This is a genomic window from Lentilitoribacter sp. JB5-8 (assembly GCF_055693385.1).
Map to the genome: position 1 here is coordinate 929,394 of NZ_CM146332.1, position 56,857 is coordinate 986,250.

Here is a 56,857-nt window from a genome sequence, read left to right on the forward strand (position 1 = left end):
CCTGCCAGCTATTTCCATCGCGCTTGGTCATCATGTCCAATATTATCCCCTCGTTACCCTTTTTAAACCGCCGCCACATGCATCGAATTTGATTAAAATTTTCAATTCAAATCCGCAACTGATTGATTTGTTTATCATTATTTTAAAAAGGGGACGTTGAGTTCCCATTAAAATTTGACAATAAACAACACACCAGACGCAACGTGGCCCAGATACTACAAATACTCATTACTATAAATTGCACATCAGAATAATGCGCGATCAAAACCCCCGAAGGATTGGCAATTAGATATTAGATATCATCCGCCGCCAAACTTCCCCTCAAAATTTCTGTCCCTATTTATGCAGGATGGGACAAGAATTTCAAGCTCGAAAATTTACGAAATTTTAACGTTTGGGCCTTGACTCGTGTCTAAATTGGGCGCGGGAGATGGGTAGATTTTTCTAGCTTATTGGATTCATTGGGAATTAATTTTTTTAACCAAAAATTTCCATTGTGAAGTTTTTTTGACATTTTTTTGTCAATCGAATTTGTGGTCAAAACTGGCACACTATTCTTGGCATTTATCGCTATAGTACTTCTTCCATAGGCTATAATTTATCATCGGTAATTTTTTGGGACGCGCAAGAATCGTATTTTTTTGATCCGGTGATAGTTTGAAAATCACATCAGAAACACGCGTGTTTAAATATGTTGCGCTGCAAAAATTTTCTAACACAAAAAACCCGACACATGGCCGGGTTAAGCGTAATAACAAATTGTATTTGCTGATTAAGCAGAAACTGCTTTCACACGTGCAGCAAGTCTTGAGATCTTGCGAGACACTGTGTTGGCATGCATGACGCCTTTGCTTGCAGCGCGCATCAATTCAGGCTGTGCAGCGCGAAGTGCTTCGCTTGCAGCCTTTTGATCGCCTGAAGCAATTGCTTCTTCTACTTTACGGATGAAACCGCGAACACGTGTACGACGTGATTTATTAACTTCTGTGCGAGCTGCAATTTTGCGAGTTGCTTTTTTCGCAGATGTTGTATTAGCCATAAAATTCTCTCATTCAAAAACAAGCTTTCGCAAAGGCTAAAGTGCCTTAGCACATGACATCTCAACGAAAGCAAGAATTAGTTGATGGTCCAAACCCATCTATTCATCGCTGGCGTATAGCGGGTAAGTACAAAAAGGTCAATCTGCAAAAGCATTTTTTTTATGATTCACACCTAACACTTAAGAATTAGGTTTGGCACTTTGGGCAATAAAAGCTGGATCGACCACTTTGGGTGATCCTTTCTATTACACCTTTACATTTTTGGTGCTGGCAATCGGCCCCTTCTCTGCCGTATGCATTAAATTGATGTTGGAAATAACCCATTTTCCCGTCTGTTTGTATGTGGTCATTTAAGGTGGAGCCGCCGGCCTTGATAGCGTCTGCGATCACATCATGTATATGAGTTGTTAACGAGGTCAGTTTCGCTGTGGGTTTGCCGGCTTTTGTGACTAAAGTGGAAGCTTTACGTTTTGGCGATATCTTTGCCCGCCACAAAGCTTCGCATACATAAATATTGCCCAAGCCGGCAATGATGCGTTGATCCAATAATACGGATTTCATCGGCGCGTTTTTAGATTTCAATTTATGGGCAAGATATTCAGCGCTCACGCCATTGCCAGTAGGTTCCGGTCCCATATCTTTAAAATAAGCATGTTCATCCAATTCATTCAGTGGGATAAGCAGCATAAACCCAAACCGTCGCGGGTCGTTATATATGACCTTGGCGCTCTGACCGTCATTATCCAGATAAAATACCACGTGATCATGTTTGCTGTCTTTAGATTTCTCATGCGCGAAATCGCCTGGCTGATCTTTGTCTGCACCTTGAATGATCCTGAAAGAGCCGGACATACCAAGATGTGAAACAATCGTCAGCTCATCATCCAGAACAAAGATCAGGTATTTTGAGCGACGCTTAATATCCAAAATCTTGCAATTTTTGATGCGTTCAACAAAATTTTCACTAAAGGGAAAACGAAGATCTGGTCGATTTTGATCAGCATCGATGATTTTTGCCCCGTGCATGACGGGTTCAAGGCCACGTCGGACAGTTTCGACTTCAGGTAATTCAGGCATGATTTCTCCCGTCAATTGGCCGACATATATCAGACTTTAGATTGAATTATTTGCTTAAATTGCAGATAAAAATTTTTAAGGTCTAGATTCAATTGTCACATAGTGCTTTTCACTTTGATAAACTATATCTATATCAAGAAATAAGTAATTGGTGAGCAAAGAGGTTTTCATGTCTACAGAGCGGGTTTCAACAGATGGCGGCATGCAGACGTCCTATGGATTTCAATCCGTAGAAGAAGGTGAAAAACAAACGCTGGTCAATGATGTTTTTCATAAAGTCGCCAAGCGCTATGATATCATGAATGATGTGATGTCAGGTGGGCTGCACCGCGTTTGGAAAGATGCGATGATCACAACGCTCAATCCTCGCAAAGATCCTAACTATAGGTTTTTAGATGTCGCTGGCGGCACGGGCGACATCGCATTTCGAATTGTAAAAGCATCAAGCAATCAAGCAAATGGTGTTGTGCTGGATATTAATGGTTCGATGCTGTCGGTTGGTGAAGAGCGTGCCGAAAAACAGAACTTGTCCAATAATTTGGAATTCGTTGAAGCAAACGCTGAAGAATTGCCTTTTGAAGACAACAGTTTTGATGCTTATACAATTGCCTTTGGTATTCGCAATGTGCCGGACATCGACAAAGCATTGCGCGAAGCTTTTCGCGTATTAAAGCGGGGTGGTCGACTGTTGGTTTTAGAATTTTCAGAAGTCGATGTGCCGATCCTAGATAAATTTTATGACGCCTGGTCATTCAATGCGATCCCAAAATTTGGTGGCGTCATCACCGGTGATCAGGAGCCTTACCAATATCTGGTGGAATCTATCCGAAAGTTTCCAAATCAGGACGACTTTGCTGCGATGATCTCACGCGCTGGTTTTTCTAATGTGTCTTATAAAAATTACACCGGCGGTATTGCGGCTCAGCATTCAGGCTGGAAGATCTAAATGGCATCCATTGCAACATATTTCCGTCTCGTTCGGGATGGTTGGGTGCTCGTGCGCGAAGGTGTCCTCTCTGAGCTCCTAACAGAAGAAATGGGGCAGGAGGCCAAGTGGCTCGGGCGTTCGGCGAGCATATTTGCAAGGCGAAAGAAAAAAATGCAGGGCGCAGTGATCGTTTGGCCAAAGGTGTTGGCAGGCTCGGCCCTTCCTATGTAAAGCTCGGCCAGTTTTTGGCGACACGCCCCGACGTTGTGGGCGCTGAGATCGCCGCAGATCTGGGTTTGCTACAAGATCAGATGTCATCTTTCCCGCGTGCTCAATCTATCGAAGCGATTGAAAGCTCTTTAGGTCGTAAGATTGATGATTTATATGTATCGATCGATGAACCAATTGCTGCAGCATCGGTGGCGCAAGTACATCCTGCGAAGATCGATGAAAACGGCGTTGAGAAAAAAGTCGCTGTTAAAGTAATCCGTCCCGGTGTGCGCAAACGTTTCAAGCATGATTTGGAAGTGTTTTATCTGGTCTCAGAGCTTCAAGAAAAGTTCATTCCATCTGCGCGGCGTCTAAAACCAGTTGAGGTGACGCGTACTTTGGAGCAGACGACCAAGATAGAAATGGATCTGCGCCTTGAGGCTGCAGCTCTCTCCGAAATTGCAGAGAATACAGAAAACGATCCGGGATTTCGTGCGCCAAAAGTTGATTGGGAGCGTACGGGCCGGGATGTGCTGACAATGGAATGGATTGACGGCATTAAGATGTCTGATGTTGAAGCTATCAAGGCAGCCGGTCATGATTTAAATGCGCTTGCTGAAACGCTCATCCAATCTTTCTTGCGTCACACATTGCGTGATGGGTTTTTCCATGCGGATATGCATCAGGGAAATCTATTTGTAGACCCTGACGGCATGATTGTCGCTGTAGATATGGGTATTGTTGGACGTTTAGGTTTTAAAGAACGCCGCTTTTTGGCAGAGATCATTTTCGGCTTTATCACGCGAGATTATCTGCGTGTTGCGCAAGTTCATTTTGACGCTGGTTATGTGCCGGCAAAACATAATGTTGCGAGCTTTGCGCAGGCCATCCGCGCAATTGGTGAGCCTATCCACGGTCAGTCGGCTGAGACGATTTCAATGGCAAAGCTATTGACGCTGCTTTTTGAAGTGACAGAGCTCTTTGATATGGAAGCAAGATCTGAACTTGTCATGCTGCAAAAAACCATGGTTGTGGTTGAAGGTGTTGCGCGTACGCTTAATCCCAATTTTAATATGTGGAAGGCATCTGAAGGTGTTGTCAGCGATTGGATTAGAACAAATCTCGGTCCAGCGCGCATTGCCACTGATGTAAAAGATGGTTTCATCGCGCTTCACAGAATAGGGCGTATGGCACCAGAAATTGCCAAGCAAACTGAGAAAATGTCGGAAGAAATTTCGCATATGACCGAACATGGTTTGCGGTTTGATGATGAGACGGCTGAAAATATTGGTCGCGCTGAAGCCAGGCATTCAAGATCCGGACGCATCGCGCTTTGGGTCATTGCAGCAACATTGGTCTATATCGCTATAAATCTGATTTGATTGCAATGATTGCAAATAGCCACTATATTTGATTGCAATGATATCAAATATAGGATGATGAGCCATGGCTAGTCTGACAATTCGAAATCTTGATGAAGATATAAAGCAAAACCTGCGCGAACGTGCGGCGCAAAATGGCCATTCCATGGAAGAGGAGATGCGTCTGATTTTGGCGGGCTTAGATCAAGCCCCAGATACGCCATCCTCAAAAAAGACTGCTGCATCCGTCCCGGCACTCAGCCCTTTCAGTTCAGAAGTGCTCCAGGATAAACATATACTGCTCATTATTTCGGGAGGCATTGCTGCCTATAAATCTCTAGATTTGATCCGCCGTTTGCGCGAGCGTGGTGCGCATGTGCGTCCGATCATGACCCAATCAGCAGAGGAATTTATCACGCCGCTCAGCGTTGGCGCTTTAACAGCTGATCATGTTTATACCGAATTGTTTTCGCGAGAAGACGAGCAAGATGTTGGGCATATCAGATTGGCCCGTGAATGCGATATGATTGTTGTTGCGCCTGCGACTGCTAATTTAATGGCGAAAATGGCTCATGGGCGAGCTGATGATTTAGCGTCTACAGTTCTGCTTGCAACGGATAAGCCTGTACTGATTGCGCCGGCAATGAACCCACATATGTGGCACAACAAAGCGACGCAAAGAAACGCGAAAATATTGTCCGCAGATGGTATTCATTTCATCGGGCCGGAAAGTGGCGAAATGGCAGAAAGCGGCGAAGCAGGTAAGGGCCGTCTGTCGGATACATTTGCAATCATCTCAAAAATGCTCGAAATCCTGGATGATCGCCCCAAGCCGCTTTTGGGTAAAACAGCGATTGTCACGTCAGGACCCACGCATGAACCCATTGATCCGGTGCGCTACATCGCCAATCGATCATCCGGCAAGCAAGGCCATGCAATCGCAGCTGCGCTCGCCGATCTTGGCGCAAGCGTGAAGCTCATTTCTGGACCGGTGAATATTCCTGATCCGGTCGGTGTTGATGTGATCAAGATCGAACGTGCTGAGGAGATGCTAGATACAGCTTTGCAATTATTGCCTTGCGATATTGCTGTGATGGTTGCTGCTGTGGCTGACTGGCGCGTCGCCGGGGCTGCAGGCGAAAAGATCAAAAAGAAAAAGGGGCAATCCGTTCCAACATTTGATCTGGTGGAAAATCCGGACATTTTAAAAACGGTTGGTCATCACAAAAAACGGCCCTCCATTGTGGTGGGCTTTGCTGCGGAAACGCAAAACCTGATTGATAATGCGACCGCTAAGCTTAATAAAAAAGGCGCGGACATGATTGTTGCAAATGATGTGTCTCCAGAAACTGGGATTATGGGTGGAGACCGCAACAGAGTGAGGATTGTCGGCCATGAAGGAGTGGATGCATGGCCTGATCTATCCAAGGAAGATGTTGCTATGCGTCTTGCAAAACTGGTTGCGCAAAAACTTTTGGAGCTAAGCGTTTAATCCGTCAGCCGCGTCTAGCGATTGTGAATGCGCGCATACATGTCCTTGATCATATTGCCGGCTGTTTTTTCAAACAGAAATGGCAAGATCGAGTGAATGAGTGCAGCGCCTGCGGCAAGAAATAGCGTTAAAGAAAACTTGCCGGCAAATGCCATATGCTCGAAATAGCTTTCATCAACCGAATTAGGGTGTTCAGTAAACAGTGTTTTAAGGCCAGTTTTCATAAGTTGCTCCATTTATTTATTAAGGGCATTATGGCAGGAATTGCGCAGATTGTTGTCTCAAAATTCTCTTTACTTTACCTAAAAATGGGATATACATCCCGATATGGGTTACAAAGATCATTATGATGCTCAAATATTGAGCGAGTTGCAAAAAGATGCCTCATTATCGGTTGAGGCCTTATCTGAACGTATTGGCATGCCGCGCAACACATGTTGGCGTCGTTTAAAACAGCTCGAAGCCAGCGGCATCATCAAGGCACGCGTTGCAGTTCTCGATGCGGAATTGGCAGGTTGCGGGCTCTCAGTGTTGATCTTTATACGTACGGCAAATCACGATACGGATTGGTTTGAACAATTGCGCAAAACCGTTATGCCGATGCCAGAAGTCGTTGGCTTCTACCGCACGTCAGGTGAAATTGATTACGTCCTGCGCGCGCGCGTTAGCGATGTAAAGGCCTATGATAGATTATATCAAAAATTGATCAAAAAAGTGCCGCTTGCTGACGTATCTGCCTCCTTCATTATGGAAGAGGTAAAGGATGAAACGGCTATTCCGCTCGGTGAATTGTCGACTTAGTATTTCTGATTGTTGCAATTTCAGACACAAATTGTCGTAAAGTCCGCTGCTTGTTGCAAGCTTGAATAGGTCTATATTGGTTGCATATCAGGGCTTTGTAATAAGCCCAAGAATGTGAGGATTACATTTATGTCTGTCAGACCTATTAAATCTGAATCGCAAGCCATTCCAACCATGGAAGGGGCAGGGGTTCATCTTCATCGTGCATTTGGATTTCAAGACCCAACACTTGCCGATCCGTTTTTGTTGTTCGACGATTTTCGCAATGATGATCCGGAAAAATATCAAAACGGATTTCCATGGCATCCCCATCGCGGAATTGAAACAATCACCTATGTGCTTGCCGGTTCTGTTGAGCACGGGGATAGCTTAGGCAATTGCGGTGAAATGGGTGCAGGTGATGTTCAGTGGATGACTGCTGGGCGCGGTATTATGCACCAAGAAATGCCTCATGGTGATGCGGATGGAAAGATGCATGGCTTCCAGCTTTGGGCTAATCTACCCTCAAGTTTGAAAATGACGGACCCGCGTTATCAGGATATAGCATCGAAAGAAATTCCAACCGTGATTGATGATGATGGTACCGCAGCACGCGTGATCATTGGCGATTTCTGGGGTAAAACTGGCCCCGTTGACGGCGTGGCTGCAGAGCCAACTTTCCTGGATATCTCCGTTCCACCGCTGACTAAGAAACGATTTAAGATTGATACTTATAAATCAGCCTTTGCTTATATCTTTGCAGGTTCGGGCACCTTCCGCGATGCATCTCGTCCATTTGGTGTTTTGGTGGAAAAAGAAATTGCCGGAGAAGAAGTACACCTGCGTGATTTAAGCGGCGATCGCACGCTTGTTGTCTTTGATAAAGGCGATGAGATCACGGTGCAGTCAGGCGAACAGGGTATGCGCTTCTTGCTGGTTTCCGGAAAACCAATTGAAGAACCGGTGGCGTGGCATGGCCCAATTGTGATGAATACACAGGAAGAAATTCATCAGGCCATGCGCGATCTAAGATCTGGCAATTTCGTTTAAACATAAAAAAAGCGGCTCAGGTTATGAGCCGCTTTTCGTATTTATCTCTTCAGCTTATTTAGGCTGCTTTGTCTTACGAAGGTAAGGTAGAACTGTTTCAAATTCACCGAATTTTTCGGTAGCTTCTTCGTTGGAAACCGCAGGTGTGATGATCACATCTTCACCTTGCTGCCAGTTGGCGGGTGTCGCCACTTTATGATTTGCAGTCAGCTGCATAGAATCAATAGCGCGCAAGATTTCGTTGAAGTTACGGCCTGTTGTCATTGGGTAAGTCAGGATCAACTTGATCTTCTTATCAGGACCAATCACAAACACTGTTCTCACTGTTGCATTATCTGCAGGTGTACGACCTTCTGAGCTGTCACCTTCCGATGCTGGCAACATGTTGAAAGCTTTTGCAACTTCAAGCTTGCTGTCAGCGATCAATGGATAATCAACGTCATGGCCGGTAGCTGTTTTAATGTCAGCTTTCCATTTCACGTGGCTATCAACTGGATCAACAGATATACCGATGATTTTTACATTGCGCTTTTCAAAATCACCAGCAACACCTGCCATGGCGCCAAGTTCAGTTGTGCAAACAGGCGTGAAATCTTTAGGATGCGAGAACATCACAGCCCAGCTATCACCAATCCAATCGTGAAAATTGATTGTGCCTTGTGTGGTTTCCGCGGTAAAATCTGGTGCTGTATCATTAATTCGAAGTGACATTTTTAGTCTCCTTTTTCCTGCGCCATCAAAGCATCATATGGGTTTGCCACCGAGCTTTGTTTTTCTAATTTTATGCTTTTACAGATAAGGTTGTTCTAGCCTTATTACGAGGCTCAAAATCTGATTTTATCTAAGTTTATTGCGTTTGATATTCCTTAATATCAATCATCCGAATGGCGGGAGCGCGTTCAGCTTCATAATTTAGCGAAAATGCATCACTTGCCATAAAGACCGGATCACCATCCAAATCGCGCGCAATATCTCCACGGTGATTTGTGATAAACGTATCGAGATCATTATCATTCTCAGCAGAAATCCAGCGGCATACTGCAAACCGTGCCATTTCAAAACTGACCGGCAGATTATATTCAACCTTTAAACGTTCCTTCAATACATCAAGCTGCAAAGCGCCAACCACGCCAACAATTGCAGGCGATCCGTCCTCGGGTATGAACAACTGAACGACGCCTTCTTCAGCCATTTGCTGTAGAGCTTCTTTCAGTTTTTTCGCTTTCATTGCATCTTCTAAATGCACACGGCGCAAAATTTCCGGCGCAAAGTTCGGTACGCCTTGGAAAACTAGCGCTTCACCATCGGTAAGAGTATCACCAATGCGCAACGTTCCATGGTTTGGAATGCCAACCACATCGCCCGCATAAGCGGTGTCCGCCAATTGGCGTTGGGAGGCAAAGAAAAATTGCGGCGCAGACAAGCTCATTTGTTTAGCCGTTCTAGCAAGTCGAGCTTTCATGCCGCGCTTTAAACGGCCTGAACAAACACGCACGAAGGCAATTCTGTCTCGGTGGTTTGGATCCATATTCGCTTGGATCTTAAACACAAACGCAGACATCTTTTCATCTGTCGCTTCAACCGTGCGCGTATCAGCAATTTGTGATCGAGGGGGAGGCGCATGTTTGCCCAATGCATTAATTAGATCGCGGACGCCAAAATTACGCAAAGCTGATCCAAAAAATACAGGCGATAAGTGCCCTGCCAAAAACGCCTCTTGATCAAACGGGTTGCATGCCTCCATCGCCAAGCTGCAGGATTCAATAAAAGCTTCACGCTCATGCTCTGGCAAAAGCCCAGATGCACCATCAGCTTCTGGACCATTCACGGGTGTTGTTTCTTCTTCGCTGTCATTGCGGCGAACGCGATTTTCGGCCAGATGATAAGTGCCAGAGAAAGTTTTGCCCTGCCCAATTGGCCAGGTGATGGGGGCTGTATCAAGCGCTAGTTTTTCTTCAATCTCATCAAGAATTTCGAAAGTATCGCGCGCTTCGCGGTCCATTTTGTTAACAAAAGTGATAATCGGAATATCGCGCAATCGACAAACTTCAAATAATTTGAGCGTACGTGGCTCAATACCCTTGGCTGCATCCACCACCATGACGGCTGCATCAACCGCGGTAAGCGTTCGATAGGTATCATCGGCGAAGTCTTCGTGGCCTGGCGTATCAAGCAGATTATAAACACGATTATCATATTCAAATGTCATCACCGATGTAACCACAGAAATACCGCGTTCGCGTTCAATTTTCATCCAGTCTGAACGCGTTTGAATACGATCTTTTTTAGCTTTCACTTCTCCAGCAAGCTGAATAGCACCACCAAAAAGTAGCAGCTTTTCAGTCAATGTGGTTTTACCAGCGTCTGGGTGAGAAATAATCGCAAATGTTCGGCGGCGTGCCACCGCTTCTGAGAGCGTTTCGGGCATAATACATGAAATCCTGTTGATTGAGCGATCTTCTACCGCCTTGGCAGTAAAGATGCAATTGACGTAAGAGAAGAAAAGAGAAATCTATGAAGGAATTGTGCAGGAAGGATAATCAAACATGGGACCGACGATAAATATTAAGCGCTTGGATCACGCCGTTGGGCTTGAGTTACCTTCTTATGAAACTGAGGGTTCAGCGGGTATGGATATCAGATCAGCTGTTTCGGAAGATAGCCCCCTAGTGCTTACGCCAAACGAGCGTGCTCTTGTGCCAACGGGGTTAATATTTGAGATCCCACAAGGGTTTGAAGTGCAGATTAGGCCGCGCTCCGGATTGGCGTTTAAAAACGGGATCACTTGTTTAAACACACCTGGAACCATCGACAGCGATTATCGCGGAGAAATTAAAGTGCTTTTGATCAACCTCGGAACCGAGGATTTTAAAATCACCCGCGGCATGCGCATTGCGCAGATGATTGTGGCTCCGGTCGTTCAAGCCAATCTCAACGAAGTGAATGGGCTAGATGAAACTGATCGCGGTGCAGGTGGGTTTGGATCCACCGGTGTGAATTAGACCTGATCCTCGCGCCTTTAAGCACCTTCCATTAACCGTTCCCCTGCAATTCGATAAGATATTGCTTCTGCCAGATGAATGCGTTTGACCACAATTGAATTATCTAAATCAGCCAAAGTACGCGCAACTTTTAACACACGGTGATAAGCACGTGCGGAGAATAACATTTTCTGTGCCGCTTCATTTAGTAATGCGGAGCCTTCCTGATCCATTTTCGCCACGTGTTCAATTTGGGCCGTTGGACATCTTGAGTTCACCGTTATTTCTGGGTGCCCTAAATTTCGGTATCGCTCGGCCTGCATGGCGCGAGCACGTAAAACTCTGAGCGCCACAACGTCACTTTTTTCAGATGGTTTTGGTTGAATGAGATCCATTGCCGTCACCGCTGGCACATCAATTCTAAGATCAATCCGATCGAGCAATGGCCCAGATATACGTGCTTGATAGTCTGTTTTACACCGTGGGCCGCGAGCACATGTGCGTCCTGGCTCACCAGCCATGCCACAGCGACATGGGTTCATAGCTGCGATGAGTTGAATGTCTGCCGGATAGTTCACACGGTGATTGGCGCGCGCAATGATACAGCTCGATGTTTCAAGCGGTTGGCGAAGCGAATCCAATACTTGTGGTGAAAATTCGGGAAATTCATCAAGAAAAAGCACGCCCTTATGAGCCATGGAAACTTCACCAGGCCTTGCTTTGACCCCGCCTCCAACCATAGCGGCCATCGTTGCTGAGTGATGGGGCGCTCTAAAAGGTCTTTGGTCTGTTAGCTTGCCCCCCGATAGCTGGCCTGCAATTGAATGCACCATGGAGACACTTAGCAATTCAGCTGGCGATAATGACGGAAGGATGGATGAAAGCCTTGCCGCAAGCATTGATTTCCCAGAACCTGGCGGTCCGACCATTAAAAGGTTATGCCCACCAGCAGCTGCAACTTCCAATGCTCGTTTAGCCGTCTCCTGCCCCTTTATATCGGCAAGATCAGGCATGTCCTTTGCCGCTTCATGTCGGGTGGGTTTGGGCCGCGTTAAAACTTGTGTTCCACGAAAATGATTGGCAATCGCGATTAAGCTTTGTGGCGCAAGAATATCCATGTCTTCGCTTGCCCAAGCAGCTTCCGAACCACAATCATGAGGGCAGATTAATCCGCGATCCATCGCATTGGCTCCAATCGCTGCTGGTAATGCCCCTGCGACACAGGATATGGTGCCGTCCAGCGCAAGTTCACCTAACACGACGTAATTTTGCAGAGCATCTGACGGGATTGCACCCAATGCGGCCATCAATCCCAATGCAATTGGCAGATCAAAATGTGAACCTTCTTTGGGTAGGTCGGCAGGTGCTAAATTGATCGTAACCTTTTTAGCGGGAAGTGCCAGACCTGACGCATGCAGTGCTGCTTGCACTCGTTCGCGGCTCTCCGCAACAGCCTTGTCTGGCAAACCTACAATTTGCATGCCGATTTTACCCGGCGCAATCATCACCTGCACATCAACGGGCAAGGCTTCTATGCCTTGAAAGGCAACTGTTTTGACGTGGGAAACCATGGTGTCCTCAATGCACTATTTACGTGAATATAATTTAAATATACGCACATATAATTGTATTTAACAAGAACATTATAAGAACAAAATGCGAGATAAGCGCACTTTAAGTTGTATCGGGTTGTAATTGCTTATGTATTTAGAACATCTATGGAACGAAATTTATGGCGTTATTGATCAAAACGCTTTTCAACCGCATCCCAGAACAAGCTTGCGATATCAGCACCGCCGAACTTTTTCACTTCACGCACACCTGTTGGAGACGTCACATTAATTTCGGTCATGTAGTCGCCAATCACATCAATGCCAACAAGAGTAAAGCCGCGTTCGCGAAGTGCGGGACCAATGCGGGCACAAATATCTTTGTCACGATCGGTTAAATCAATGGCGGTTGCTTGTCCGCCAACATGCATGTTGGACCGTGCATCACCTTCCGCTGGCACACGATTAATCGCGCCAACCGCTTCGCCTTCGATCAGGATAATTCGTTTATCGCCAGCGCGAACCTGCGGCAAATATTGTTGCGCGATATAAGGTTCGCGATAAAGATCGCCAAACATCTCAAGAAGTGATGACAAGTTTTTATCATCTGAACGCAGGTGAAAGACGCCCGCGCCGCCATTTCCATAAAGCGGTTTAATAATCAGATCACCGACTTCTTCTCTGAAGGCGGCAATTTCTTCTGCATCTTTGGTGATCAGAGTTTTAGGCATTAAGTCAGCAAACTCAGTCACGAAGATCTTTTCAGGAGAATTACGAACCCAAGCAGGGTCATTGACCACAAGCGTTTTTGGGTGAACCTGCTCAAGCAAGTGCGTGCTTGTGATATAATTCATATCAAATGGCGGATCCTGACGAAGGAGCACAACGTCCATGTCTTCCAAAGGCATTCTTTTGCGTTCACCAAGGGTGTAATGATCACCTTCAACATCACGCAATGTCATGGCTTCCATGCTTGCATAAACTTTCCCATCGCGTTGGCTTAAACGATCAGGTGTATAATGGAAAAGATTATATCCACGCGATTGCGCTTCCAGAGAAAGCGCAAATGTCGTATCGCCATCGATAGAGATTGTTGAAACATGATCCATTTGGATCGCGACATTTTTAATGTGTGCCATGGGTGAATTCCTTATTGTCACCCCAGATAGGGTCAAACGGATGTTGATTTCAATAGACCAGTTTAAAAAGCATCTAAAAAATGCACCGGTAATTGCCAAGAGCGGATCACAATGATGTCATATCTTTGCGAAATCAGATGAGGGTTCTTTTGTTTAGCAAGCCATAGATCGCTGGCGTTTTTAATTCTGGTTTGTGATTGGTAGGAAACGGCATCGACACCTTTTTGTACATCTGCACGCGCTTTAACTTCAACAAAGATTGCAAGATCGCGCTTTCGTGCAACGATATCGATTTCCCCGCTTTTTGTTTTGTATCGCAAATTGGCGATGCGATAGCCTTTGAACATCAAGTATATAACGGCAATATATTCAGCGAAATGACCTTTTAAATTGGCTTTACGTCGGGCCTTTGTTGCTGATCGGTCGCTCATATATCGCTATCACCTTTAAGCGCTAACAGTTGTTGGTAAAGATCTTTGCGTGATCGGCCGGTAATGCGTGAAGCTTCGCTGGCTGCCTGACTTGTCGACATTTCAGATGCGAGTTTCGTCAAAAGCGGAGTGATATCTTCGTCAAGATCAATTTCTTCCTCTTGCGGCGGTGCAATCACCAACACAACTTCGCCTTTGACATTGCGCGCTTCAAAGTTGTCGTAAAGCTCTTTTAAGCTACCCTTGGCAAATTCCTCATGGCTTTTGGTAAGTTCTCGGCAAATACAGGCGGCCCGGTCATCACCTAAAACCGAGGCAGCGTTTTTTAAAGCTGCTGTAATGCGATGCGGAGATTCAAAAAATATCAATGTCGCTTTAATGGCACCCAGCTCTTTGAGGCGATCCGTGCGCGCTTTTTCTTTATTTGGCAAAAACCCAGCGTAAAAAAAACTATCTGTGGGTAACCCTGCCGCCATCAACGCAGTTAAAACAGATGAAGCACCGGGAACGGGGATAACCTTATGTCCAGCCTCAATTGTGTCATTGACCACACGATAACCTGGATCAGAAATCAGTGGCGTGCCGGCATCTGAAATGAGCGCAACGGTTTTTCCCTCTTCAAGTGCTTCAATGATTTTGCCACTTGCAAATTCAGCATTGTGCTCATGGTAAGCCACAGTTCTGGTGGTAATCTGATATCGATCTAACAGTTTGCGGCTTGTCCGTGTATCTTCGCAGGCAATCACATCACAACTTGCTAATACTTCGAGTGAACGCACGGTAATATCAGATAAATTCCCGATCGGCGTGGCCACAATGTAAAGACCTGGATCAATCGGCTTTGCATCAAACTCGACGGAGTGAATGCGGTATTTATTGCCAGTCATGAAGCCAAACCCTTTAAAAAAACTGTGTCTTTTTTAAAACTATTGCCCAGAATTACAATAGTGATTGCAATTCGTTGCTGGTCAGCGGACAACACTTGCGATAGAAGGCCAGTATTGGGTGAATAAATTTCATTAGGCGGTACTATGTTCAGCAAACTGTTGGAACGAGTAAACTTGGGTGCACTAAAGCACAAAATTTCGATGTCATTATCGTTGTTCACAACGGCTGTTGTTTTAACAAGTTGCCAATCCGGGGTCACCAATTTCGGCGTAAACCAGGATACAACAACAACGCAAGTTGAACAGGTGGGAACCTTGCCTGTCAAAACCGGCTCGGCAGTTGGCGAAGTCCTGGGTTTTGGGCCAGCTAGGATAGCATTCCTTGTTCCGCGCACAGCACCGGGTAATGGTGCAGCTGTTGCCAAGCAATTGCGCAATGCAGCTGAGCTTGCCATCGAAGATCTGGGCACCAATGTCATGGAACTTGTGATCAAAGATACAGGTGGCACACCAGCTGGCGCAATTACCGCAACGGAAGAAGCCATTAATGAAGGTTCATCCGTTGTCCTTGGTCCAGTCTTTTCAAGTTCTGTGACCTCTGCCAGATCTGTGATTTCACAAACAAACCGCCCATTGATTGGTTTTTCCTCCGATCCAACTGCAGCCGGACCTGGTGGATATTTGATCTCTTTCTTACCTGATCAGCTCATTGGTAAGTCAATTGATTTTGCCGTTTCACAGGGACGCCGAACATTTGCAGCTATTGTGCCATCGGGCGCTTATGGCTCACTTGTAGAACGCAAGTTGCGCACGTCTTTGCAATCGCAAGGCGGCACATTACTAGCCATATCAAAATATCAGTATAATAACGATTCTGTGCAAGCTGCGATCAATGAACTTGTAGATGCAGCCAAGCAAGCAGACGTTATTTTCATTCCCGATGGTGGCAATTCACCAGTTGTGATAGCACGTCAGTTAAAGCGGGCAGGGGTGGATTTATCCCAAAAACTCTTGATGGGTACCGGCCAATGGCGAAATTCAAATCTATCAGCACCTGATCTGCAAGGCGCAATTTTTGCCGATATGGATCAAACTCGCTTCGATGTTTTCAAGCAAAGATACTCGCAGCGCTATGGCAGCGAACCAACGGTAAATGCAGCGCTTGGATATGATGCTGTATTGCTTGTAGGTGGATTGTTGCGCGAAAATCCGGGACGCCAGATTACACGCAGTGAAATTGAGCGGCGTCAGGGCTTTATTGGTGCTTCAGGTGTGTTCCGTTTCCTCGCAGATGGTCGAAACGAACGCGGGCTTGCAATTTTCCAAGTTCAAAGCGGTCAAGCGATTACAATACAAGCATCGCCATCATCATTCTAATCAGACAGCTATGTTTTCAATGGGATTTCAGCGTTATTTGATAGCGCAGGCCTAGTGCCGGATAAAGTCTAGATAGGCGGGTGTTCGCCCCTCGCGGAAGGCTTTTGCCTCATAGCGCGTTGATGGCCATCCGTCCCAAGGTTGTGACCAATCATCAGGGCCTAATGCTACCCAGCTAAAATCAGGGTGTGCATTGATATGCTCCAACGTCCAATTGACGTAAGTATCAATGTCAGATGCAAAACAGAACTTTCCACCTGGTTTCAACACGCGAGAAAATCGATCAAGATTGACAGTGGATACAAATCTGCGTTTCCAATGGCGGCGTTTCGGCCATGGATCGGGGTAAAGCAAATCTATGTGATCAATGCAATTGTCTGGTAACCAATCCAGCACCAATGTTGCATCATCATCATATAGGCGCAAATTACCAATCGGGTCTTCATAAACAGAGCGGGCTAATTTTGCCATTGAATTCACGAAGGGTTCAACACCAATGAAACATGTATTGGGTTGATTGCGCGCGCGATGCAAAAGGTGCTCACCACCTCCAAAGCCAATTTCCAAGCGGACACTATCGCCAGAACTATTCCATAAATCCATGAAATTCTCTGGCGCAGGTTTTGAAAGGTCAAGTTTAAGCTTGGGAAGAACTTCGGCAAGCGCAACATGGTGATTGCTTTTAAGGTGCTTACCTTTGCGACGACCGAAAAATGCTTCGGTCGCGCGTTCTGGGTGGCTTTGATCAGTCATGACTTATGAAAGTTTAAAATTATTACGCCTCTTTCACAGCACGCTTAAGCGCTGTGGTCAAATCAGTTTTCTCCCAGGAGAATGAACCGTTTCGACCAGGTTTGCGACCGAAGTGGCCATAAGCTGCAGATTGAGCATAAATAGGTTTGTTCAAATCAAGATGTTTGCGAATACCTGTTGGTGACAAGTCCATTGTCTCACGAATAGCAGCTTCAACCACTTCTTCAGAGACTTTGCCAGTCCCGTGTAAATCAACATAGATAGACAATGGTTGAGCAACACCAATCGCATAGGACAATTGAATTGTACATTTGTCGGCAAGTTTTGCCGCAACTACGTTTTTAGCTAAGTAGCGCGATGCATAAGCAGCAGAACGATCAACCTTAGTCGTGTCTTTACCCGAGAAAGCGCCGCCGCCGTGAGGCGCTGCACCACCATATGTATCCACAATGATCTTACGACCTGTAAGACCTGCGTCACCATCCGGGCCACCAATTACAAACTTACCTGTTGGGTTGATGTACCAATCGCAATCATCAGCAATTGCTAAATCACCAAGTGCTTCGCGAATATATGGCTCACATACAGAGCGAACTTTCTTTGAATCCCAGCTGTCATCAAGATGCTGTGTCGACAAAACAATTGACGTAACCTCAGATGGCTTGCCATCAACATAACGAACAGTAACCTGGCTTTTTGCATCTGGACCAAGTTTGCTAGCATCACCTTCACCTGACTTACGCGCAGCAGCAAGCAATTCTAAAATCTTGTGCGAATAATAAATAGGAGCAGGCATAAGAGCGTCCGTCTCGCGGCATGCATATCCGAACATAATCCCTTGATCACCGGCGCCTTCTTCACCTTGCTTATCAGCTGCATTATCAACACCCTGACCAATGTCAGGAGACTGACCATGCAACAAGACATCAACGCGTGCCGTTTTCCAGTGAAAACCATCTTGCTCATAACCAATATCACGGATGGCGCGACGTGCTGCTGATCTAAAACGTCCAGCTGCAACAACAGGAAGGCCCGCCGCATCATGAACGATGTTGCCCTCTTTGTCTTTTTTTAGCAGCGTTTCAGGCACGCGAACTTCACCGGCAATAACAACACGGTTTGTCGTGGTGAGTGTTTCGCAAGCAACGCGGACTTTGTATGGATCCATACCAGTTTTCTTCGCTTCGCGATAAACAAGGTCCACAATTTCATCAGAGATGCGATCGCAAACTTTGTCCGGATGACCTTCTGATACGGATTCACTTGTAAATAGATAGTTCTGGCGTGCCATTGGAGTCCTCATTACGTAGATTTCTAGACTTGAAACAATCAAGCGCGCAACTACGGTTATTTCAACAGGAGCCCAAACTGTTCAAACTCCCAAAATTCAAAGTCATTATTTGGTAAATCTTTTACGAAAAGCTTAATGATTATACAAGGACATAAATATATCTTGATATCTGCAAATAACAAAAAATTGCAGATTTACGCCATTATTTGGCTTTTTACAGCCTAAAATAAAAAATGCCCGCAATCACAGAGGTCATTACGGGCATAAAATTATGTTTTGTGTATCTCTATTCAGCAGCGATATCACTGTCTGCTGCAAGTGCTTTTGTGAGGTCAATTAATTTCCGGCGGATTTTCGGATCTTCAATCTTTATGAAAGCACGATTGAGTTGTAATCCTTCTGATGATGATAAAAAGCTTACAACGTAGTTGGAACTCGCAGCTTCAGCCATTCCTTGCTGATCAGATGGTGACTCCCCAGGTGCATCCTCAAAGAAAAATGAAACGGGAACAGTTAAAACCGATGAGATGTTTTGCAGCCTACTGGCGCCAACACGGTTGGTTCCTTTTTCGTATTTTTGAATTTGTTGAAAAGTTATGCCCAAAGCTTCACCAAGTTTTTCCTGGCTCATGCTCAACATAGTTCTTCTTAACCGAATTCGGCTTCCCACATGCACATCTATAGGATTAGGTTGTTTCTTGGTCGCTTTCATATAATTTCCTAACGGGCTAAAAGGGATAAACTGAATTGCGTGAATTAGGTTATTTTCGTATTAGGTATCAAAGGGGCTAACTAATATACCATACAATATCGATATAATTATAGCGCCATCGTAATTGAATAATCAAATAAGTATTTTTTATGGAGAATGGTATCAACTTTTTGTTTTAAGACGTCGACCACATACATATGATGTCATGAAACAGACAAATAACAAAATGAAAAATACCAAGTTTCGTTGGTTGTGATTGAGCAGAACAACCTTGCGCCCTGGCAAGTTCACATCCAGTTTTCCAATCGCATTAAGTGCAAGACCATCAACAATACGCCCCGTTGCATCTGTAACCACGGATATACCATTATTTCCAGCGCGAATAAGGGGCAGGCCCGTTTCTGTCGATCGCAACTGCGCTTGGCGCAAGTGTTGATAAGGGCCAGGCGTGTCGCCATACCAGGCATCATTGGTGACATTGATAAGTGCGCTTAGCTCATCGTTATCGCCTTGCGCATATTTTGGGAAAATCGCCTCGTAACAGATAAGGGGTAGTAATTTTAAATTACTTCCCAGTTCTAAAATTCTCTGTTTGCTTGCTGCTGAAAACCCGCCAAATGTTTCGGCAATCGGGTTTAGTCCGATCTGCCGCAATAGGCTTTCAAATGGCAAATATTCGCCAAACGGCACCAAATGATGTTTGTCCGCTGATCCAATAATCTGCCCCTCATCATTGATAACGTAAATTGTGTTGTAATATTTGTCGGCTCCACCTGAGGCGCTTTCCTCCAAACGCACTGCACCGGCAATCAGAGTTTGTCCGATTGTTAATGTATCGGCAATTTGAGAAAGCGCATCAGGGGTTTTTGTTAAAATAAAGGGAACCGAAGTTTCAGGCCAAATAATCACAGACGGTTGTTCTTGATCTTCAGCGGGTGGCTCAGCGGAAAGCGTAAGATAGGTTTTAAATATTTCGGCCCGCTTTTCATCATCCCATTTCTCTTCCTGATCAATTGAGGGTTGAACGATGCGAATAATATGCCCAGAATTTTCCGGCAACGACTGATTAAGCGTAAAGATACCATAACCAATATGTGCACAAATCATCAATAGTGCGACGATAATGGCAGGCTTTAAGCCTTGCTTGGTGGCAATTAATGCAGGTACTGATGCGATAAACACTGTGATGATGCTCATGCCGAAGATACCAAGAATTTCCGAAGATTGCATGGCAACCGGAACCGGCATGGCAGCATAGCCAATCGTATTCCATGGAAATCCAGTAAATACAGCGCCTCTTAAATATTCTAATGCGCCGAAACTTGCGCTTAATGAAAAGATGCGCCCTATGCCATTGTCCCAAAATAAGCGGGCGAGAACCACGGCAAGCCCGTAAAATATAGCGAGGAGAGCAGGAAGAGCAAATATGGCAAGCGGGAGCGCCCAATAAGCCTCTTCACCACTTGTGAGCACAGCATTACCCAGCCACCAAAGACCTGCGGTAAAATAGCCAAAGCCAAAACTCCAGCCCGTCATAAAGGCCGGCTTACGTGCTGCAATAAAACCCTTGTCAGGTTGTTTGCTCGCCCCATCGATTAGCCAAACTAAAATGGGAAAAGAAATGAATAAGACCGCAAAAAAGTCAAATGGCGGCAACGCAAAATTTGCAAATGCACCAGCAAGAAAAGCGATGATGAAGCGTTTAACACCCCATGAAAGCATGATATCGCCAGAGATTTTATCCAACATTTATGCGCTTTCTGACCTTGGTTGCAAAATGTGCATCAGGCAATTGTGCGAATCAGCTTCGCCAATGACTATGTTGGTGTACAATTATAGCTATAAGCAACTCAAGCAGCGAATTGAGATTTAACTGCTTGTTTCCGGTTTTTCATCACTTTCGATGCTGACTTTCCCCATTCGGCGCCTTGTATTGGCCTTAAGGCGTAAAATCCGCACGCGTTTGATGCGTCGCGCATCGGCATCTGTGATATGAAACTCGTAGCCCTGAACCATTCGTACCACTTCACCACGCACGGGAACTCGGCCCAATCTTGCAAAGACAAGACCACCGATTGTATCAACATCATCAGTGTTTTCACTTTTTGAAAAATCAATACCAAGGATTTCAGATAATTCCTCAAGACTCGCTTTTGCTTCAGCTTGCCAAATTCCCTCATTAACTTCGGTAATGAGTGGTCCATCGATATCATCATGCTCATCTTCAATATCGCCCACAACAATTTCAACGATATCTTCCAATGATACAAGCCCGTCTGTTCCGCCATATTCATCAATGACCAACGCCATTTGTGTCCGCGTTGCCTGCATCCGTTTAAGCAAGTCTGAAGCGAGCATTGATGCTGGCACGAATAAAACACTACGCATAATATTTGCGTCCTGAAGGGTTTTATCCAGTTTGATTTTGGTAAAATCCAGTGGCTTTGACGTTGTTTTACTGGTTGAAGACTTAGCTGTGCTGCGGCGCCCATTTCGTGCTTGTCTGGTATAATATGCGAGCAAGTCTCGAATATGCACCATGCCTTTTGGGTCATCCAGATTATCTGAGAAAACAGGCATTCTGGAATGTCCAGAATTTTCAAAGACAGTTGTGAGATCACCAAGAGACACAGAACGATCAACCGCGATAATGTCTGCTCTTGGTATCATAACATCTTCAACACGAACTTCGCGCATCAACAATATATTGTCGAGCATTGCGCGTTCATCGGCGGAAAATCCGGAACTTATATCGTCGCCATTCTTGAGTGCCTCGCTGAAGTCCTCGCGAATATTCATGCCTTCAGCGGAAGGGAAAAGCGCGCGCTTCAAGCGTTGCCAAATGCCAATTTTCGATTTTCGTTTTGTATGGTTTTGTATCGATCCGTCCGGACTGTCGCCGTCGTCGTTTTGATCTTCGTTCAGATCAGAAGCTGAATCTAATGTGTCAGCTTGTACAGTTTTCTCGTTCATTGTCTCTTCAGTTTAATGGCCCAAAATGCTGGGCGGTCGAACTTTAATTCTCATAAGGGTCAGATAGGCCTATTGAAAGCAAAATTCCAGTCTCAATACGCTCCATTTGTTCCGCATCTGTGTCATTTATATGATCATAGCCTAAAAGATGCAAAAATCCATGAATAAACAAATGAGTGAAGTGTTCTTCAAAACTCTTGGTTAATTCTTCAGATTCCCGCTTGATCGTCTCATATGCAAAAATTATGTCACCAAGAAGTGGCAGAGGTGTCTCACCAACGGCAATCTCCTTAGTTGGAAAAGACAGCACATTAGTCGCTTTGTCTTGCTGGCGCCATTTCGAATTAATCTCTTTGATTGATGCGTCATCCGTTAAAAGAACAGATAATTCCATTGGAAATGGAGGAAAACTTATCTGTTCTTTATCTTCCAGCCAGCTCATAACATTCGCTGATGTTTCATAGGCTAATGTGTTTATTGCGTTGATATCGCTCCAGTGCTCACCATCAACGGCAATATCAATTGCGAGTTCAGGCATCAGGTTTTTGCGTTTTGTCTTCAGCAGTATTTTCCGCTTTGACATACTTTTTATCGTAGGCGGTCACAATTTTCTGCACAAGATGATGTCGCACAACATCCACATCACGGAAGCGGCAGGTCACAATGCCTTCAATCCCGCGCAATACATCCAATGCTTCAATCAAACCAGATTTTGTGCCACCCGGCAAGTCAATCTGGCTAGGATCACCAGTGATGATCATACGCGCATTTTCACCCAATCGTGTGAGGAACATTTTCATCTGCATCGGCGTTGTATTCTGTGCTTCATCCAAAATAACCGCAGCATTTGTCAAAGTACGCCCGCGCATAAACGCAAGCGGCGCGATTTCAATAACCCCTGCAGTCAAAGCACGTTCCACCTTGTCGCCCGGGATCATGTCGTATAACGCATCATATAATGGGCGCAGGTAAGGATCGACCTTTTCTTTCATATCACCAGGTAGGAAGCCCAACCGCTCGCCCGCTTCAACAGCAGGACGCGATAAGATGATACGTTCAATTTGACCGCGTTCTAAAAGCTGCGCTGCATAAGCAACTGCAAGATAAGTTTTACCCGTACCCGCAGGACCAACACCAAACACGAGCTCAGCTCGTTCCATGGCGCGAATATATGCGTCTTGCGTTGGTGTGCGCGCTAGAATTGTCTTTTTATGGGTCGAGATCTGCGCCATGGCCAGCTTTGCGCTGTTGTCCATTGTGGGCAGTGAAAGCTGATCATCGGCTGCAACCGCCATTCGGATTGCACCATCAACATCGGAATTTTCGATCAATTCGCCCTTCATCAACCGCTCATAAAGTGAATCCAATGCACGCCTTGCCTGATTGGTTTCTAGCGCCGGGCCATTTAAAACAACGTTGTTTCCGCGTGCATGGGCATCAATACCAAGCTTCTGCTCGAGCAAAGCAAGGTGTTGGTCAAATTGTCCAAAGAGCATGGTCGCGAGACGATTGTTATCGAAGGTGAGTTCAACTTGTGTCGTATCAGATGCACCTGCATCTTCTACATTATTGTTTTCAAAAGGCATTTGCCGACTTGTCAAATTCTATAAACTCCAAAACGGTTTTAGATCACATCCGCCATTAAGCTGTAAGGGGCGGCTTTAGTGATTCGCACTCTTAGAGTATCACCTATTTTCGCATCTTTTGCGTCAATAATTACAGATTGCAGCCAAGGAGAACGCCCGATGAGTTGCCCAGGCTTTCGGCCAGGCTTTTCAAGAAGGATATCCATCTCCTTGCCAACACATGTTTCAGCAAACTCATATTGCTGTTCTGAAAGTAATGCCTGAAGGCGTTTCAAACGTTCTGCTTTGACATCTTCTGATACGTGATCTTTAAAATCAGCACCGGGTGTGCCTGGACGTGGTGAATATTTAAACGAGTAAGCCTGCGCATATTTAACCTGGCGGATCAGATCGAGAGTATCTTCAAAATCTTCTTCGGTTTCACCAGGGAAGCCAACAATAAAATCACCAGAAATCGCCAAATCAGGGCGGCCTTCGCGAATGCGCGCAATCAGCTTAATATATTCATCGCGTGTATGCCGACGGTTCATAGCTTTTAAAATTTTGTCGGAACCCGCTTGAACTGGTAAGTGCAGATAAGGCATGAGCTTATCAATATCTCGGTGGGCATTTATCAAAGCACTGTCCATGTCACGCGGATGACTGGTTGTATATCTAAGGCGCTCAATCCCGTCGATCTCTGCTAGGCGATGAAGCAACTCACCCAAACCCCATTCACGACCGTCATCGCCTTTGCCATGCCAGGCATTTACATTTTGACCAAGCAATGTGATTTCGCGAACACCTGCATCTACAAGATCACGCGCTTCTGATAGCAGTTGGGACACTGGGCGCGAAATTTCAGCACCTCGTGTGTAAGGGACCACACAAAAGGTGCAAAACTTATCACACCCTTCCTGAACTGTGAGAAAGGCTGTAACCCCACGCGAACGGATTTGTTTCTTTTCAGCCTTTGGCAAATGAACAAATTTATCGTCTTCAGTGAATTCTGTTTCGACAACTTTTTCACCCTTGCGAGCACGGCCAAGCGCATCGGGTAATTGGTGATAAGTCGCAGGGCCTATCACCATATTCACAACAGGAGAACGCTTGATGATTTCCTCACCCTCAGCCTGCGCCACACAGCCTGCAACAGCAACCATCATATCAGAGCCGCCTTCTTCCATGCGTTTCTGCTTCATCTTATTTAATCGGCCCAAGTCAGAATAAACTTTCTCGGCGGCCTTTTCGCGAATATGGCACGTGTTTAAAAGCACAAGGTCGGCGTCATCGGGCGTATCAGTTGGCGTATAGCCATCTTTTGCCAATGCATCGCTCATGCGCTCGCTGTCATAAACATTCATCTGGCAGCCAAAAGTTTTGATAAACACTTTTTGGCCTTCAGCTGGTTTTGAATTATCGGTTGAATTTACAACCTGTTCAGCGGTTATATCTTGTTCAATCTTGCTCATGAGGCCTATTTAAACCTATTAACGCGAGATGCAAATAGTTTGATCAGTCGCAGTGCTGATAATTTTATCGAAGCGATCGGTTTAGGCTGTCACGGATAGCTTTTTCGCTCATCTGTGCGATTTCCGAACGTTTCATACTGTCGTCAAAAATTATCGGTTCTCCATAGGTGATTTCGACACCCATAGAGCCTTCAATCAGGACTTGATATAAATGAGGCATTAAGCCGACATCGCCCGGCCATGCAGCCAGATCACGACCGCCACGCCCTAAAGGGATACCATGGGCCGAAACATAGGCAACCGATACCGGCTGAATGATCAATTCGTGATTTGGTAGATCTATCTGTGCGCGTTGCACAGCGCCAAAAAGCGCTGATTTAAACGGCATAACAAAATTTCCATCAGATGTCGTTCCTTCAGGGAACAAAACAACGATATCGCCATTCTTCATCCGATTGGCAATGGCAGAGACCTGATCACCGGTTGAAAGACGGCGGTTACGGTCGATGAAAATCGTGTGCTGTAACTTTGCCAATGTACCAAAAATGGGCCAGTCGCGCACTTCAGATTTAGCAATGAAAACTACTGGTGCGGATGAGCCAAGTGTAACAATATCGAGCCATGAAGTATGGTTTGCAACCAGCATCAACGGGCGTTGTTTTGAGATTTTGCCGCGATATTTGATTTTGATGCCGATCGCCCATCGCGCGATAAAGTGCCAAATACGCGGTGTAATGCGTGAAACCTGGTCTTTGTAAACAAGCGCAACAAGATGAAATGGCAGCAGCACAAGTGTTGTGACGATCAAAACCGCCAATACCCACAATATGCGGAGAGCTGCGCGCATTTTACGAACCCTTCTTCAGCGGAATGCCGTAGAGCTCTAATCTGTGGTCAACCAACTTAAACCCATGTTCACGGGCAATGCGTTCTTGCAGAGCCTCAATTTCAGGCGAATTAAACTCAATAATTGTTCCTGATTTCAAATCAATAAGGTGGTCATGATGTTCATCGGGTACGCTTTCATAACGTGAACGTCCATCGCGAAAATCATGACGTTCAATTATGCCTAATTCTTCAAACAGGTTCACGGTACGATAAACGGTTGAGATCGAAATTTTGGGATCAATTTCAACGGAGCGACGATGCAATTCGTCTGCATCGGGATGGTCTTCGGAAGCCTCTAAAACACGCGCAATAACGCGGCGTTGTTCAGTCATGCGAAGACCCGCATCTGCGCATCTGTTTTCAAGTGATTTTTCCGCGTCCATCTCGGCTCACTCCAGTTCATTGCCTCGCGAGGCAAATTACCAAGCAAGAAAAGATTTATATGCTTTAGTGCAGCTTTAATTCTAAAACAAGCGCATTGCTGCGAGTTTCACCACCATTGTCGTAATAGGCTTTGCGTTCACCCACGGTTTGAAAACCAATTTTCTGATAAAGATGAACCGCCGGAATATTGTTCTCGTCAACTTCAAGAAACATTTTTTCAGCACCACGTTGGCTTGCTTCTCCAATCGCAGCTTGCATCAAACGCCAACCAATGCCTTTTTTCTGCAAGGATTCATCGGTGCCAATCGACAAAATTTCAGCTTCATCAGCAACCACACGCGATAAAACAAATCCATGTACATTCTCGCGATTAATTGGGCGTGCATAAAAGCCAAAAACGCTATTTTGCGCTAAAAGCGAAGAGCATTCAGCTTCATCCCAACCACGCTTAAACAGATGAGAATGTAACTCCGCAACGGAATATGACTGTTCATTTGCCAGCTTTAAGACTTCGAGTTCCGGTTTGGATGAAAACAATTTTCCCAATGGCACGATAATTCAATCCCAGATGTTTTAGGCGCGATCAAGCGCAAAATTCACATTTGGCTTTGCATCCGCCTGCCGCAAATATTGTGGCCGCAGTTCCAAGACACGACCTTCTTTTATCAGATCTACGGCCAATCTTGCAACTATCTCAATGTCGGGGAAGGCGTCTTCATGGACAATTTCAGCGTCTGAAAAAACATTATCGTTAAGTTCTCTCAATGGAATGACACCGCTTCCGCATAGGATAAACGTATCGGACATAATCATCGTAAGCGCATCCTCATAAGATATGGCTTGAGGTGAAATTCGCTTCTCTTCCGATGCATACTGCCCAGATAGATATACCTCTCCACGACGCGCATCTAATAAAGCCAATACATTTTTTTCATTGCCTTGCTTAACCCCATAACCCATTGCATCCAGACTGCTTATACCCGTCGATGGAATGTGCAGAGCTAATGCTAAGGCTCGACAATAAGAGATGCCCACACGAATACCGGCAAAGGATCCGGGCCCAATAGTAACGGCCAAATGAGTGATATCTTGAAATGTGAGATTTGCTTTATGCAAAACATCTTCCACAACAGAAGGCAGATGTTCAGCATGCCCGCGCCCTATACTTTTTGAAACTGAGGCAATGGATGCGGAAGTCTCGCCGTCGTAAAGGCAAGCGGCACACATAGGCCCTGCAGTATCAACGGCAAGAATAATCACGATATGTTAAATTAAACAGCTTCAACTTCTTCGACTTCTGGGATGAAGTGACGAAGAAGGTTTTGAATGCCGTGTTTAAGAGTTGCAGTAGAAGACGGGCAACCTGCACATGCGCCTTTCATGTGTAAGAAGACTTTGCCTTCTTTATAACCATGAAAAGTGATGTCGCCACCATCTTGAGCAACTGCTGGGCGCACACGTGTTTCTAATAGCTCTTTGATTGTTGTTACGATGTTTGCATCCGCTTCATCATAAAACTCTTCAGAACTATCTGCAGACACACCACCCTGGTTTGACGTCATAACCGGAGTGCCAGCCATGAAATATTCCATGATGGTTGCCAAAATAGATGGTTTTAAATGTTGCCAATCAAGACTGTCGTCTTTGGTAATTGTGATAAAGTCATATCCGTAGAAAACACCTTTTACACCAGAGACTGAGAATAGCTTTTCTGCAAGCGGTGACGCGCCATTGATACTATCAATGGATGGAAAATCAGCTGTACCGGTTTCGAGCACAACTTTACCCGGTAAGAACTTCAGCGTCGCTGGATTTGGTGTTGTCTCAGTTTGAATGAACATTTCGTTCTCCATCCGCACAAATTATGCGTTTATGATTATCTAGTTTAGAATCTTTCCAAACAAGATAATCCCAATTACTTTATCTTTCAAGTCACAGGATCTGATAATTATCGCAGAAACCCAATGATATCTTTGACACCATTCATGGTTTTCTCGGCAATAACACCTGCACGCTCAGAACCATCTTTCAAAATAGCATCAATATGATCAGGCTCTGCCATCAAACGACGCATTTCTGCGTTGATCGGAGAAAGTGCCTCAATTGCGACTTCGGTAAGTGCGGGTTTGAACTCAGAAAACGCCTTGCCACCATATTCTGAAAGAACATCGGTTTTTGTCGTTTTGGTCAAAGCTGCAAAAATACCAACCAGATTATCTGCTTCCGCACGATCTTTAAGACCATCTATCTCTGACGGTAGTGGTTCAGGATCAGTTTTCGCTTTACGGATTTTCTTGACAATCAACTCTTCATCATCGGTCATGTTAATACGCGATAAATCCGATGGATCAGATTTGGACATCTTTTTTGTCCCATCTCGCAAACTCATAACGCGCGGCGCAGGACCATCAATCAATGGTTCAGTAATCGGGAAAAACGCGTTCACTGCTTTGTCGCCGTAAACTGCATCAAGACCTAAACCACTTTCGCCAATCCGATCGGAGAAATCGATGTTAAACTTTTGCGCAATATCGCGTGCAAGTTCGAGATGCTGTTTCTGATCATCACCCACCGGCACATGCGTTGCACGATAAAGCAAAATATCCGCTGCCATAAGGCTTGGATATGCCATGAGGCCCAAAGACGCATTATCACGATTTTTACCCGCTTTATCTTTGAACTGGGTCATACGGTTCATCCAGCCAATGCGCGCCACGCAGTTAAAGACCCATGCCAGTTCGGCATGTTGTGGCACTGCAGATTGGTTAAATACAATGTGCTTGGTAGGATCAATTCCAGATGCGATAAAGGCTGCAGCGATCGAACGTGTTTGATTGCGCAAATCATCATGCACTAAATTTGCTGTAATCGCATGCAAATCGACAATACAGTAAATGCAGTTGTGGCTATCTTGCAAAGCGACAAATTTCTGGATGGCACCAAGATAATTTCCCAAGGTAAGAGCACCCGTTGGCTGAACCCCAGAAAAAACCAGTTCTTCAAATTTTGACATATCGTCTCCTGTCAGACTTGTGGAGGGCCTGAATAATTGTTGTTTCGGCTCGGCGTTATGCTGAGCTTAATGGCATGCGTCAAGTAAATTCGGTGAAAGGGCAATGCATTCGATGCGTTAACGTTTAAATGCGCCTTTTATATCACTGAGCGAATATCCAGAGAAAGCCAGGATGATTGCAAAATATACGACCGTTGCAAGAGTGATAACGGTTAGAAGCGTAACAAACTGCACAAGGAAAGTTGCATTAATCAAGGCATTCGAAAACCAAAGGTTGGCAATATATAAGGTCCCCGCCATCAAAATAGACGCAACGATTATTGTAATGACGCGGCGCAATGTTTCCGATGAAATAACATAGTATTTCTGATAGATTAGCGGCACCATCAACATGATTGCATTGACCCAGCCGGAAATGGCTGTTGCGACCGCAATACCCAATACCCCATATGTTGGAAACAGCATCAAGCTTCCGATAATATTGGCTGCAACGCTCGCTGCTGAACACCACATCGGCCAGCGCATATTTTCGCGCACGTAATATGAGGGCGTAAACACCTTGCTGACAACAAAAGCGGGAAGGCCGATGACAAAGATTGCAAGAACAGCAGATGTCACATCAGTTGCGGCGCGATCAAACGCACCTCTTTCAAACAATAATATGATAATTGGCTTTGCCAGCAACCCTAAGCCAACCGCAGCAGGTAGTGTCAGCAGCAGGGCAAATTCTAAGCTTTTGTTTTGCAAAGCCATCACTTCTGATTTTTGATCAGCTTTAAGCGCACGTGATAATTCCGGCAGCAACACAACGCCAATTGCAATTCCGATAACCCCCAAGGGCAATTGCATTAAACGGTCAGCATAGTTGATGATCGCAATCGCTCCGTCTTGAGCTGAGGCGATGATTTGCCCGACTATGAGGTTGATTTGTGTAATTCCTCCGGTGATTGCTGCAGGTAATGCCAACCACAATAAACGCCTAACTGATGGAGTGAGGCGTGGCATTTGCCATTTTGGTACAAAACCTTCCTTATGTGTTGCCCAAAGTAGGAGCGCAAACTGTAATATACCGGAGATGGTTACAGATACGGCAAGTAAAATACCAATTTGACTTGGTTCGAGATTAAAAACTGCCGAAGCAGACAGCGCTAGAATAAGCACAACATTTAAAAGAACCGGTGCAAGTGCTGCTAAAAAATATTTCCGCAATGAATTAAGTATGCCAGCGAGCATCGCAACAATGCTCATGGCGGCAAGATAGGGAAACATAATTCGGGTGAGCGAAATAGTTAGCTCAAATTTTTCGGGATTGGTGACAAATTTTGGTGCAACGATGGTTCCAACCAACCAAGGCATAAACGCGATCGCCAGCGCTGAAACAGCCAATAAGATGATCATTAAAACGGAAAAAACTTCAGCTGCAAACTGTTTTGCAGATGTTTCACTTTCTTCCAAACGTTTGGCAAATAGTGGAATAAATGCAGCATTAAAGGCACCTTCAGCAAAGAGCCGGCGAAACAGATTTGGAAAACGTAGGGCGGCATAAAAAGCATCGGCAACAGGCCCTGTTCCCAAAAAAGCAGCAATCAGCATTTCGCGAACAAAGCCAAGCACGCGGCTCGCCATTGTGGCTCCGCCTACACTTGCAAACTTTTTAAACAGCGCCATTCGTCTAAGCCGTCTCTTGAGTTGAGTTCGTCCGATATCTTGGGATGCCGGATGAGCTTGTATCGCCTTGTCCGCTTTTTAGGACATCTTTTAAATATTCAACAATGCGTGCCTGTCGTGTCGCGCTGGTAATCTTATGTCCAACCAAATCGCAAACATAAAATGTATCGACAACCTTTTCACCAAATGTGGTGATATGAGCGGAGGCGATATTGAGTGATAATTCAGCAAGCGCCTGAGTGATTTCTGATAGCACACCAGGGCGATCCAAACACTCAATTTCAATGAGTGAGAACTGTTCAGATAAGTTGTTGCTGATCGTCACTTCAGGTGCAATTGCAAATGCTTTGCGGCGTTGGCGAACACGCTTGCGGGCAATAACATCCGGTAGTCTTGCTTCACCGGCTAAGACATCTTCAATGAGTTTACCAATCGTTGCCCCGCGTCTTAACTCATCCTCATCGGTGTCGAATTCGCGGTTGATCATAATGGTATCAAGCGCGCGACCATCGCTCGTCGTGAACACTTGCGCATCGGCAATATTGGCACCAGCGGCTGAACATGCCCCAGCAACTACGCTTAAAAGGCGAGGGTGATCTGGTGCTAAAATAGTAATCTCTGTGATCTCATGAAATGCATGGGTGCGAACCATATGAGTGAGTTGCAACTCGTTTCTGTCGGCTTCGCGGATCATGTTGGCATGACGTATCTGATCTTCAAGCGGCACGGTCAGGAAATAAGGCTCGTATTGAAGCGTTAGATAATGATCGCGCTCGGCTTTTTCCCAGTCACTTAATGCATCTTCAAGCTCTTTACGAGCCACTTCAACACGTGATGTTCGCGATGCCTCTGAGAAACCGCTGGAGAGCAAAATCTCAGTCTCGTAATACAGTGTTCTGAGCAATTGCCCCTTCCAGCCATTCCAGACCCCAGGGCCAACAGCTGAAATATCACACACTGTTAAAACCAATAGCATTTGCAATCTTGTGAGCGATTGCGCACATTTTGCGAAATCTTGAATTGTCTTTTTGTCATTAAGGTCGCGCGATTGCGCGACAGTTGACATCGTTAGATGCTCCTCAATCAGCCACATAACAAGGCGTGTTTGCGCTTTGGAAAGCCCAAGGCGAGGACATAGTTTTTCAGCAACCTTTGCCCCCGCGATAGAGTGATCTTCCGGTCTACCCTTAGCAATATCGTGGATAAAGATAGCAACATAGAGGGCTTCACGATCGGTAATTTTTGGAAGCAGTTTGTTAGCGAGCGGATGCTCATCTTCCAAGATGCCTTTTTCGATATTGCTTAATATACCAACTGATCTGATAAGATGTTCGTCAACCGTAAAATGATGATACATATTAAATTGCATCATCGAGACGATCTTGCCAAATTCAGGAATAAATTTGCCGAGCACCCCCGCTTCATTCATGCGATGTAAATTGGAACGTGGGTTCCGCCTTGATGTTAACACCGACATAAATAGTCGATTTGCTTCCGGATCATTACGTAGCTTTGAGTTGATCAAACGCATTGAGCGCTTAATCTCTTTAAGTGTGTTTGGATGAAAATCGATCTCGTGTTTATCAGCAAAGTAGAAAACTCGGATGAGATTTACCGGATCATTTCTAAACACATCAGGATTAGACATGACGATACGGCCGCTTTCGTCATGGAAATCAAGGGTGCCAGGTATTTTTCGAACTGTTTGACTAAATCTGCGCAATACATCGGTAAATCGTGGGGCCCGTTTTGCATTTTCAGCTTCAAGTGCCGCACAGAAAATCCGTGTCAGATCGCTGACTTCTTTTGCGATCAAGAAATAGTGCTTCATAAATCGTTCAACAGCTGAAAGCCCGGGATGGGCATGATAATCAAGTGCTGTTGCGATTTCGCGCTGAATATCAAAGGATAGGCGTTCTTCGGCTTTGCGCGTGACATAATGCATGTGGCAGCGCACAGCCCACAGAAAGTCTTCAGCTTTTTTCAAACCATTATATTCTTTACGCGAAAACACACCCAACTTTATCAAGTCTTTATCGCGATCAACCCGATAATAATATTTCGAGATCCAAAACAATGTGTGCAAATCGCGAAGGCCACCTTTGCCTTCTTTCACGTTTGGTTCAACCAGATAAGCGGTATCGCCAGATTTCATGTGACGTTGATCGCGTTCTTCAAGCTTTGCAGAAATAAATTCTGTGCCAGTATTTTTTACAACTTCGTTGTTAAAGCGTTCTATAAGTTCCTGGCCAAGGCTAATTGATCCACAAATCTGACGCGCTTCAAGAATGGATGTTCGAATGGTCATATCATTGCGCGATAGTCGAATACACTCATCGATGTTACGCGTTGCATGCCCCACCTTTTGGCGCAAATCCCAAAGGATATATAAAATCCACTCAACAACTTGTTCTGTCCAAGGATTTGCCTTGTAAGGAAGGATAAATAACAGATCGATATCAGATCCGGGTGCAAGCGTTGCGCGACCGTAACCGCCAACCGCCATGACAGCTAATTCTTCACCTTTGGAAGGGTTTTCGACCCGATAAACATATTGCGTCACAAATCGGAACAATCCGGAGATGATCTGATCTTCCAAGTGGGAAATTCGGTTCGCGCATGCAACACCACCACCGTCTTCTAGTAACATCTCGTGTGCTATTTTTCGGCCTTGTTCATTAACGGATTTACAAAGTGCCAGAACTTCCATTCTGGCTTTGTCACTTTCCCCGCCATGGTCTTTTGCAATCTTATCCAGCTCTCGCTGAAACGCATTTACATCTATGATTTCATCAAACCGATCTGATGACATATTTGTCTTTGACATTGTTATTCCTGTAAACTAGGCCTTTAAAACCGCTTATGCCCTTTTTAGTTACTCGGTACAAGTTTCTAAAGCTTGAAGATCGTATCTGAATACCCCACATAGCAGTCTAACTTGGAATGAGGGGTTTTTTATGATCATTCAAGCGGCGAAAGCGTCCTTTGAAAACATGTTTGCGCCAAGATCGCGAACACTTTTGTTTAAAATACTAGGTGCAACCATCCTGTTTCTAATTGGGATTTGGTTTGGCTTTCAAAATGTCATTGCAGAATATCTGTTCCCAGCCCTAGGTGGCTATATTCCAGAGCTTCCGAGCTGGCTTGCTTGGTTATCAACTGTGTTTATCGTCTTTGCAGCCATCGGTTCTGCATTGGCGCTGGCATTGCTTATATCCCCCATTACAGCGCTCATTGCTGGTTTCTTTATCGATGCAATCGCGGAAGATATCGAGCAAAAACACTATCCAAATGACCCTCCGGGCCGAGGTATGGCAATTGGAGAAACGATCTCCTATTCGCTTAAATTTCTAGCCATTGTTTTGGTGGGCAATTTATTTGCATTGTTGCTACTGTTGGTGCCGGGCGTCAATCTCATCGCGTTTTTTGTCGTCAATGGTTACCTGTTGGGGCGCGAATATTTCGAGTTCGCCGCATTACGTCATCATAGCCCGCAGGATGCGAAAAAATTACGTTCTCGTCACAGCACGACGGTTTTCTTTGCCGGCCTTGTGATTGCGGGTTTCCTGTCGGTTCCGCTTTTGAATTTTTTAACACCATTTTTTGCAGCGGGCATGATGGTGCATTTATACAAAATGATCATGGCAAGGCCCGATCGCTCTATGCGTTGAGATAAAGATGATCGCTAAAAAGGTTGCGCAGGTAACTCAACTAATGCAGCTGGTACGTCGCAGGTCTTTTCTTTTGACTTGCATATGTCTGCTATGACGCATTTGTCACATTCAGGTTTTCGTGCCTTGCAACAATAACGACCATGCAGAATAAGCCAGTGATGCGCGTGATAAAGATATTCCTCAGGAATGCGCTTCATCAATATATCTTCAACATCATCAGGTGTTTTTCCCGGCGCTAAGCGCAGGCGATTCCCGATACGAAAGACATGTGTATCGACCGCCATGGTTGGGATACCAAAGGCCATGGACTGCACGACATTCGCGGTTTTGCGCCCCACACCGGGTAAAGTAATCAATTCCTCACGAGATTGGGGAACTTCACCGCCAAAATCATCGATCAGCTTTTGGCTGAGGGCAATAACATTTTTCGCCTTATTGCGGTAAAGCCCGATAGTCTTGATATATTCTCGAACTTTCTCTTCACCCAGATCGAGCATTTTTTGAGGCGTATCCGCAACGGCAAATAATGCGCGTGTTGCTTTATTCACCCCCGCGTCTGTGGCTTGCGCTGATAGCGCAACAGCTACCACCAAGGTAAATGGATTTACATGTTCGAGCTCACCTTTTGGCTCAGGTCGTTGAATAGAAAACCTGCGAAACATCTCTTTGATCTCATCTTTCGTATAAGGAGATCTAGGCATCGGCTTGCGCTTGGTGGCTGGCTTATGGGTGGCACTCTTTGCCGCAGGTTTATTTTTGGTCTTTGGTTTGGTCATGAAATATCTATACTTGCGATTATGTAAAAAAGGCAATGCAACATGAATGAGAAACCGATTTTTGAAGCATTTTTAACTCCACATCGTTCCTTGGGACGAAAAGGATTTACGGTTTTTGCAATTATTGTTGGCTCCTTGATCTTGGCGCATATTGTGATCTTTATGATCGCAAAAGCATGGCCCGTTGCTATGTTTCTTGGTGTCGATCTCATTCTTATATTTGGTGCTTTTTGGCTTAACTACCGCGCCGGGCGAGAGCGAGAAGAAATCGTAGTGTCACGTCTTGAACTTAAGGTGAGCCAGGTTTCGCCCTCAGGTCGGCGAAAAGAAAAGCTGTTTAACCCATTATGGACAAAGTTTATGGTCGACCGAAAAGAAGATGTCGGCATAACAGATATGAAGTTGCGCTCTGAAGGAAATGATTTGCGTATAGGCTCGTTCCTAAATCCTGACGATCGTGAAAGTTTTGCGCGCGCCTTTGGCGGTGCTCTTGCAACAGCAAAACGACGCTAATTGATTTTTTCGATGTAAAACAACACTTGGTTCAAGAATCGGGTGGTGACTTACGTTAAATTCATGTTTGATAGCGGGTAAACCGAGCTGAATAATAGGGCTACCGATCATGAATATGTCAGTCAAACCGCAAGTGAATATCACGCCAAACGGCACGGACTACGAAATTATTCGTAAAGTGATTGAATTAATCTCAAAAGAATACCAATCCCAACCTAGTCTTGAGATGATTTCGCATGAAGTAGGGTTGGAGCAAACCAAGCTTCAAAAATTGTTTACACGTTGGGCTGGCTTATCTCCCAAAGCATTTTTACAAGCTGTGACGATTGATCATGCAAAACGATTACTTGCGGAAGAAAATCTACCGTTGTTAGAGGCAAGCTATGAGGTGGGGCTCTCAGGACCGAGCCGTTTGCATGATTTATTTGTCACTCACGAAGCAATGTCACCAGGCGATTTTAAAACAGGAGGCGAGGCTTTGGAAATCAAATATGGATTTCATCAATGCCCGTTTGGTATTGCGCTCATAATGGCAACAGACCGGGGTATGGCGGGATTAGCCTTCTGTGATCCGGGTGAGGAATTATCCGCATTTGAAGATATGTCCAGCCGCTGGAAACGCGCAAAATATGTTCAAGATCTGGGCGCTACACAGTGCTATGCAGATCAGATTTTTAATCCGAAAAAATGGCAGTCAGATAAACCTATTCAGCTTGTTCTAATCGGAACAGATTTTCAGGTGGAAGTGTGGCAAGCGCTGTTAGAAATTCCAATTGGGACAGCGACAACCTATTCAACAATCGCTGATAAAATCGGACGTCCAAAAGCGTCGAGAGCGGTTGGGGCTGCGGTTGGCGCAAATCCAATTTCTTTTGTTGTTCCCTGTCATCGCGCTTTGGGTAAATCTGGCGCGCTGACAGGTTATCATTGGGGCATTACCCGCAAACGCGCCATGCTTGGCTGGGAATGCGGGATGCTGGAAAACGGCGTTTAGATCAGAACCCTAGTGGGCCTTTGACATATCACCCAAAACTTCTTTTGAATTTACGCTTGAATCAGCATTGAGCTTGTAAACCATTGGTACACCTGTTGCCAGGTTCACAGACAAGATCTCATCTTTCGTCAAACGATCCAAAATCATCACAAGCGCACGAAGAGAATTTCCATGAGCTGCCACAAGTACGTTTTCACCTTTTAGAACGCGCGGCAAAATATCAGTCATGAAATAAGGCCAAACGCGCGCGCCGGTGTCTTTTAAGCTTTCACCGCCAGGAGGAGGAACATCATATGAGCGGCGCCAAATGTGCACTTGCTCTTCACCCCATTTCTTGCGGGCATCGTCTTTGTTTAAGCCTGCAAGGTCGCCATAGTCACGTTCATTAAGCGCTTGATCGCGAATGATATTGATATCGGTTTGTCCAATCTCATCGAGAATAAAGCCCAGCGTTTTCTGTGCACGGGAAAGTTCTGATGTATATGCAACATCATATCTCAAGCCGTAGTCTTTAAGCGCTTTGCCGCCTTCCTTAGCTTCTTGAACACCTTTTTCGGTCAGATCTGGATCCTTCCAGCCTGTGAAAAGATTTTTAAGGTTCCATTCGCTTTGTCCGTGACGAACCAGTACGAGAGTTCCTGACATTTTACTTCCTTTATATTTTTGCGTGCGCTTAAGTTTTGGATAAACCAAGCACATCAAGCATTGAATAATAACCTGGATTTTGTGATTTTGCCCAAAGCGCGGCTTTTACAGCACCACGCGCGAAAATAGAGCGATCAAGAGCTGAATGACTAAGTGTGATTTGCTCGCCTTCACCGGCAATAATGACCGAGTGTTCACCAACCACAGAACCGCCGCGCAATGTTGCAAAACCAATTGTTCCGTCACCACGCGCACCAGTCACGCCATCACGTGAACGCACAGAATTTCTGTGAAGATCGATTTCACGACCCTTAGCAGCAGCTTCTCCAAGCAAATAGGCTGTGCCAGATGGAGCATCCACTTTGTGCTTATGGTGCATTTCCAAAATTTCAAGATCCCAATCGTCGCCACCAAGAGCTTTAGCGGCTTGTTCAACCAAAACAGCTAAGAGATTAACCCCAAGGCTCATATTACCTGATTTCACAATCCGACCATCAGAACCCGCTTGTGCAATTTCAGCATCTTGTTCTTGGCTGCAGCCAGTTGTTCCAATGATATGGATGAGACCATGCTCAGCGGCCACTTTTGAAAAGGCAACGCTGGTTTCAGGCGTTGTGAAATCGATTATGGCATCTGCGCCTTTAAGAGCCGTATTTTGATCGTCGGTAATGATGACACCGCTTGTGCCGATGCCTGCAATTTCACCTGCATCTTGACCGATCGTATCAGCACCTTGTCGTTCCAAAGCACCAACCAGCTTTGCGCCAGGCATGTCGTTGATCACACGAATGATAGCTTGCCCCATTCGACCAGAAGCGCCAGCGACAACAATCATACACAGGTTCTGTGAGCTATTGTTACTCATTCTCAGTATCCTTTACACTAACGACTTTATTTGACTTGGAATGGATGTTTTGCAAACGCGAATAAACACCATCAGATTGGCCTGAAAGTTCTGAGTGAGATCCTTCTTCCACCACTTTACCCGCTTCCATCACGACAATTTTATCCGCCTTAGCAATGGTGGACAATCGGTGCGCAATAACCAACACAGTGCGTCCCTTCATAGCTTTATCAAGAGCTTGTTGAACAGCCGCTTCCGATTCATTATCCAGCGCTGATGTTGCTTCATCCAAAACTAAAATTGGTGCATTTCGAACAAGTGCGCGTGCAATTGACAATCGCTGACGTTGGCCACCCGATAATGTTATGCCATTCTCGCCAACGGGTGTGTCATATCCCTGCGGTTGCTCCAAAATGAATTCATGGGCATGAGCAAGTTTTGCAGCGTCTTCAATATCTGCATCACTCGCCTCTGGAAGGCCATAACGTATATTATCGCGGATGGTACCTTCAAACAGCCAAGGCTGTTGTGATACATAGGCTAGGTTCTTCCGTAACGAAGACTTCGTGACATCTTCAATATCAATACCGTCGATTAAAATTTTTCCCGACGAAGGATCATAAAAACGAGGAACAAGCGAAATAATTGTTGATTTTCCAGCGCCCGATGGTCCGACAATTGCTGTGGTTTTCCCTGCTTGAGCCGTGAAGCTCACACCATTTAATACCTGTTCGCTGTCAGGATAGCTAAAGCTTACATCCTTAAACTTAATCTCACCGGAACCTACGACAAGTTCGGTCGCGTTTTCTTTATCGCCTTGCAATGGCTTGGTGTCTAAAATTTCATAGATCATCCGCGCATTAACAACCGCTTTTTCCAAATTGATTTGCAACTTTGTTAAACGACGTGCTGGATCATAGGCGAGCAACAAAGCAGTAATAAACGAGAAAAATGCGCCGGGCGGCACATTGTTATAAATCGAACGATAGGCGGCATAAACGATCACTGCCGAAATCGCGAAGCCAGAAATGGTTTCGGTAATTGGAGAAGTTCGTTCAGCAAGTCTGGCAATGCGATTGGCGCGTTGTTCAGCGTTTCCAATAATATGGCTTACGCGTTCGCTTAGGCGCTCTTCCATTGTAAAAGACTTAACAATTGTTATGCCTTGCACAGTCTCTTGCATGGCACCAAGCACCTGGCTGTTTAGATCAATAGCTTCTCGCGTTGCTGTGCGAAGACGCTTGGCAATATAACGCAAGGAAATCACAATTGGAGGCGCCACAAAAAACACCACCATTGATAACACAGCATCTTTTGAAAACATGACGACGACAAGCGCAAAAAGTGTGATTACATCACGCGCCAGTAAGGTGACAGTGAGATTTAATGTATCCCTGATACCCGTCACATTTTGTGAAATTTGCGCTGCAATTTGCGCAGATCGTGTATCGGAAAAGAATGACAGATTTAATGCCATGAGGTGGTCAAACAGCCGTTGCTGATACCGCGCAACGATATTATTTCCGATCACATTGAGTGAAACTGCTTCGATATATGAGGCGACACCGCGAATTAAAAATGCACTCAAAATACCGCCAGCAATATACCAGATTGCATCGGCATCTTGATTGACAAAGGCCTCATTGATCACATCTTCCATGATCCAAGCAAGAAATGCTGTTGATGCTGCAATGAACAGCATGCACGTAATGGCAATGGCATATGTTCCAACATAATCGCGACCATTCTCACGCAGAATGCGTTTTAGCATGTCCATCAGACCGGGAACGATCTCGGTCTTCTTTTTCGGAGGAATAACAGCAGCCAAATGGGCACCCTTGTCAAAAAATCATGTCAGATTGCTTGCAAGCAACCCTATTTTTGGTTTTGCCAATATCGGCCTTGTTTTGTAATTCTAAATTGATCGGGATGGTTTGCATAGGCACAAAGTCCCGAAAGTGCAATTAACGGTTCAGTCATGAGATATACGGGCACCTCCTCGACAAGATCTGAATAAGGATCTTTATCCAAAAACTGTTCATTAAAGAATGGCAATTTCAAGACATCTTCTAGTCGTTGCGCTACGCCGCCGGTGAGGAAAACCCCGCCTCGCGCTAGGTAGATTAATGCCGCATCACTTGCATATCGCCCCAAATATGTGACGAATAATTCAAGTGTTTCTTTTGCAACGGGATCGTTGCCTTGATTATATGCTGCGGTTACTTCTGACGGATCTGACACAGTTTTATCCAAGCCGTCTGCTTTAGCGATGGCATTGTATAGGCGCATAAGGCCACGACCACTGATAAATTCTTCAGCTGCAGGTCTTTCGTTAGGTGCAAAAGCGTGTTTGTAAATTTCAGTATCGCGTGGTGTTTTCGGGCCGATATCTACAAAGCCACCTTCACCGGGAATGATGGACCATTCGCCTTCGATATAAATCATGCCGGCCATTCCAAGCCCTGTCCCCGGGCCAAGCACAGCGCGGGCAGATGTGGGCCGTGATTTACCTTCTTTGATCTGCGTATGCGAGGAAACATCGGTTGAAATCGCTGCAAGTGCCTGCGCTTCAAAATCACTCATCGCAATAGCTTCATCAATATTCAAATCTGCGATCAACTGATAAACATCTATATCCCATGGGCAGTTGGTCATGGATATTTTTTCAATATTGCCAGTCGGGCCTGCAATCGCCAAGACAAGTGTTTTTGGGCGTAATTCTGTTTGACTAAACACATTCTGCTCAATCACATCCTGGATGGATGCATAACCTGCGTTTTTCACACTTGGAAATTGAACCATCTCAGCATCTTGTTTTTCGATGATGGCAAAACGTGAATTTGTGCCACCAATATCGCCGATAAGAATGGGAAAAGAAAACATGAAATTTAAACCTAAATCTTAGCTGTCTCTGACGAGTAATTCTTCCGCCGTGGAACGATTGAGCGCCATAGGAATGTCATATAGTACGGCCAATCGCATCAAAGCTTTCACATCTACGTCATGCGGCATTGGGGTCAGCGGGTCAATAAAGAAAATCAACATATCGACTTTTCCATCAGCAATCAGGCCACCGATTTGCTGATCGCCACCTAATGGGCCACTTTTCATTCTGGTAACGGAAAGTTCAGGACACGCATCTGCGATGCGGCTTCCGGTGGTTCCGGTTGCGATAATATCATAAACACCAAGCGCTGATTTGTGTGTCACTGCAAAGTCTGTCAGATCATCTTTTTTCTGGTCATGCGCAACCAATGCGATTTTTCGTTTATCGGTCATAAAATTCAGTCTTGCTAATTGGCGTTTTAACTATCGGACGGTAATGGCACATCTTTTATAGATTTAAAGTCAGGTCTGCCAGTATAATTTAACTGCACCTGTGAATAGACCATTTTACCTAGAGTTACTTCAGCTTCGGTGTTCGGTGTTGGTCCGTTTAAAACGACCGCACATGATTGGGGCAAATCTGCCATGCTTTTTAGTTTGCGTGGCTTCGGCTTAACTGTAGGTTTTTTAGGTTTTGGTGGTGCCCAACGCGCAGGTTCAAACCACCAATCAAGCGGTGCACCGCATCCATCACCAGCAGGGACCGCAGCCTGCCGTTTACAATTAGGTGATCCAGAGAGACATTTCATGCGGATATGAAAATGGTAGTGATGACCGTAATAGGGGCGAACTTTGCCCAAATTAGTGCGATCCCCTTGCCAATTGTCACACAATTCACGTTTTATTGCCGGGTGCACGAAAAGACGTTCAACATCATTATAAGCTGCTGCGCGCATGATGAGTTTTGCATGCGCTGGTGTCCAAATATTTTGATCAACTTTCAGCTCACCTTTTTTCAGAACCGAAATCGCGCTCATATTTGTACGTTCAGTGTGTGTGAGTGTACGTGATGGCATTGGTGTAAGCCAAATATCAGCATCAAGTCCAACCTGGTGCGATGCATGTCCTGATAGCATTGGCCCTCCGCGTGGTTGCGAAATATCGCCCACTAAAAGTCCCGGCCAGCCATCATGCGCCGCTGTTTGTATCGATAAATCTTTCACCATAGCAATCAGGGTCGGGTGCCCCCAACGTCGATTGCGTTCTAATCGCATCGCTTGCCATGTCGGGCCGTCGATGGGAATTGCAACGCCACCTGATAAACAGCCCTTGGTATAAAATCCATGCGAAGCTGCGGGAGTAGCAGTTGGTAACTTTTTAGCACCGAACAGATATTTGGCAGCTTTTTCTTCAGCCAATCCATATTGCAAAGACATGATGAATACTAAAAATGTGGAGGCCAGTCGTTTGAACATTGAAGAAAATTTCATAATGTTTCCCATTCATTAAGACGCGCAAATCACGTCCTTAGCATAGCGTTCATTTTAAACCATTCAAGGCTTGACTGGAGATTGTCATTCTTCTTCGTCTCTTCGCTTTGCATCAATAATTCTGGCGCGCTTTACTCTCTTAATATCGCCGCATAAATTTTCTATTGAAGCAATAGTATCATTTTCCCGACGAAATAGTCTTTTCAATATGGTCTAAGATGATTGTTAGGCATTGAAAGTTTGCAGTCTGAGCATCGTCAGGATAAAGATATCGGGAAATTGAAACAAGCATCGCAGGAATTGCTGGAAAACTCCGGTGAGAAGCAAACTGATGATGGTCAAGCACCGAAAGTTGCATGAAGAAGATCATATTTTTTCTAATGGCGGGTAGCGTAGGGTTTGCCGCAGATGTCGGGGTGCTTCTTTTACTTTTAAGATTTACCGCGCTTGATCCATTTAGCGCACGTATTTTTGCGATTGCAGCTGCAATGGGTTGCACATGGATAATTAACCGCAATATCACCTTTCAAAAGGGCGGACGCTCGGTCGCTTCAGAAGGTGTGCGTTACGGTAGCGTGGGGTTAAGTTCAGCGCTGATTAATTATGGTGTTTATGCAGGATTGTTGTTCTTGTTTGCTGACCTAAGACCAATATTTGCGTTGGTCATGGCCTCAGCAATTGCAACTTGCTGGGCATTTATTGGTTATAATAAATTTGTGTATGGCAGCCCCAAAAAGGATTAGCGCTGCCATATTTCAATAGTCTATTACTCGTCTTAGCCGCGAAGCTCTCCACCAGTTGATTTGGTAACATTGGCAATAATTTTTGACGACAATGCTTCGAAGTCTTCTTCTGTTAATGTGCGTTCGGTTGGTTGAAGCGTTACTTCAATCGCAATCGACTTCTTGCCTTCACCCAATGACGGACCTTCAAACATGTCAAAGACATTCACCGATGAGATCAGTTTTTTATCCGCGCCACTTGCAGCTTTGACAAGCGTTTGAGATTGCACATCGCTATCAACTACAAAGGCAAAGTCACGACGCACAGCTTGGTAAGGCGATAGTGAAAGAGCACCTTTTGTGCGCGTTGGTTTGCGTTTGCCCTCAGGGATCGCATCAAGGAACACTTCAAATCCGCAAAGCGCACCTGATACATCCAACGCTTTTAAGGTTGATGGGTGAAACTCACCAAAAGTACCAATGACATTTTTGGGACCAAGTTTAATCTTGCCAGAACGACCCGGGTGATACCAATCAGGTCCACCGGCTTCAATCTGTAGATTTTTAATCGGCGCACCAGCAGCTTCTAGCGCAGCGAGCGCATCAGCTTTAGCGTCATAGACACCAACATTTTCAGCGTTACCCGACCAATGGCGGCCCTGTGCTTCCATCTTAGCCGTACCGCGACGGATACCTGCCGCAACACGGCGTTGCTGATCTGGGTTATCTCCTTCATAGGTGCCGGACACTTCAAAGATTGCTGTGTCATTAAATCCGCGGTCAGCATTTCTTTGTGCTGCTAACAGCAAACCAGGCAACAATGAAGGACGCATATCAGACATATCAGCCGCAATAGGATTGCTCACCTTCAATGTCTCCGCGCCACCACCAAAGAGCTTCGATGCTTTTTCTGAGATGAACGAATAGGTCACTGCTTCTGACATACCACGAACAGCTAAGGCACGACGTGCCGCACGCGTACGCAATTGTATCGTTGTCAAAATTTGACCATTGACACTTCCAAGGCTAGGCAAAGGTTGCGGGTCAATTTCATTCACACCGTAAATGCGCATAATCTCTTCAACAAGATCAGCTTTACCGTCCACATCTGGACGCCAAGCTGGCACTGAAACATCAACGATATCGCCATCACCATGCACTTCAAAACCAAGACGCGTCAGAATTTCAACGCTTTGCTCTTTTGAGACCTCAAGGCCTGTTAAGCGTTTGACTTCGCTGAATGGATAAGACACTTGTTTGACATCGGGCTCGGTAAATCCAGTGACAGACAATTCAGATGCCTCACCACCGCACAAATCCATAACCATTTGTGTCGCAAGCTCACAACCTGATGCCATGAAATTTGGATCAACACCGCGTTCAAAGCGATAGCGCGCATCTGTGATAATGCCCATATCACGACCCGTCCGGGCGATCATCATCGGATCCCACAACGCGCTTTCAATCAGCACATTTGTTGTGTTCTCGTCACAGCCTGAATGTTCACCACCCATGATACCAGCAATAGACTCAGGTCCATTATCATCGGAGATCACGTTGATCTTTGGATTAAACTCATATTCTTTCCCATCAAGGCCGAGAATCTTTTCACCGTCTTTCGCGGCGCGAACATGTAAGTTGCCTGCAACTTTATCAGCATCGAAAACGTGCAAAGGGCGGCCACGATCAAAGGTCACATAGTTGGTGATATCAACAAGTGTGTTGATCGGACGCAAACCAATGGCAAGCAATCGCTGTTGCATCCATTTTGGGCTTGGGCCGTTTTTCACGCCTTTAACAAGACGCAAGGCAAAGCCCGGGCAGAAAACAGGATCATCGATTTTAACAGAAACAGGACAAGCGCCATTTCCTGAAATTGTTGGAACCGCAGGTGTTTTTAAAACACCCATGCCAGAAGCTGCTAAGTCACGCGCAATACCAGAAACGCCTGTGCAATCTGGGCGGTTTGGCGTGAGATTAATCTCAATCACCGGATCGCTTAACCCAGCCCAATCCGCATATGAAGTACCAATTTCAACATCTGTATCAATTTCAATAATGCCATCATGTTCATTGGAAACCATCAGTTCTTTTTCAGAACACATCATTCCGCAGCTTTCAACGCCGCGAATATTACCAACGCTCAATGTCACATCAATGCCTGGTACATAAGTGCCCGGTGCTGCAAATGCACCAACAAGGCCTTCGCGGGCATTTGGTGCGCCACAAACGACCTGTACTGGTTCAGCTTGACCCGTATCCACTTTTAATACGCGCAAGCGGTCCGCATCAGGGTGTTGTTCTGCACTTAGCACTTTTGCGATTACAAAAGGTTTGAGCGAAGCTTTATCATCAAGCGATTCAAGCTCAAGGCCGATCATTGTCAAACGATCACAAATTTCCTCCAAAGACGCGTCTGTCTCGAGGTGGTCTTTCAACCATGAAAGTGTAAATTTCATCTAAGATGCTCCATCTTCAGAATTATTTGCATCAGTACCATCACGTTCTTTTTGTCGGTTTGCTAACTCGTCAAAAATAACAAATCCAATTTGCAAGCCATCATCATCTGGCTCTTCGCTCTGAATAGGCTGGGTCAAAAACGATAGCGATAATTGAGACGCGTGAAGGATCGTCGAGGTTGGTGAACCATTACCCATCAACACACCATCAATGCGCAGGATATCGCCTTCACCGGGATGCAGCGCAATTACCTTAACCGGTCCCGCAGGTCCCATGGCAATCACTTCAAGCGTTTCCGCTTTTGGGTCAATTGATTGCTGGAACGAGAAGATGTGCTTGGCAACTTCCTGTGCAGCTTTTTCAGCCGTATTTTCACAAGCAACTGTTTGCCATTCTTCTGGTTTTGGTGCTTCTCGTTTGCCTTGGCGCAATTCTGCAGCCATGTGCGCGAACTTGCCCTTCAAGAGTGCTGCGTCTGAAAACCTACTCATGATGAAAGACCTCCAAACAATGTTGGCATATCCAGCGGGCGGAAACCATAATGGTCAATCCAGCGCTGATCAGCTTCAAAGAAGGGGCGCAAATCTGGCATGCCGTATTTTAACATTGCGATACGATCAATCCCAATACCCCATGCAAAGCCTTGATAAATCTCAGGGTCTAAACCACCTGCGCGGATCACATTTGGATGCGTCATGCCGCAGCCCAAAATTTCCATCCAGTCATTGCCCTCACCAAAGCGCACTTCGCCCGGGCGGGAGCGATCACATTTAATGTCCACCTCAAGGCTTGGCTCAGTAAATGGGAAGAAGGACGGGCGGAAACGCATTTCCAAGCTATCTACTTCAAAGAACGCTTTACAAAACTCGACCAATGTCCATTTCAAATTTGCAATATTGGCGGACTTATCAATGACCAATCCCTCAAGCTGGTGGAACATTGGTGAGTGCGTTGCATCAGAATCCTGACGATATGTCTTGCCGGGGATCACAATACGAATTGGCGGCTCTTGCGCTTCCATTGTGTGAACTTGCACAGGCGAGGTATGTGTGCGCAGAACTTTGCGCTCACCTTTCTCATCAGGTTCAAAGAAAAATGTATCATGCATCTCGCGTGCAGGGTGACCTTCAGGGAAGTTCAATGCCGTGAAATTGTAATAATCAGTTTCGATATCAGGACCTTCCGCAACAGAAAAACCCAAATCCGAAAAAATTGCGGTAATTTCATCTGTCACCTGGCTGATCGGGTGAATGCGTCCGCGTTCAGCGGGGCTTGCAAAAACTGGCAGCGTAACATCAAGCGTCTCTGTTTCAAGACGTTTGGCAATTGCAAGTTCCTGTAGCTCCGTTTTACGTGTCTGAATTTGCTCGTTAATACGAACTTTCAAACCGTTGATTTGTGGACCAGCAACCTGACGCTCTTCTGGCGTCATTTTACCCAAACCTTTGAGTTGCTCAGAAATGACACCCTTCTTACCAAGTGCGCTGACGCGAACAGCTTCGATGGAAGCCTCATCTTCTGATGATGCAATCGCATCCATGAGTTCTTTTTCTAGTTCAACAAGATCTGTCATAACTCACCATGTTTTTTGATCGTCATTTCAATTTAACGACCATGATCGGTTGCGAGAATATTCTCATATAATTTCCGTAATCTATCCAAGTTTTGTGGCGTTAATTACGGTGCTTTAAAACAAAAAATCTCGCGCTAGCTGCCGCCAACGCGAGATCCTATTCAAATTTCAATGTTTTAGGAAAACGCTGGCTTACTTTACAGCGCTTTCAAAAGCATTTGGTGTTGTGTCTTTAAGATATGCAAGCGCTTCTTTAGCAGCTTGAACAAGGGCACCAAAAGCTTCTGCTTCATGGATCGCCATATCTGACAACACTTTACGGTCAACTTCGATACCAGCTTTGTTCAAACCATCGATGAAACGACCATATGTTAGACCATGCTCACGAACAGCAGCGTTGATACGCTGGATCCAAAGTGAGCGGAAATCGCGCTTACGTGTTTTACGATCGCGATAGGCATATTGCATAGATTTATCAACGGCAGACTTAGCTGTCCGGATAGTATTCTTGCGGCGGCCGTAAAAGCCTTTTGCCTTTTTGAGAACTTTTTTGTGTTTTGCGTGGGCTGTTACACCGCGTTTTACACGTGACATGTCATATACTCCTTAAATTCTAAACGACCAGCGGGCTTAAAGGCCGTTTGGAAGAAACTTTTTAACGATGCGAGCATCAGGATCTGAAAGAACCATTGTGCCGCGTGCATCGCGAATGAATTTGTTAGAACGTTTGATCATGCCGTGTTGCTTACCAGCAGCAGCAGCTTTCACTTTGCCAGTACCGGTAATTTTAAACCGTTTTTTGGCAGAAGATTTTGTCTTCATCTTAGGCATTTCGTCATCTTTCTTTTTGTGATCACACCAAATTTAGCTGGCGCAATCAGTATTGTTAAAAACATAAAAAACCCGAACACGGCATGCCCTGCCGGAACGGGATAGGGGTCGTATAGGCACATTCTTTTCAGATTGCAAGAAAAATGCTCAATACAAAGGTATTTTTGTGCCAACACATTGGTCAGCACAAATGTCACCTTAAATAAGAACCAAAAGCTATATTTATGATTTTGGTGAAAGCACCATCATCATTTGGCGGCCTTCGAGTTTAGGCTCCGCTTCAACCTTGGCAATATCCAAAGTTTCTTCTTTAACACGCTGCAAAAGCTGCATACCAAGTTCCATATGGGCCATTTCCCGGCCGCGGAACCTTAGTGTCACTTTCACTTTGTCGCCATTGTCAAAGAATTTATGGATTGCGCGCATTTTAACATCGTAGTCATGCTTATCGATATTCGGGCGCATCTTGATTTCTTTAACGTCAATCGTCTTTTGCTTTTTACGAGCTTCAGCAGCTTTCTTTTGCGACTGGTATTTCATTTTACCAAGATCGGTAATTTTACAAACTGGCGCGTCGCCTTTCGAAGCAATTTCTACAAGGTCAAGGCCTGCATCGGCAGCTCTTTGAAGAGCGTCTTCGATAGAAACGACCCCTTGGTTTTCGCCTTCGGCGTCGATGAGTTGAACTTTGGAAGCCTGAATTTCTTCATTGGCGCGTGGGCCCTCTTTAACGGGAGCTGCGGCTCTAGATGGTCTGCGAATGGTACTTATCTCCAAATAATTTATTTTAAGGTGGCTTGGTTCCACAGGAAAAAGCAATGTCCCGTTTCACCATGGGATGTCAATAGCATGTTTATGCGAAAAAGCACATAGTTTCCTGTGATCGTCGAATCTGATTATATTAGTCTTCAAATTCGCCCGAAGCGTGACGTTTAAAACGTGATGCAGGAAACCAGACTTAAAAGGTATATAATGAGCATTTTGGATGAAACCAGTAATTTGCGGGAAATAATCGTCGGAAATGATGAAGAAGCTCGGAAAATAGCGCTTAAACACCGCGCTGCTAAAGAGGGTCAGTCAGACGCTGGCGGGTTTGTGTGGCTAGGTGGTTACCGCTCGGACATGGATGGATCAAAAGCAATCGCGTTAGATGAGCATGCCGGCGAATTGGGCTTGGCATGTACCCGCCATGATTATTCAGGGCATGGTGTATCAGGCGGCGCATTTATTGATGGCACGATTTCCAGATGGCTAGAGGAGAGCCTTGCGGTATTTAGAAGTTATACAAAAGGTCCGCAGATTTTGGTGGGTTCTTCCATGGGGGGATGGATTGCACTTCGAATGGTACAGGAGCTTACAAAAAGTGATGAGCTTGATCGGGTGAAAGCTCTATTATTATTAGCGCCAGCCCCGGATTTTACCAAAGAGCTTTATGAGCCAAAACTAACCGAAGAACAAAAGTCAGATTTGCAAAGCCAAGGATATTTTGAGGTGCCAACACCCTATGGCCCTGATCCAAATGTATTTACCAAAAACCTGTTTGATGATGGGGCACAAAACCTTGTTCTTGAAGGAAAATTAGAGCTTGGGGTCCCGGTTCATATCATCCAGGGCATGGCTGACCCGGATGTACCTTGGCAACATGCTATGCGCTTGGTTGAACACCTGCCGAGTGAAGATGTTGTTATCACTCTCGTTAAAGATGGCGATCATCGCTTATCTCGTGAGCAGGATATTGAAAAAATTCTAGATTCTGTCGACGCGTTGTTAGGCTAGATCACAATCTTAACCATGATTAAGAATTTGGTAACCATGTAATTGACTCTTCCCAGCTAACATCGTTTACTCTTTGTTAACGTTTAGGGGACGAAGGGATAAGGACATGCTGCGTAAGAGCGGTGCTTATATTGTAATTTGCGTATCAGCTCTCATGGGCTGGACAAGCACTATTGCTGTGGCTGAACATGCCGGGGCTTCCATGATAACGGGTTCCATCACATCACAACCGATTGGGCATTATGAATTCTGCAAGCAGTTTTCTGATGAGTGTTCTGTGCGTTCAAAGCGTAAGAATGCGCCGCGTGTTACATCATATGGTTGGGATGTTGTGCAAAAGGTCAACAGCACTGTGAATAACAATGTTGCCCCGCTGACTGATTGGGAATTGCATGGCCGCGAAGAAGTTTGGTCCTATCCTGGGATAGCTGGTGATTGTGAAGATTATGTACTTCTAAAACGCCAAATGTTGATCGAACAAGGTTTCTCACCGTCAGACTTATTGATCACCGTCGTACGCAAACCAGATGGTGAAGGCCATGCTGTTTTAACCCTAAGAACATCCAAAGGCGATTACGTACTTGATAATTTGTCAAGTCAGGTCAAGCTTTGGACTGACACACCATATAAGTATCTCAAGCGTCAAGCTTCGTTTCACACGGGACGTTGGGTCAATATCGAAAATGGCAATCCAATTGTCGTGGGTTCGTTGAGATAATTTTGCAGCGCTGAGCTTAGCAATTCACCGATAAACTTAAATATCGCTATAAATCTAATGAACCATAATTAACCTCTGGTGGTGAATAACCAAGGGTGAAGTTTATTATGTTAGAATTCAGTCACGTATTCCTAATGTTTGATCATGCGCTTTGCACCCTTATCGACGAGGGCGTGAAGCAATACGGTAAATGCTGCAAGCACAAAAAGTGCTGCAAACATGAGATCGATTTTGGCGCGTCCATTGGCGAGCAACATAAGATAGCCCAATCCTTTGGATGCGCCGACCCATTCACCGATTACAGCGCCAATAGGTGCGTATACGGCAGCTAATCGTAAACCTGACCCCAATGAAGGTAGCGCTGCTGGTATGCGCACATGCCACATCAGCCGTTTGTTATTTGCCCCCATGACTTTGGCAAGATCGAGATAGGCTTTTGGCGTGCGGGTTAAACCGTCATAAAAGGCCGACGCGACCGGGAAATAGATAATTAAAACGGTCATAAATATCTTGGACCAGATGCCATAGCCAAGCCAAAGGGTTAAAATTGGCGCGAGGGCAAAAACCGGAACTGCTTGCGAGAACACCAAAATAGGGCGGACATAAATTCGCGCAAATGCGGAAGTAGCAAGATTGATCGCCGTGGCAGCACCAAGCATGGTCCCTAACACAAGTCCGATTAAAACTTCGCTGATTGTCACAAGCGCATTTTCAAAAATAATAACGCGGCTTTTCCACATGGTTTCGGCAACGAGTAGCGGTCCCGGTAGAATGAATTTTGGTAGTGAAAAGCCTGTGACAATCGCTTGCCAAACTAAAACTGCGAGAAGTGCTGAACCGAGAGCATTCAGTATTTTGATCATGCCGCATTCCCTCTCAATAAGCGATAAAGCCGTCCCTGACAGGCAAGGGTTTCATCATCATCATCTGCGCGTACGGGAGAAGCTGCAGGTGCATCGACCTGTTCCAACCCTTTCGGCGTCATCACTTGAATGGAATGCCCAAGCCGTGCGGCTTCAAACGGGTCATGGGTGACCAAAAGTACAGTGTGATTGCTTAATAGATCGCCCGCGAGCTCTTGCATTTCGCTGCGTGTTTTAGCATCTAATGCAGAAAATGGTTCATCCAGCAACACGATAGAGCGATCTTCCATGAGTGTGCGGGCAAGCGAAACGCGTTGCTGCTCACCACCCGATAATTTCGATGGTTTTTTATCGATATGAGCGGAAAGTCCGACTTTATCAATCACATTAAGCGCGCGCGCTTGGTCGGTTTTCTCACCACGCAATTTCGCGCCTAGCATCACATTATCCACCACGCTCAACCATGGGAACAACTCACCACCTTGTGCCATATAGGCGATACGTGATGAGATGTCTTTTTGATCACTGGCTGTTATATCACCGGTAAATCGAGCGCCGGTATCAAGCCCGGCGATCAAGCGGAGGATCGTCGATTTGCCGACCCCCGAAGCACCCAAAAGACATGTGATTTCATTGGCACGAATGGTCAAATCCAACGCATCAAATAGAACACGATTTTCGCCATCGCGTTCAATCTCGGCCGAACCTTTGAAATATATGTCGGGTGCTTTGCTCATGGAAAATTATGGGTTTAAACCCATCTCCCAAAAGCTCACTTCAAGGCGTGTTGCAATATCAAACTGTTCTTTGACATTCTCCCAAAGCGGAAGCGTTTCAAAACCTTCACCCAAACGATTGATCACCGCATTGTCCAAAAGCTCTGCAACGCCTTTACAAACATCCTGGTATTCTTCACCAGCATAAGTGTCGATCCATTCAAGATAAGTATCCGATGTTTTATCCTTCTTAAGACGCAAACCGATCTCACCGTAGCCGAAGACACAAGGTGCAAGTGTTGCAAGAAGTGATATGAAATCGCCCGAATACCCAGCCTCTAAAACATAACGCGTATAGGCTAAGTTTTCAGATGCTTCGACGGTTTCTAAAAGCTCTTTTTCAGAAATGCCAAGCTTAGCGCATGTCTCAACATGAAACTGCATTTCACCATTGACTAGACCATTTACAGTTGCCGCACAGGCTTTCATTTCATCAAGGCTTCCCGCTTTTGCAACAGCCAATGCCCAAGCACGCGAGAAATGAATAAGAAACACATAATCCTGTTTTAGATAATGTAAAAATGCTTCCTGAGGCAGAGTTCCATCTCGCATCGCTTCAACAAAGGCATGCCGAGTATAGGCATGCCAATGTTCAGAAGATGTGCGAAGTGATGCAAAAACGCGACCGTAATTAACATCAGTGCTCATGAGATCACCTATTCAGATACGTCGATTGCGATTTTTGAAACTGGATTAATGCCAGAGATCAATCCTTTTTCGTTCAAGAATGCTTCAAATTTTGAGTAGCGACCAGCGTCAAATGCAAATGGACGCAATGCAAAACGTGGCAATGTATCCACCCATGCTTTGGCATTTAGCTCGTCCTGCAATTCAGCTGAAGTGCCTGAGAAAATTTCCCATGACTCTTCAGGGTGATTGACGATGTATTGTGTCGCAAGTTCAGTTGCAGTGAGGAAGCGTGAGATTTTGTCTTTGTCCATCTCATCAGATTTCGCCACATAGATCAGCTCGTCATATGTTGGAAGCCCTTCTTCTTCAACGAAGAAACACTTACCTTCAACACCTTCGATTTCCATTTGGTTCAATTCGAAGTTTCTGTATGCACCAATCACGGCATCCACTTGGTTTGACATCAATGATGGAGATAGTGACCAGTTCACATTGACGAGTTCAATATCTGACATTTCTACGCCGTGATTGTTCAAGATTGAACCCAAAACAGCTTCTTCAACACCCGATACTGAGAAACCAATTTTCTTGCCTTTAAGGTCTGAGATTTCTTTAATCGGACCGTCTTTTAAAACAAGCAAACAGTTAAGCGGTGTTGCAACCAAAGTACCCACGCGAATGAGTGGTAGACCTTCATGAATTTGAAGATGAAGCTGAGGCTGATATGAAACGGCAAGATCAGCCTGCCCGGCAGCAACCAATTTTGGTGGATCAGATGGATCAGCTGGTGCGATGATTTCAACTTCCAAGCCCTGGTCAGCAAAGTAACCTTTTTCTTGCGCAACTATGATTGGCCCGTGATCTGGGTTGATAAACCAATCCAGCATAAGCTTCATTTTATCAGCGGCAGATGCCAAGCTGGTTGATGAAATTGCGAGCGCGCCCGCTAGTACAAGTGATTTGATTTTCATAAATTGATCCTTCCTAGATCGTTATCCTGCGGCGACGAGAACGATGTTCCCGTCCCATTGATTTTGTAATTGTGTGGCCGCGCGGTGTGCGCGTAAGCCTGATCGGCAAACGAACACGGCGCGTTGATTTTCATCGCCTGGTACCAGAATATCGTTCTGATAATCGTCGACATGAATTCTGATTGCGTCTTGATGAGCCGCTTCTAAAGTCTCATCTAATCCGCGTAGTTCAATGACGAAATCATCGTCGCTAATCTCGCTTGCTGCGATAAACTTTAAGCCACCATTTTTAGGTTCTGGTGCTTTATCAAAACGAAAGCTTGAGAAGCGGAATGTCTGCGCGTCAAATCTTATAAGCTGTCCCAAAGGTGAGGGGTCTAACCCTAAAATCTGCGACAAAGTCATTTGCGCTTGCAGGCTGCCAATTGTGCCAACCACAGGTCCTAAGACCCCGGCTGTTGCACAATTACCTGCCTGCGCAGGCAAGTCGGGAAACAGTGCGCGAAGCGAAGGAGCACCACCACAAAACCCACCAACATAACCTGAAAGCGCAAGAGCAGACGCGCTGATAAAAGGAATGTTCTGAACATAACAATGATCTGATAAAATATAGCTCACTGCAAAACTATCGGCGCAATCGAGCACGATGCTCACGCCAGAACATAGTTTTTTCACACTGCTTGGATCAAGCGATGTATGAACCGCTTCGATCGAAATGTCTGAATTCAAATTTTGCAGAATTTGCTTGGCCGTTTCGGCCTTTGATGCACCAAGATATTGTTCACCATAAAGCGTCTGGCGTTGCAGATTACTCAAAGAGACTTCATCCGGGTCGACGATTGTGATTGTGCCAATGCCAGCGCCAGCAAGATATTGCAGAACTGGCACACCTAAGCCGCCAGCGCCGACAACCAAAACATGCGCTTCAGCAAGTTTGAGTTGACCTTCCAACCCAACTTCGGGCAGCACCATCTGGCGTGCATATCTGTTACCTGATGCATTCATCTTGTTGCGCTCATCGTGTTGCATTGATCCATTGTTTGATCCGAGCTTCTGGATCCTCGTTTAACGTAATATCAGTGACTGCGGAGACGATGTCGGCACCGGCGTCAAATGCACCTTGGGCACGTTCCACGCTCATGCCACCGATTGCGACAAGTGGTGTATCACCAACCAGTTTCTTCCATTCGGTGACTTTGTCGAGCCCTTGCTCTGTCCACTTCATCTTTTTAAGAATGGTTGGGTATACAGGACCAAGCGCGAGATATTCAGGCTCATAAGATAGCGCACGATCAAGCTCATCATTGTCATGAGTGCTGAGGCCAATTTTAATCCCGGCAGCACGGATTGCTTTGACATCCGCGACATCTAAATCTTCTTGACCCAGATGGATAAAATCACACTTCTCTTCGATGGCAATTTGCCAATAATCATTGACAATCAATTGCGCACCATGTCGCTCACATAGCGCTTTGCCTTTGATGATTTCGGCACGCGTTTCTTCGTCAGACTTATCTTTAATGCGCAGCTGCACCAACTTGATGCCAAGTGGCAAAAGTCGTGTGAGCCAATCTGTATTGTCAAAGATGGGGTAAAATCGATCAAGCTGCATTATAGGAATGCCTTTCCAATCACAGGAGTAGAAGGTTCAGCCATATCGCGCGGCTCCATCGGATCAGCGTCATAGGCTGCTTTGCCGGCGCAAATTGCATCGGCAAATGCTTTGGCCATCAAAGGCGGATCGCCCGCTTTCGCAACGGCGGTGTTTAATAGTATTGCGTCATAGCCAAGCTCCATCGCATGCGCAGCTTGTGACGGAAGACCAATTCCCGCATCAACGACAAGCGGTACATCCGGGAAATGCGCTCGCAACATGCGAAGACCATGTTCGTTGTTAAGGCCAAGTCCTGATCCAATTGGTGCGCCCCATGGCATGAGAACTTCGCAGCCAACTTCAAGCAAACGCTCGGCCACCACCATATCTTCGGTTGTGTATGGGAAAACTTGAAAGCCTTCTTCGCTTAAAATACGAGCGCCTTCCACAAGACCGTAAACATCGGGTTGCAGTGTGTCGGTGTGCCCAATGATTTCAAGCTTAATCCAAGGTGTGCCAAAAACCTCGCGCGCCATATGCGCGGTGGTCACAGCTTCTTTAACTGTGTAGCACCCGGCTGTGTTGGGCAGTACCGGAACATTGAGCTCTTTGATCAACTGCCAAAATTCTTGACCTGCACGATCAGAGCCGCTTTCCCGGCGCAACGAGACGGTTGCAACCCCAGCACCTGACATTTTAAAAGCATCCGTTAAGATCGAAGGCGAAGGATATTGCGCAGTACCTAACATCAATGGATTTTTGAGTTCGGTGCCGTAAAATTGTTTGCTCATGACATTATCCACCCTGCATAGGGGCTAGAATTTCAAGGCGGTCGCCATCACTTAATGAGATGGTACTGCGCAGGGTCTCAGGGACGAATTCCTCATTCACCGCTGTTGCGACTTTCGCATCTTTATATCCAAGCTCGTTGAGCACTTCGTTGAGTGAAACCGCGTTGATTTCAACTTTCTCACCATTAAGCACAATGGTCATGATGTACCTCATCTTTGGAGTTGGGCATGTCTTTGTCGGCAAATTCGGGGCGTGTGCCATCGAACAAATAATCTGCAACTTGTTGCGCAACAGACGGCGCTAACAAATAGCCATGGCGATAAAGGCCATTGGCGTAAATCGTATTTCCCTCATGGCGAATGCGCGG

At 45.5% G+C, this 56,857-nt stretch carries 60 protein-coding genes and 1 pseudogene (1 of these 61 running past the window's edge); 14 read left to right on the forward strand and 47 right to left on the reverse strand.

Going from position 1 to position 56,857, the window contains the following annotated elements:
• Nucleotides 1–772: 772 nt before the first annotated feature.
• On the reverse strand, nt 773–1,039 hold the full coding sequence (gene rpsT / locus ACZ1GZ_RS04460; RefSeq protein ID WP_472667276.1) for a 30S ribosomal protein S20: 267 nt from the start codon (nt 1,037–1,039) through the stop codon (nt 773–775).
• Nucleotides 1,040–1,226: 187 nt separating this feature from the next.
• Entirely contained in the window at nt 1,227–2,117 is an 891-nt protein-coding gene (gene mutM / locus ACZ1GZ_RS04465) for a bifunctional DNA-formamidopyrimidine glycosylase/DNA-(apurinic or apyrimidinic site) lyase (protein ID WP_472667277.1), read from the reverse strand.
• Nucleotides 2,118–2,286: 169 nt separating this feature from the next.
• On the opposite strand from mutM, the gene ubiE reads away from it, so the two are divergent.
• From ubiE to coaBC, 3 genes and pseudogenes are all read left to right on the forward strand, one after another.
• A complete protein-coding gene (ubiE, locus tag ACZ1GZ_RS04470; RefSeq protein ID WP_472667278.1) occupies nt 2,287–3,063 on the forward strand; it encodes a bifunctional demethylmenaquinone methyltransferase/2-methoxy-6-polyprenyl-1,4-benzoquinol methylase UbiE in 777 nt (258 codons plus the stop codon).
• Nucleotides 3,064–4,637: pseudogene (gene ubiB, locus ACZ1GZ_RS04475) on the forward strand (2-polyprenylphenol 6-hydroxylase).
• A 64-nt stretch (nt 4,638–4,701) separates the two neighbouring features.
• Complete coding sequence (gene coaBC / locus ACZ1GZ_RS04480) at nt 4,702–6,108, forward strand: bifunctional phosphopantothenoylcysteine decarboxylase/phosphopantothenate--cysteine ligase CoaBC (RefSeq protein ID WP_472667279.1); 1,407 nt, start codon at nt 4,702–4,704, stop codon at nt 6,106–6,108.
• Nucleotides 6,109–6,122: 14 nt separating this feature from the next.
• Here coaBC and ACZ1GZ_RS04485 read toward each other — a convergent pair whose 3' ends face one another.
• On the reverse strand, nt 6,123–6,332 hold the full coding sequence (locus tag ACZ1GZ_RS04485; RefSeq protein WP_472667280.1) for a DUF6356 family protein: 210 nt from the start codon (nt 6,330–6,332) through the stop codon (nt 6,123–6,125).
• Nucleotides 6,333–6,435: 103 nt separating this feature from the next.
• On the opposite strand from ACZ1GZ_RS04485, the gene ACZ1GZ_RS04490 reads away from it, so the two are divergent.
• Both ACZ1GZ_RS04490 and ACZ1GZ_RS04495 read left to right on the forward strand, forming a co-directional pair.
• Entirely contained in the window at nt 6,436–6,909 is a 474-nt protein-coding gene (locus ACZ1GZ_RS04490) for an Lrp/AsnC family transcriptional regulator (protein WP_472667281.1), read from the forward strand.
• A gap of 129 nt (nt 6,910–7,038) precedes the next feature.
• Complete coding sequence (locus tag ACZ1GZ_RS04495) at nt 7,039–7,938, forward strand: pirin family protein (RefSeq protein WP_472667282.1); 900 nt, start codon at nt 7,039–7,041, stop codon at nt 7,936–7,938.
• A 54-nt stretch (nt 7,939–7,992) separates the two neighbouring features.
• Here ACZ1GZ_RS04495 and ACZ1GZ_RS04500 read toward each other — a convergent pair whose 3' ends face one another.
• Together ACZ1GZ_RS04500 and ACZ1GZ_RS04505 are read right to left on the reverse strand one after the other, a co-directional pair.
• Nucleotides 7,993–8,649 carry a peroxiredoxin gene (locus ACZ1GZ_RS04500; RefSeq protein WP_472667283.1) on the reverse strand — a complete coding sequence of 219 codons (657 nt, stop codon included), beginning with the start codon at nt 8,647–8,649 and terminating at the stop codon, nt 7,993–7,995.
• Nucleotides 8,650–8,785: 136 nt separating this feature from the next.
• Nucleotides 8,786–10,366, reverse strand: a complete 1,581-nt coding sequence (locus ACZ1GZ_RS04505; protein WP_472667284.1) for a peptide chain release factor 3 — start codon at nt 10,364–10,366, stop codon at nt 8,786–8,788.
• Between the two features lie 118 nt (nt 10,367–10,484).
• Between ACZ1GZ_RS04505 and dut the strand changes: the two genes are divergently transcribed.
• The gene (gene dut / locus ACZ1GZ_RS04510; protein WP_472667285.1) at nt 10,485–10,940 is read left to right on the forward strand and encodes a dUTP diphosphatase; all 456 of its coding nucleotides are present in this window, start codon (nt 10,485–10,487) and stop codon (nt 10,938–10,940) included.
• A 17-nt stretch (nt 10,941–10,957) separates the two neighbouring features.
• Here the strand turns inward: dut and ACZ1GZ_RS04515 are convergent, their stop codons facing one another.
• From ACZ1GZ_RS04515 to rsmI, 4 genes are all read right to left on the reverse strand, one after another.
• The gene (locus ACZ1GZ_RS04515; protein ID WP_472667286.1) at nt 10,958–12,490 is read right to left on the reverse strand and encodes a YifB family Mg chelatase-like AAA ATPase; all 1,533 of its coding nucleotides are present in this window, start codon (nt 12,488–12,490) and stop codon (nt 10,958–10,960) included.
• A gap of 167 nt (nt 12,491–12,657) precedes the next feature.
• Entirely contained in the window at nt 12,658–13,608 is a 951-nt protein-coding gene (gene gshB / locus ACZ1GZ_RS04520) for a glutathione synthase (protein ID WP_472667287.1), read from the reverse strand.
• Between the two features lie 62 nt (nt 13,609–13,670).
• Complete coding sequence (locus tag ACZ1GZ_RS04525) at nt 13,671–14,039, reverse strand: YraN family protein (RefSeq protein WP_472667288.1); 369 nt, start codon at nt 14,037–14,039, stop codon at nt 13,671–13,673.
• Nucleotides 14,036–14,926 (reverse strand): 16S rRNA (cytidine(1402)-2'-O)-methyltransferase, encoded by an 891-nt coding sequence (rsmI, locus tag ACZ1GZ_RS04530; protein WP_472667289.1) that lies wholly within the window; start codon nt 14,924–14,926, stop codon nt 14,036–14,038. The genes ACZ1GZ_RS04525 and rsmI overlap by 4 nt, the downstream gene beginning before the upstream one ends.
• Nucleotides 14,927–15,070: 144 nt before the next feature.
• On the opposite strand from rsmI, the gene ACZ1GZ_RS04535 reads away from it, so the two are divergent.
• Complete coding sequence (locus ACZ1GZ_RS04535) at nt 15,071–16,303, forward strand: penicillin-binding protein activator (protein ID WP_472667290.1); 1,233 nt, start codon at nt 15,071–15,073, stop codon at nt 16,301–16,303.
• Between the two features lie 51 nt (nt 16,304–16,354).
• Here ACZ1GZ_RS04535 and trmB read toward each other — a convergent pair whose 3' ends face one another.
• From trmB to ACZ1GZ_RS04615, 16 genes are all read right to left on the reverse strand, one after another.
• Entirely contained in the window at nt 16,355–17,056 is a 702-nt protein-coding gene (gene trmB / locus ACZ1GZ_RS04540) for a tRNA (guanine(46)-N(7))-methyltransferase TrmB (protein ID WP_472667291.1), read from the reverse strand.
• Between the two features lie 22 nt (nt 17,057–17,078).
• Nucleotides 17,079–18,347 carry a methionine adenosyltransferase gene (gene metK, locus ACZ1GZ_RS04545; protein WP_472667292.1) on the reverse strand — a complete coding sequence of 423 codons (1,269 nt, stop codon included), beginning with the start codon at nt 18,345–18,347 and terminating at the stop codon, nt 17,079–17,081.
• A gap of 286 nt (nt 18,348–18,633) precedes the next feature.
• Nucleotides 18,634–19,059, reverse strand: a complete 426-nt coding sequence (locus ACZ1GZ_RS04550; protein WP_472667293.1) for a helix-turn-helix domain-containing protein — start codon at nt 19,057–19,059, stop codon at nt 18,634–18,636.
• A gap of 162 nt (nt 19,060–19,221) precedes the next feature.
• Nucleotides 19,222–20,805 carry an apolipoprotein N-acyltransferase gene (lnt, locus tag ACZ1GZ_RS04555; RefSeq protein ID WP_472668231.1) on the reverse strand — a complete coding sequence of 528 codons (1,584 nt, stop codon included), beginning with the start codon at nt 20,803–20,805 and terminating at the stop codon, nt 19,222–19,224.
• A 123-nt stretch (nt 20,806–20,928) separates the two neighbouring features.
• Nucleotides 20,929–22,032 (reverse strand): hemolysin family protein, encoded by a 1,104-nt coding sequence (locus ACZ1GZ_RS04560; RefSeq protein WP_472667294.1) that lies wholly within the window; start codon nt 22,030–22,032, stop codon nt 20,929–20,931.
• 43 nt (nt 22,033–22,075) lie between these two features.
• The gene (ybeY, locus tag ACZ1GZ_RS04565; protein WP_472667295.1) at nt 22,076–22,570 is read right to left on the reverse strand and encodes an rRNA maturation RNase YbeY; all 495 of its coding nucleotides are present in this window, start codon (nt 22,568–22,570) and stop codon (nt 22,076–22,078) included.
• Entirely contained in the window at nt 22,563–23,618 is a 1,056-nt protein-coding gene (locus ACZ1GZ_RS04570) for a PhoH family protein (RefSeq protein WP_472668232.1), read from the reverse strand. Before ACZ1GZ_RS04570 ends, ybeY begins: the two co-directional genes overlap by 8 nt.
• Before the next feature lie 38 nt (nt 23,619–23,656).
• On the reverse strand, nt 23,657–25,069 hold the full coding sequence (gene miaB, locus ACZ1GZ_RS04575; RefSeq protein ID WP_472667296.1) for a tRNA (N6-isopentenyl adenosine(37)-C2)-methylthiotransferase MiaB: 1,413 nt from the start codon (nt 25,067–25,069) through the stop codon (nt 23,657–23,659).
• Between the two features lie 64 nt (nt 25,070–25,133).
• On the reverse strand, nt 25,134–25,916 hold the full coding sequence (olsA, locus tag ACZ1GZ_RS04580) for a lyso-ornithine lipid O-acyltransferase (protein WP_472667297.1): 783 nt from the start codon (nt 25,914–25,916) through the stop codon (nt 25,134–25,136).
• A 1-nt stretch (nt 25,917) separates the two neighbouring features.
• On the reverse strand, nt 25,918–26,340 hold the full coding sequence (locus ACZ1GZ_RS04585; protein ID WP_472667298.1) for a Fur family transcriptional regulator: 423 nt from the start codon (nt 26,338–26,340) through the stop codon (nt 25,918–25,920).
• A gap of 64 nt (nt 26,341–26,404) precedes the next feature.
• Nucleotides 26,405–26,893: a ribosomal protein S18-alanine N-acetyltransferase gene (rimI, locus tag ACZ1GZ_RS04590; protein WP_472667299.1), complete on the reverse strand. Its 489-nt coding sequence runs from the start codon at nt 26,891–26,893 to the stop codon at nt 26,405–26,407.
• 21 nt (nt 26,894–26,914) lie between these two features.
• Nucleotides 26,915–27,601, reverse strand: a complete 687-nt coding sequence (tsaB, locus tag ACZ1GZ_RS04595; RefSeq protein ID WP_472667300.1) for a tRNA (adenosine(37)-N6)-threonylcarbamoyltransferase complex dimerization subunit type 1 TsaB — start codon at nt 27,599–27,601, stop codon at nt 26,915–26,917.
• An 11-nt stretch (nt 27,602–27,612) separates the two neighbouring features.
• The gene (locus ACZ1GZ_RS04600) at nt 27,613–28,182 is read right to left on the reverse strand and encodes a NifU family protein (protein ID WP_472667301.1); all 570 of its coding nucleotides are present in this window, start codon (nt 28,180–28,182) and stop codon (nt 27,613–27,615) included.
• A 107-nt stretch (nt 28,183–28,289) separates the two neighbouring features.
• Nucleotides 28,290–29,354, reverse strand: coding sequence for a tryptophan--tRNA ligase (gene trpS / locus ACZ1GZ_RS04605; RefSeq protein ID WP_472667302.1), 1,065 nt, complete (start codon nt 29,352–29,354; stop codon nt 28,290–28,292).
• A 117-nt stretch (nt 29,355–29,471) separates the two neighbouring features.
• Nucleotides 29,472–31,022 carry a murein biosynthesis integral membrane protein MurJ gene (gene murJ / locus ACZ1GZ_RS04610; RefSeq protein WP_472667303.1) on the reverse strand — a complete coding sequence of 517 codons (1,551 nt, stop codon included), beginning with the start codon at nt 31,020–31,022 and terminating at the stop codon, nt 29,472–29,474.
• A 4-nt stretch (nt 31,023–31,026) separates the two neighbouring features.
• The gene (locus ACZ1GZ_RS04615; RefSeq protein ID WP_472667304.1) at nt 31,027–33,849 is read right to left on the reverse strand and encodes a [protein-PII] uridylyltransferase; all 2,823 of its coding nucleotides are present in this window, start codon (nt 33,847–33,849) and stop codon (nt 31,027–31,029) included.
• A gap of 130 nt (nt 33,850–33,979) precedes the next feature.
• Between ACZ1GZ_RS04615 and ACZ1GZ_RS04620 the strand changes: the two genes are divergently transcribed.
• Entirely contained in the window at nt 33,980–34,693 is a 714-nt protein-coding gene (locus ACZ1GZ_RS04620) for a sulfate transporter family protein (RefSeq protein ID WP_472667305.1), read from the forward strand.
• A gap of 14 nt (nt 34,694–34,707) precedes the next feature.
• On the opposite strand, the gene nth is transcribed toward ACZ1GZ_RS04620, so the two are convergent.
• The gene (nth, locus tag ACZ1GZ_RS04625; protein WP_472667306.1) at nt 34,708–35,472 is read right to left on the reverse strand and encodes an endonuclease III; all 765 of its coding nucleotides are present in this window, start codon (nt 35,470–35,472) and stop codon (nt 34,708–34,710) included.
• Between the two features lie 42 nt (nt 35,473–35,514).
• Between nth and ACZ1GZ_RS04630 the strand changes: the two genes are divergently transcribed.
• Nucleotides 35,515–35,985, forward strand: a complete 471-nt coding sequence (locus tag ACZ1GZ_RS04630) for a DUF2244 domain-containing protein (protein WP_472667307.1) — start codon at nt 35,515–35,517, stop codon at nt 35,983–35,985.
• A gap of 109 nt (nt 35,986–36,094) precedes the next feature.
• Nucleotides 36,095–36,979: a methylated-DNA--[protein]-cysteine S-methyltransferase gene (locus ACZ1GZ_RS04635; protein WP_472667308.1), complete on the forward strand. Its 885-nt coding sequence runs from the start codon at nt 36,095–36,097 to the stop codon at nt 36,977–36,979.
• 9 nt (nt 36,980–36,988) lie between these two features.
• Here the strand turns inward: ACZ1GZ_RS04635 and ACZ1GZ_RS04640 are convergent, their stop codons facing one another.
• The 6 genes from ACZ1GZ_RS04640 to mepA all read right to left on the reverse strand — a co-directional run bounded on the left by ACZ1GZ_RS04640 (nt 36,989) and on the right by mepA (nt 42,784).
• Nucleotides 36,989–37,624: a 2,3-bisphosphoglycerate-dependent phosphoglycerate mutase gene (locus tag ACZ1GZ_RS04640; protein ID WP_472667309.1), complete on the reverse strand. Its 636-nt coding sequence runs from the start codon at nt 37,622–37,624 to the stop codon at nt 36,989–36,991.
• Between the two features lie 28 nt (nt 37,625–37,652).
• Nucleotides 37,653–38,489, reverse strand: coding sequence for a 4-hydroxy-tetrahydrodipicolinate reductase (gene dapB, locus ACZ1GZ_RS04645; RefSeq protein ID WP_472667310.1), 837 nt, complete (start codon nt 38,487–38,489; stop codon nt 37,653–37,655).
• Nucleotides 38,482–40,245, reverse strand: coding sequence for an ABC transporter ATP-binding protein (locus ACZ1GZ_RS04650; protein WP_472668233.1), 1,764 nt, complete (start codon nt 40,243–40,245; stop codon nt 38,482–38,484). Before ACZ1GZ_RS04650 ends, dapB begins: the two co-directional genes overlap by 8 nt.
• A 98-nt stretch (nt 40,246–40,343) precedes the next feature.
• A complete protein-coding gene (locus ACZ1GZ_RS04655; protein ID WP_472667311.1) occupies nt 40,344–41,351 on the reverse strand; it encodes a glucokinase in 1,008 nt (335 codons plus the stop codon).
• Between the two features lie 18 nt (nt 41,352–41,369).
• Nucleotides 41,370–41,747 (reverse strand): methylglyoxal synthase, encoded by a 378-nt coding sequence (locus tag ACZ1GZ_RS04660; protein WP_472667312.1) that lies wholly within the window; start codon nt 41,745–41,747, stop codon nt 41,370–41,372.
• A 26-nt stretch (nt 41,748–41,773) separates the two neighbouring features.
• On the reverse strand, nt 41,774–42,784 hold the full coding sequence (gene mepA / locus ACZ1GZ_RS04665; RefSeq protein ID WP_472667313.1) for a penicillin-insensitive murein endopeptidase: 1,011 nt from the start codon (nt 42,782–42,784) through the stop codon (nt 41,774–41,776).
• 222 nt (nt 42,785–43,006) lie between these two features.
• Between mepA and ACZ1GZ_RS04670 the strand changes: the two genes are divergently transcribed.
• Together ACZ1GZ_RS04670 and ACZ1GZ_RS04675 are read left to right on the forward strand one after the other, a co-directional pair.
• Nucleotides 43,007–43,144, forward strand: coding sequence for a hypothetical protein (locus tag ACZ1GZ_RS04670; protein ID WP_472667314.1), 138 nt, complete (start codon nt 43,007–43,009; stop codon nt 43,142–43,144).
• Complete coding sequence (locus tag ACZ1GZ_RS04675) at nt 43,141–43,527, forward strand: GtrA family protein (protein ID WP_472667315.1); 387 nt, start codon at nt 43,141–43,143, stop codon at nt 43,525–43,527. Before ACZ1GZ_RS04670 ends, ACZ1GZ_RS04675 begins: the two co-directional genes overlap by 4 nt.
• 32 nt (nt 43,528–43,559) lie before the next feature.
• Here ACZ1GZ_RS04675 and pheT read toward each other — a convergent pair whose 3' ends face one another.
• The 6 genes from pheT to infC form a co-directional block, all read right to left on the reverse strand.
• Nucleotides 43,560–45,965 carry a phenylalanine--tRNA ligase subunit beta gene (gene pheT, locus ACZ1GZ_RS04680; protein ID WP_472667316.1) on the reverse strand — a complete coding sequence of 802 codons (2,406 nt, stop codon included), beginning with the start codon at nt 45,963–45,965 and terminating at the stop codon, nt 43,560–43,562.
• The gene (locus tag ACZ1GZ_RS04685) at nt 45,966–46,457 is read right to left on the reverse strand and encodes a hypothetical protein (RefSeq protein WP_472667317.1); all 492 of its coding nucleotides are present in this window, start codon (nt 46,455–46,457) and stop codon (nt 45,966–45,968) included.
• Entirely contained in the window at nt 46,454–47,539 is a 1,086-nt protein-coding gene (gene pheS, locus ACZ1GZ_RS04690) for a phenylalanine--tRNA ligase subunit alpha (protein WP_472667318.1), read from the reverse strand. The genes ACZ1GZ_RS04685 and pheS overlap by 4 nt, the downstream gene beginning before the upstream one ends.
• 192 nt (nt 47,540–47,731) lie before the next feature.
• The gene (gene rplT / locus ACZ1GZ_RS04695; RefSeq protein ID WP_472667319.1) at nt 47,732–48,133 is read right to left on the reverse strand and encodes a 50S ribosomal protein L20; all 402 of its coding nucleotides are present in this window, start codon (nt 48,131–48,133) and stop codon (nt 47,732–47,734) included.
• 36 nt (nt 48,134–48,169) lie between these two features.
• A complete protein-coding gene (rpmI, locus tag ACZ1GZ_RS04700; RefSeq protein WP_472667320.1) occupies nt 48,170–48,370 on the reverse strand; it encodes a 50S ribosomal protein L35 in 201 nt (66 codons plus the stop codon).
• A 222-nt stretch (nt 48,371–48,592) separates the two neighbouring features.
• On the reverse strand, nt 48,593–49,132 hold the full coding sequence (gene infC, locus ACZ1GZ_RS04705; RefSeq protein ID WP_472668234.1) for a translation initiation factor IF-3: 540 nt from the start codon (nt 49,130–49,132) through the stop codon (nt 48,593–48,595).
• 210 nt (nt 49,133–49,342) lie between these two features.
• Here infC and ACZ1GZ_RS04710 point away from each other — a divergent pair, with 210 nt between their 5' ends.
• The gene (locus ACZ1GZ_RS04710) at nt 49,343–50,146 is read left to right on the forward strand and encodes an alpha/beta hydrolase (RefSeq protein WP_472667321.1); all 804 of its coding nucleotides are present in this window, start codon (nt 49,343–49,345) and stop codon (nt 50,144–50,146) included.
• 106 nt (nt 50,147–50,252) lie between these two features.
• Complete coding sequence (locus tag ACZ1GZ_RS04715) at nt 50,253–50,864, forward strand: transglutaminase-like cysteine peptidase (RefSeq protein WP_472667322.1); 612 nt, start codon at nt 50,253–50,255, stop codon at nt 50,862–50,864.
• Nucleotides 50,865–50,995: 131 nt separating this feature from the next.
• Here ACZ1GZ_RS04715 and ACZ1GZ_RS04720 read toward each other — a convergent pair whose 3' ends face one another.
• The 9 genes in view from ACZ1GZ_RS04720 to thiO are tightly spaced (at most 21 nt apart) and all read right to left on the reverse strand, a layout consistent with a single transcriptional unit that may run on beyond the window.
• Nucleotides 50,996–51,727: an ABC transporter permease gene (locus ACZ1GZ_RS04720; protein ID WP_472667323.1), complete on the reverse strand. Its 732-nt coding sequence runs from the start codon at nt 51,725–51,727 to the stop codon at nt 50,996–50,998.
• Nucleotides 51,724–52,464, reverse strand: a complete 741-nt coding sequence (locus ACZ1GZ_RS04725) for an ABC transporter ATP-binding protein (RefSeq protein ID WP_472667324.1) — start codon at nt 52,462–52,464, stop codon at nt 51,724–51,726. The genes ACZ1GZ_RS04720 and ACZ1GZ_RS04725 overlap by 4 nt, the downstream gene beginning before the upstream one ends.
• Nucleotides 52,465–52,470: 6 nt before the next feature.
• Entirely contained in the window at nt 52,471–53,151 is a 681-nt protein-coding gene (gene tenA, locus ACZ1GZ_RS04730; RefSeq protein ID WP_472667325.1) for a thiaminase II, read from the reverse strand.
• Nucleotides 53,152–53,159: 8 nt separating this feature from the next.
• On the reverse strand, nt 53,160–54,104 hold the full coding sequence (locus tag ACZ1GZ_RS04735; protein ID WP_472667326.1) for an ABC transporter substrate-binding protein: 945 nt from the start codon (nt 54,102–54,104) through the stop codon (nt 53,160–53,162).
• A 21-nt stretch (nt 54,105–54,125) separates the two neighbouring features.
• The gene (locus tag ACZ1GZ_RS04740; RefSeq protein WP_472667327.1) at nt 54,126–55,133 is read right to left on the reverse strand and encodes a ThiF family adenylyltransferase; all 1,008 of its coding nucleotides are present in this window, start codon (nt 55,131–55,133) and stop codon (nt 54,126–54,128) included.
• The gene (locus ACZ1GZ_RS04745) at nt 55,120–55,719 is read right to left on the reverse strand and encodes a thiamine phosphate synthase (protein ID WP_472668235.1); all 600 of its coding nucleotides are present in this window, start codon (nt 55,717–55,719) and stop codon (nt 55,120–55,122) included. Before ACZ1GZ_RS04745 ends, ACZ1GZ_RS04740 begins: the two co-directional genes overlap by 14 nt.
• On the reverse strand, nt 55,716–56,489 hold the full coding sequence (locus ACZ1GZ_RS04750; protein WP_472667328.1) for a thiazole synthase: 774 nt from the start codon (nt 56,487–56,489) through the stop codon (nt 55,716–55,718). The genes ACZ1GZ_RS04745 and ACZ1GZ_RS04750 overlap by 4 nt, the downstream gene beginning before the upstream one ends.
• Nucleotides 56,490–56,493: 4 nt before the next feature.
• Complete coding sequence (thiS, locus tag ACZ1GZ_RS04755) at nt 56,494–56,691, reverse strand: sulfur carrier protein ThiS (protein WP_472667329.1); 198 nt, start codon at nt 56,689–56,691, stop codon at nt 56,494–56,496.
• Nucleotides 56,675–56,857, reverse strand: the final stretch of a protein-coding gene (thiO, locus tag ACZ1GZ_RS04760) for a glycine oxidase ThiO (RefSeq protein WP_472667330.1). 840 nt of this gene lie beyond the right edge of the window; only the last 183 of its 1,023 coding nucleotides appear in the window; the start codon falls outside the window, past its right edge; its stop codon occupies nt 56,675–56,677. The genes thiS and thiO overlap by 17 nt, the downstream gene beginning before the upstream one ends.

Bases quoted from the DNA above. Each gene is read 5' to 3' on its own strand.
- ACZ1GZ_RS04685 (WP_472667317.1), bottom strand. From the start codon at position 46,457: ATGAGTAGGTTTTCAGACGCAGCACTCTTGAAGGGCAAGTTCGCGCAC.
- ACZ1GZ_RS04715 (WP_472667322.1), top strand. From the start codon at position 50,253: ATGCTGCGTAAGAGCGGTGCTTATATTGTAATTTGCGTATCAGCTCTC.
- ACZ1GZ_RS04750 (WP_472667328.1), bottom strand. From the start codon at position 56,489: ATGAGCAAACAATTTTACGGCACCGAACTCAAAAATCCATTGATGTTA.
- ACZ1GZ_RS04600 (WP_472667301.1), bottom strand. From the start codon at position 28,182: ATGTTCATTCAAACTGAGACAACACCAAATCCAGCGACGCTGAAGTTC.
- pheT (WP_472667316.1), bottom strand. From the start codon at position 45,965: ATGAAATTTACACTTTCATGGTTGAAAGACCACCTCGAGACAGACGCG.
- ACZ1GZ_RS04630 (WP_472667307.1), top strand. From the start codon at position 35,515: ATGAATGAGAAACCGATTTTTGAAGCATTTTTAACTCCACATCGTTCC.
- rsmI (WP_472667289.1), bottom strand. From the start codon at position 14,926: ATGACTGGCAATAAATACCGCATTCACTCCGTCGAGTTTGATGCAAAG.
- ACZ1GZ_RS04490 (WP_472667281.1), top strand. From the start codon at position 6,436: ATGGGTTACAAAGATCATTATGATGCTCAAATATTGAGCGAGTTGCAA.
- thiS (WP_472667329.1), bottom strand. From the start codon at position 56,691: ATGACCATTGTGCTTAATGGTGAGAAAGTTGAAATCAACGCGGTTTCA.
- tenA (WP_472667325.1), bottom strand. From the start codon at position 53,151: ATGAGCACTGATGTTAATTACGGTCGCGTTTTTGCATCACTTCGCACA.
- ACZ1GZ_RS04525 (WP_472667288.1), bottom strand. From the start codon at position 14,039: ATGAGCGACCGATCAGCAACAAAGGCCCGACGTAAAGCCAATTTAAAA.
- rplT (WP_472667319.1), bottom strand. From the start codon at position 48,133: ATGTCACGTGTAAAACGCGGTGTAACAGCCCACGCAAAACACAAAAAA.
- ACZ1GZ_RS04640 (WP_472667309.1), bottom strand. From the start codon at position 37,624: ATGTCAGGAACTCTCGTACTGGTTCGTCACGGACAAAGCGAATGGAAC.
- murJ (WP_472667303.1), bottom strand. From the start codon at position 31,022: ATGGCGCTGTTTAAAAAGTTTGCAAGTGTAGGCGGAGCCACAATGGCG.
- rpsT (WP_472667276.1), bottom strand. From the start codon at position 1,039: ATGGCTAATACAACATCTGCGAAAAAAGCAACTCGCAAAATTGCAGCT.
- ACZ1GZ_RS04720 (WP_472667323.1), bottom strand. From the start codon at position 51,727: ATGATCAAAATACTGAATGCTCTCGGTTCAGCACTTCTCGCAGTTTTA.
- trmB (WP_472667291.1), bottom strand. From the start codon at position 17,056: ATGACTGATCAAAGCCACCCAGAACGCGCGACCGAAGCATTTTTCGGT.
- ACZ1GZ_RS04650 (WP_472668233.1), bottom strand. From the start codon at position 40,245: ATGGACATGCTAAAACGCATTCTGCGTGAGAATGGTCGCGATTATGTT.
- ACZ1GZ_RS04495 (WP_472667282.1), top strand. From the start codon at position 7,039: ATGTCTGTCAGACCTATTAAATCTGAATCGCAAGCCATTCCAACCATG.
- ACZ1GZ_RS04635 (WP_472667308.1), top strand. From the start codon at position 36,095: ATGAATATGTCAGTCAAACCGCAAGTGAATATCACGCCAAACGGCACG.
- mutM (WP_472667277.1), bottom strand. From the start codon at position 2,117: ATGCCTGAATTACCTGAAGTCGAAACTGTCCGACGTGGCCTTGAACCC.
- ACZ1GZ_RS04710 (WP_472667321.1), top strand. From the start codon at position 49,343: ATGAGCATTTTGGATGAAACCAGTAATTTGCGGGAAATAATCGTCGGA.
- ACZ1GZ_RS04620 (WP_472667305.1), top strand. From the start codon at position 33,980: ATGATCATTCAAGCGGCGAAAGCGTCCTTTGAAAACATGTTTGCGCCA.
- ACZ1GZ_RS04725 (WP_472667324.1), bottom strand. From the start codon at position 52,464: ATGAGCAAAGCACCCGACATATATTTCAAAGGTTCGGCCGAGATTGAA.
- ACZ1GZ_RS04535 (WP_472667290.1), top strand. From the start codon at position 15,071: ATGTTCAGCAAACTGTTGGAACGAGTAAACTTGGGTGCACTAAAGCAC.
- ACZ1GZ_RS04560 (WP_472667294.1), bottom strand. From the start codon at position 22,032: ATGAACGAGAAAACTGTACAAGCTGACACATTAGATTCAGCTTCTGAT.
- ybeY (WP_472667295.1), bottom strand. From the start codon at position 22,570: ATGCCTGAACTCGCAATTGATATTGCCGTTGATGGTGAGCACTGGAGC.
- metK (WP_472667292.1), bottom strand. From the start codon at position 18,347: ATGGCACGCCAGAACTATCTATTTACAAGTGAATCCGTATCAGAAGGT.
- ACZ1GZ_RS04515 (WP_472667286.1), bottom strand. From the start codon at position 12,490: ATGGTTTCCCACGTCAAAACAGTTGCCTTTCAAGGCATAGAAGCCTTG.
- olsA (WP_472667297.1), bottom strand. From the start codon at position 25,916: ATGCGCGCAGCTCTCCGCATATTGTGGGTATTGGCGGTTTTGATCGTC.
- mepA (WP_472667313.1), bottom strand. From the start codon at position 42,784: ATGAAATTTTCTTCAATGTTCAAACGACTGGCCTCCACATTTTTAGTA.
- coaBC (WP_472667279.1), top strand. From the start codon at position 4,702: ATGGCTAGTCTGACAATTCGAAATCTTGATGAAGATATAAAGCAAAAC.
- pheS (WP_472667318.1), bottom strand. From the start codon at position 47,539: ATGACAGATCTTGTTGAACTAGAAAAAGAACTCATGGATGCGATTGCA.
- dapB (WP_472667310.1), bottom strand. From the start codon at position 38,489: ATGAGTAACAATAGCTCACAGAACCTGTGTATGATTGTTGTCGCTGGC.
- ACZ1GZ_RS04740 (WP_472667327.1), bottom strand. From the start codon at position 55,133: ATGCAACACGATGAGCGCAACAAGATGAATGCATCAGGTAACAGATAT.
- ACZ1GZ_RS04655 (WP_472667311.1), bottom strand. From the start codon at position 41,351: ATGTTTTCTTTTCCCATTCTTATCGGCGATATTGGTGGCACAAATTCA.
- ACZ1GZ_RS04660 (WP_472667312.1), bottom strand. From the start codon at position 41,747: ATGACCGATAAACGAAAAATCGCATTGGTTGCGCATGACCAGAAAAAA.
- ACZ1GZ_RS04675 (WP_472667315.1), top strand. From the start codon at position 43,141: ATGAAGAAGATCATATTTTTTCTAATGGCGGGTAGCGTAGGGTTTGCC.
- ACZ1GZ_RS04505 (WP_472667284.1), bottom strand. From the start codon at position 10,366: ATGCCCGAAACGCTCTCAGAAGCGGTGGCACGCCGCCGAACATTTGCG.
- rpmI (WP_472667320.1), bottom strand. From the start codon at position 48,370: ATGCCTAAGATGAAGACAAAATCTTCTGCCAAAAAACGGTTTAAAATT.
- trpS (WP_472667302.1), bottom strand. From the start codon at position 29,354: ATGTCAAAATTTGAAGAACTGGTTTTTTCTGGGGTTCAGCCAACGGGT.
- gshB (WP_472667287.1), bottom strand. From the start codon at position 13,608: ATGGCACACATTAAAAATGTCGCGATCCAAATGGATCATGTTTCAACA.
- ACZ1GZ_RS04735 (WP_472667326.1), bottom strand. From the start codon at position 54,104: ATGAAAATCAAATCACTTGTACTAGCGGGCGCGCTCGCAATTTCATCA.
- nth (WP_472667306.1), bottom strand. From the start codon at position 35,472: ATGACCAAACCAAAGACCAAAAATAAACCTGCGGCAAAGAGTGCCACC.
- ACZ1GZ_RS04485 (WP_472667280.1), bottom strand. From the start codon at position 6,332: ATGAAAACTGGCCTTAAAACACTGTTTACTGAACACCCTAATTCGGTT.
- ACZ1GZ_RS04500 (WP_472667283.1), bottom strand. From the start codon at position 8,649: ATGTCACTTCGAATTAATGATACAGCACCAGATTTTACCGCGGAAACC.
- ACZ1GZ_RS04615 (WP_472667304.1), bottom strand. From the start codon at position 33,849: ATGTCAAAGACAAATATGTCATCAGATCGGTTTGATGAAATCATAGAT.
- ACZ1GZ_RS04550 (WP_472667293.1), bottom strand. From the start codon at position 19,059: ATGAAAGCGACCAAGAAACAACCTAATCCTATAGATGTGCATGTGGGA.
- ACZ1GZ_RS04585 (WP_472667298.1), bottom strand. From the start codon at position 26,340: ATGGACGCGGAAAAATCACTTGAAAACAGATGCGCAGATGCGGGTCTT.
- ubiE (WP_472667278.1), top strand. From the start codon at position 2,287: ATGTCTACAGAGCGGGTTTCAACAGATGGCGGCATGCAGACGTCCTAT.
- ACZ1GZ_RS04570 (WP_472668232.1), bottom strand. From the start codon at position 23,618: ATGCCTTTTGAAAACAATAATGTAGAAGATGCAGGTGCATCTGATACG.
- miaB (WP_472667296.1), bottom strand. From the start codon at position 25,069: ATGAGCAAGATTGAACAAGATATAACCGCTGAACAGGTTGTAAATTCA.
- dut (WP_472667285.1), top strand. From the start codon at position 10,485: ATGGGACCGACGATAAATATTAAGCGCTTGGATCACGCCGTTGGGCTT.